This window comes from Streptococcus lishijunsis (assembly GCF_047290665.1).
Lineage (GTDB): Bacteria > Bacillota > Bacilli > Lactobacillales > Streptococcaceae > Streptococcus.
Genome location: NZ_JBLBUC010000010.1, coordinates 1 through 54,991, shown reverse-complemented (window position 1 = coordinate 54,991; position 54,991 = coordinate 1). Strand labels below are relative to the sequence as shown.

Sequence of the window (54,991 nt, the reverse complement as noted above, 5' to 3'; positions counted from 1 at the left end):
CTTGAGCAAGTCCTTCGTGGTGGCGAGACGGTCATTGATGTAGGGACAGGTTCTGGTGTCCTCTCTATTGCTAGCTCACTTCTTGGTGCTAGTCGTATCTATGCTTATGACTTAGATGATGTGGCAGTGCGCGTGGCTAAAGACAATATCAACCTCAATGCTAATATGGCTAATATCCACGTAGGTGTAGGTGATTTGCTAAGGGGTGTGAGTGTCAAAGCAGACGTTATTGTAGCTAATATCTTGGCAGATATTTTAATCCATCTAACAGAGGATGCTTACCGTTTGGTTAATGACGAAGGGTATCTGATTTTGTCTGGGATTATTGAGCAAAAGCTAGATATGGTTCTTCATTCAGCTACTCAGGCAGGCTTTTTCCTTGAGACTCATATGATACAAGGAGAGTGGCATACCTTAGTTCTTAAGAAAACAGATGACATCTCAGGTGTTATAGGGGGCTAGTATGCAGCAGTATTTTGTAACAGGTGAGCCTCATAGCCCTTTTGTTGTGACAGACAAAGCGACAGCCAAGCATATGTTTCAAGTGATGCGTTTAAAAGGTGGAGATGAGCTTATCTTGGTCTTTGAAGATGGCATTAAGCGCTTAGCGAAGGTTTTGAATAGCCAAGAGCAGAGCTTTGAGATTTTAGAGCCTTTAGAGGACAACAAAGAGTTGCCTGTGCACGTTAGCATCGCTATGGGATTTCCTAAAGGCGATAAGCTTGAGTTTGTGGCACAAAAGGCAACAGAGTTGGGAATGGCTGAATTGTGGGCTTATCCTGCAGATTGGTCTGTGGTTAAGTGGGATCATAAAAAATTAGCTAAAAAAGCAGACAAATTAGCTAAAATTGTGTTAGGAGCAGCAGAGCAAAGTAAGCGCAATCGATTGCCTAAAGTGCAATTATTTGGGCAAAAAGAGCGTTTTTTTGAGGCTGTAAAACAAGCAGATGTGCTACTAGTTGCTTATGAAGAATCCGCTAAAGAAGGAGAGCGTCATCAGTTGAAAGAGACCTTGGCGCACCTCAAAAAAGGTAGCCGTGTTGTGATTGTCTTTGGTCCAGAAGGTGGTTTATCTGAACAAGAAATTGACCAATTGGCTAACTTAGGTGGTAAAATGGTGGGGCTTGGACCTCGTATTTTACGCACAGAAACAGCTCCTCTGTATGCTTTATCGGCGTTTAGTTATGCCTTAGAATTAGAAGATTAGATGTAAAAGCTCTCAAATGAGAGCTTTTTTGATTAGCCAAACAACTGTCTATAAATGACAAAAAATTAAAAAATAGCGTAAAAAATGTACAGAAAAGGTTTACAAATCCAAAAAATGTGATACAATAAAAGTACAAATGCAAACGGTTGCACTAACTAGCAATCTTTAAAGGAGTTTTAATATGAAACAGTTGTTCAAGAATTTGACCAGCTTTGAGTTTTGGCAAAAGTTCGGTAAAGCCTTGATGGTTGTTATCGCAGTTATGCCGGCGGCTGGTCTAATGGTAAGTATCGGTAATTCTCTGCCATTGATTAACGCTGATTCAACTATCCTATCGACAGTTGGTAACATCATCGCTCAAATTGGTTGGGGAATCATTAACAATCTACATCTTCTCTTTGCGCTTGCCATCGGGGGAAGCTGGGCAAAAGAGCGTTCAGGAGGTGCTTTTGCAGCAGGTATCGCCTTTATTTTGATTAACTTGATCACAGGGCATTTCTATGGTGTCAGTGTTGATCAAATCACATCAGGTGAAGGGACTGTTCACAATGTCTTTGGTGGAGCCATGCATGTATCTGACTATTTTGTCAATGTGCTTGGTCAGCCTGCACTTAACATGGGTGTTTTTGTAGGGATCATCTCAGGTTTTGTGGGCGCAACAGCTTACAATAAATACTACAATTTCCGTAAATTGCCAGATGCGCTATCCTTCTTTAACGGCAAGCGTTTCGTTCCTTTTGTTGTTATTTTACGTGCGACTATCGTAGCATTGATTCTTGCGATTGTTTGGCCACTTATCCAAGCTGGTATCAATGGCTTTGGTATGTGGATTGCAAGCTCTCAAGATACAGCACCATTCCTTGCGCCATTTCTTTATGGTACTTTGGAGCGTCTCTTATTGCCATTTGGACTCCACCATATGTTGACTATTCCGATGAACTATACGCAACTTGGTGGTACTTATGAGGTGTTGACAGGTGCTGCTCAGGGCACACAAGTACTAGGGCAAGACCCTCTTTGGTTGGCTTGGGTAACTGACCTTATTAATCTCAAAGGTGCTGGTGATACAGCAGCCTACAATGATCTTTTAAATACTGTGACACCAGCTCGCTTTAAAGTGGGTCAAATGATTGGTGCTTCTGGTATCCTTATGGGACTTACGCTTGCGATGTATCGTAATGTTGACGATGATAAAAAGCGTAAATATAAATCAATGTTCTTGTCTGCAGCAGTAGCGACGTTCTTGACAGGTGTTACTGAGCCTATTGAGTATATGTTTATGTTTGCAGCCCTACCACTTTACCTTGTTTATGCTGTCGTGCAAGGGGCTGCCTTTGCTATGGCTGACCTTGTTCATTTACGTGTTCACTCATTTGGTAACATTGAGTTCTTGACACGTGTTCCTATGGCGATTAAAGCTGGTCTGTTATGGGATGTGTTAAACTTTATTTGGGTGACCTTCTTATTTGCTGTTGTGATGTACTTTATCACAAACTTCATGATTAAGAAATTTAACTTGGCAACATCAGGGCGTAATGGTAACTACGATGATTCTGATGTAACGACAGATACAGCAACTGCAGGTATTGACATGCCTGTCAATTCACAAGTCGTAACAATTATCAATCTTCTTGGTGGAAAAGGTAATATCGCTGATGTGGATGCTTGTATGACACGTTTACGTGTTACTGTCAATGATGTTAATAAAGTTGGTAGTGAAGAGGCCTGGAAGCGTGCAGGTGCTATGGGGCTTATTATTAAAGGTTCTGGAGTACAAGCTGTCTATGGTCCTAAGGCAGATGTCCTTAAATCAGACATTCAAGACTTGCTAGATTCTGGTGCTGATATTCCAAGTATTGACCTTGAGCAAGTAGAAGACAAGGCAGTAGCGGCTAGTCCATTTAAAGGTGTGACTGACACAGTGGTCTCTGTCTCAGATGGTGAGGTTATTCCGATTACGGATGTCAAAGATCCAGTCTTTTCACAAAAGATGATGGGTGATGGGTTTGCCGTTGAGCCTGAAAATGGAAATGTTTATTCTCCTGTTTCAGGTCTTGTGACTAGCGTCTTTCCAACAAAACACGCTCTAGGCTTATTGACAGATAATGGTCTTGAGGTCTTGGTACACGTGGGACTTGATACAGTGGCTCTCAATGGTGCACCATTCTCAGCTAAGGTGGCTGATGGTCAACGTGTAGAGGCGGGAGATCTGCTTTTAGTGGCTGACCTTGATGCGATCAAGACAGCAGAACGTGAGACAACTATTATTGTTGCCTTCACCAATACTGCTGAAATCAAGAGTGTCACTCTTGATAAAACAGGTAAATTAGCAGCTAAAACAGCCGTAGCAACTGTTGAGCTCTAACAAGATGGATGACAAAGAGTTTGGATAATATCCAAGCTCTTATCCTTTTAAATGACTCTTAGCAGGATAAGCGGTAAAATAGAGAATAACAAGTAAGGTAAGAGAGGATATCGTATGGCAAAGGTTTTAACCCTAAATACACATGCATGGATGGAGGACAATCCTTTAGACAAGATGATGACTTTAGCTCAAGATATTATAGAGCAAGATTATGACATCATCTGCCTACAAGAAATCAATCAAGAGATGACATCAAAGCCTGCTGAGCATACGACATCGTACCAGGCGCTAGCAAATGCTCCTGTGCTTCATGAGGATAACTATGCTCTGCAGCTTGTTGAGCATTTAGAAAAAGAAGGAAAGACCTATCATTGGTCTTGGGCTTACAATCACATCGGCTATGATAAGTATCATGAAGGAGTTGCTATCTTGTCTAAGGAACCCATAGAAGCTTATGATATTTTGGTGTCTGATGTGGATGATGACACGGATTATCATACAAGACGGACTCTAGCTGCTAAGACGCAGCTGGATGGTCAAGAAGTGCTAGCTGTTAGTGTGCATCTGTCTTGGTGGGATAAAGGATTTCAGTTGGAATGGGCTAAACTTGAAGAGGCTCTACTTAAGCAAGATTTGCCTGTTATCATTATGGGTGATTTTAATAATCCTTATGATGAGTCAGGTTATCGTCGTATTTTAGAGAGCCAGCTACAGCTAAAAGATAGTCATACCGATGCTCAAAAAGTTGTGGGTGATTATACGATTAAAGCTGATATTGATGGTTGGGAAGGCAACAGTGCTAACCTCAAAGTTGATTATATTTTTACGAATTTAGCTTGTCGTATCAAGGTTTCTGAGATTGTTTTTGACGGAGGTAGCTTACCTGTTGTCAGCGATCATTTTGGCATTAGGGCGAGTTGGCAAAGGAGCCTCGTATGAAATGTCTGACACTTAATGCACATTCTTTTAGAGAAGAGCTTCCTTTGAAGCGGTTGTTTGACCTAGCCGAGCATATCTTGGAAGTGGACTATGATGTGATTTGCCTGCAAGAAATCAATCAAGCTTTATCGACACCTGTAGCAAAAGATTTGTCTCATTTTACAGCTTTGGCGGACTTTCCTAGTGTTCATGAGGATAACTATGCCTTATATTTAGTCAATTATTTAAAACAAAAAGGTCAGCGCTATTACTGGTCTTGGGTTTATAACCATATCAGCTATGATACCTATAATGAGGGGGTAGCTATTTTATCTAAGACTCCATTTGAGGCGCAGAGTCTTTTGGTTTCTGACAAAGATGATGAATTTGACTATAATACAAGGCGCGTACTGATAGCAAAGACGACGATTGATGACAAGGCACTTACGGTTGTCAATTTACATATGTCTCCTGAGGAAGCAGGTTTTCAAAAAGAATGGCAGCGCTTAGAGGAGGTCTTGATGAAAGAGTCAAAACCCTGTATTGTGTTAGGTAATTTTAATGTAGACACCAATAGTGATGGCTATAAGCGTATTTTGGCTAGCCCGCTAGATTTAGCGGATTGTCATATGGTTGCTAAAGATACCAGAGGGGAGTTTACAGTGTGTCGATCCTTGGAGGATGGGACTTATAAGGAAGTGATGATGGATCATGTCTTTGTTAGTAAGGCATTTAAAGTAGAGCTATCTTGTGTGTCCTTTGATGGCGGTGATGCTCCTGTGGTTAGTGACCATTATGGTCTGACAGTGGATGTGTCTTTAAAAGAATGACAAAAACCAGACTTGGTCTGGTTTTTTATGTGCTGTTGATTAGAAAAATGGAGATGATACTGTTTTCAGGGAAAATTTATGCTATAATGAATAGAATAGCAATAGAAGGTTTGGAGTGGACTGTGAAGAAAACATATCGTGTGAAAAGTGATAAAGATTTTCAGCAACTTTTTCACAGAGGCAAGAGTATTGCCAATCGAAAATTTGTGATTTATCATTTAAAAACTAGGGATGACCACTTTCGAGTAGGCCTGTCTGTTAGTAAAAAATTAGGCAATGCAGTAGTGAGAAATCGTATTAAGCGTCGGATTCGTCATATCTTGCAGGAGTGTAAGCCCTATTTACAGACGACTGATTTTGTTGTTATTGCTAGAAAAGGTGTCGAAGAACTAGATTATCACGACATGGCGAAAAATCTCAAGCATGTCTTGACGTTAGCGACTATTTATGAGGAAGGTAAAACAGGTGAAAAAAAAGACTAAGTTAGTAGGATTAGCTGCTTTAGTGCTAATCTTTTTATCGGCGTGTGGTCGTAGTGATGTGACTAGCCAATCAGGTGGTGCTTGGGAGAGAATTGTCTATGCTTTTGCGAGTGCTATTCAGTGGTTATCATTTGGAGGAAGTGTTGCGATTGGGATTATTTTATTTACAATCCTATTGCGTACCGCTCTAATGCCACTTTTTAGTAAGCAAATGGCATCAAGCCAAAAAATGCAAGAATTGCAGCCTAAACTTAAGGAATTGCAACGCCAGTATGCAGGACATGATACTGACAGCCGTATGAAATTGGCAGAGGCCTCTCAAGCGCTCTATAAGGAAAATGGAGTTAACCCTTATGCTAGCTTTATTCCTTTATTGATACAGATGCCTATTTTGTGGGCGCTTTATCAAGCCTTGACACGTGTTTCGTTCTTAAGAGAAGGAAGCTTTTTGTGGCTAGACTTAGCAAAGCCAGACCCTTACTTTATTCTTCCGTTGCTAGCAGCCTTTTTGACCTTCTTATCAACTTGGTTGACCAATAAAGCAGCGCCTGAAAAAAATATGGGATTGACCTTGATGACTTATGGTTTTCCTATTCTTATCTTTCTATTTGCTCTTAACTTTGCTAGTGGGGTAGCCTTATATTGGACTGTGTCAAATGCTTTTCAAGTCTTTCAAATTATGCTTCTTAATAATCCGTTTAAGATTATTGAGAAGCGAGAGGCAGCTGCAAAAGAAGCCAAAGAGCGTGAAGCACGTATTCGCCGTGCTAAGAAAAAAGCGCATAAAAAACGCAAATAAGGAGTTTATCTATGGTAGTCTTTACAGGAAAAACGGTCGAAGAAGCGATTGCTACTGGACTTGAAACCTTGGGCTTAACACGCCTTAAAGCACGTATCAAAGTGATCTCTCGAGAAAAAAATGGCTTTTTAGGCATTGGTAGAAAGCCTGCTCAGGTGGATATTGAGGTTTTAGACAAGGTGGTGCATGAGGAGACGATGCCACAGACACACAAGAAGGTGACTTCGATTGCCGAGCACCTTCCTCGTGAGTCGGCCTCACAAAGTGAGACAATGACAGTCGTTGATGCCAGCCTTGAACCTCTAGCCTTTAATCCTGAAGATGTCTCTGAGCGAGATGATTTAGTAGTAAAACCAGTTGTTTTTGAGACAAAACAATCAGACGCTAAAAATAGCAGTGAGACAGGTGATGTTGACCAAGACGATCAAGAGACTGCTAGAAAAGAAGATACAGTAGTATCAGAGGTGAGCCCATCGTCTGGATCACAAGATAGTATTGAAGAGGCAGCAGAGGAAGTGCGTGCTTATGTGGATAATATCCTTTATGAGATGGATTTAGAGGCGACTATTGAGGTGACTTATAAGCGTCGTCAGATTAGTTTACAAATAGAGACAACAGAGCCTGGACGTGTGATTGGTTACCATGGGAAAGTATTAAAATCCCTTCAATTGTTGGCTCAGAATTTTCTTTATGACCGTTATTCAAAGAGTTTTTCAGTTAGTGTCAATGTTCATGATTACGTCGAACAACGCACAGAAACCTTGATTGAATTTAGCAAAAAAATTGCTCATCGTGTCTTAGAGACAGGTGAGGACTTTATCATGGATCCTATGACAAATAGCGAGCGCAAGATAGTTCATAAGGCGATTGCTCATGTTGATGGGGTCAAGAGTTATTCGCAAGGAAATGATCCCAACCGTTATGTCGTTGTTTCTGTAAAATAAAAAGAGGTGTTAATCCTCTTTTTTTATTGGTATTTTTGGAGTAATTGGAGATGTAGGCTTAGGTCTTGATAAGTCATCATATCGCTTGTTTCAAGGGCATGGTTGCGTTTGAGGTGTAGGCGCCACTTATAAGCTTCTAGCTCTTTTTGGGTGTCCATGCCCAGCATCGCTAAAACCGCTAAGCGTTCAAAGACAGGCTCACAATCAAAGACTTCCGAAAGTGGCCTATTTTGTGTCATGCTAGCGTCATTGACGCGGTAGATGTAGCTAGAGCGGTGCATATAGGCAATTTTATCTGAAAGCAGATAGGCTTTCCAAGTTGTCTTGTCATCATCAGAGTCAGAATGCTCGGGATACCTGATATGGTCAAATAAAGAGCGCTTATAGAGTTTACACCAAGGAGTCGTGAAGCAAAGACTGAGATTATGAGGTTGTCCGTATTGAAAGTTAAACCATTCGGTTGGTGTGTAGATAGCTTGATAGTAGTCTTGATCTGTGATGTGAATGTTATAACTATTGGTTTTCTCGATATATTGGGTAAAATTACAGATGGCAATATCGCTGTCAGTTTCAGTTAGCAAGCGATGTAGATCTGAGATATGATTAGGATCAATCCAATCGTCGCTATCAATAAAGAGAAAAAGATTTCCAGTAATCAGAGAAAGAGCGGTATTTCTGGCAGCACCAATCCCTTGGTTACGGGTTTTATGGTGGACACGAATACGACTATCACTAGCAGCCAATTCCTGACAGATAAGCGCTGTCTGATCCGTTGAGCCGTCATTGATGATAATAATCTCCAAGTTTTGATAATCTTGTCTTAAAATACTCTCAATACAAGCTTTAAGGTGATTTTGCCCGTTGTAAACAGGGACAATAACACTAATTTTATCCATGAATATTCTCCTGTTTTAGATGCCATTTTGAGTGATTATTATACTATGAATGCTTCTTTTTTTCAATATCAGATAATATTTTGTCATCAACTTAGAAAAAATACCTTGACAAAAAAGAATGAATTGATGTAAAATAGTGGGGTATGTTTAGTAACTGATCAAACTAGCCGGCTAAACCAATACGAAAATCTATGAGGAGGTACTAGAAGTGAAACGTACTTATCAACCAAGTAAAATCCGTCGTCAACGTAAACACGGCTTCCGTCACCGTATGTCAACTAAAAACGGTCGTCGCGTACTTGCTAGCCGTCGTCGTAAAGGACGTAAAGTCTTGTCAGCTTAATAAGACACGAATAGCCACCAGCAGAAACTCGAGTCTGTCGGTGGTTTTTTACATTTTAAGACTTGCGATTTAGCGTGTTGATTGTGCTATAATAAAAAGATAGTTAGGAGACATATGACAGATTTAGCTTTATTTGACACCCATACACATCTCAATGTTGAGCAGTTTGAGGGGAGAATACAAGAAGAGATGGATATGGCGCGTGACTTTGGTGTCCAAAAAATGAATATTGTCGGTTTTGATAAAGAAACCATAGAAGGTGCGCTACATTTGGCAGACCGATACCCCAATCTTTATGCGACTATTGGTTGGCATCCGACAGAAGCAGGATCTTATACACAGGCAGTTGAGGATTTTATCGTTAGTCGTCTTAAACACCCAAAAGTTGTCGCACTTGGTGAGATTGGTCTTGATTATCACTGGATGACAGCGTCTAAGGAAGTACAAATGCGTATTTTTGAGCGTCAAATAGCTTTATCAAAAGAGTATCAGCTACCGTTTGTGGTTCATACTAGAGATGCCCTTGAGGATACCTATGAACTTATCAAAGAAGTTGGTGTGGGTGACCAAGGTGGCATTATGCATTCTTATTCAGGTAGTCTTGAGATGGCAGAGAAGTTTGTAGAGCTAGGGATGATGATTTCTTTTTCAGGTGTAGTCACTTTCAAAAAAGCTTTGGATGTCCAAGAAGCAGCCAAATATTTGCCGTTAGATAAGATACTTGTTGAAACGGATGCGCCTTACCTAGCTCCAGTACCTAAGCGAGGACGTGAGAATAAACCAGCCTATACACGCTATGTAGCCGAAAAAATAGCAGAATTAAGGGGTACCTCACTAGAAGAAGTCGCAGAAGTGACACATGAGAATGCGATGAGGGTGTTTGGTCTTGACTAAAAAAGCGAGTATTTCAGAAATTATCATCGTAGAAGGTAGAGATGATACGGCCAATCTTAAGCGCTTTTATCAGGTAGATACCTACGAGACTCGAGGTTCGGCTATTTCAGAGCAGGACTTAGAGCGCATTAGGCGTCTTAATGACAGTCGAGGGGTCATTGTTTTTACGGATCCTGATTATAACGGTGAGCGTATCCGCAAGATGATTATGCAGGCAGTACCAAGCGCCAAACACGCTTTTTTAAATCGTGAGGAGGCGAAGCCAAAGTCTAAAAGTAAGGGGCGTTCGCTAGGTGTTGAACACGCTTCTTTTGAGGATTTGGAAAAAGCTTTGTCTCATGTCCTAGGAGAAGGTGCGCTTGTCAAGAAGACAGATATTTCACGTTCTGATTTGCTCCGCTTGGGGCTTTTGATGGGGGCAGACAGCCGTAAACGCCGTGAATTTTTAGGAGAGCAGCTGCGTATCGGCTACTGTAATGGCAAGCAACTCCTAAAGCGTCTTGAAATGTTTAACGTGAAACGAAGCGATCTTGAGGATGCGATGACGCATTACAAAGTGAGCTGAAATGAAGTGACCTATAGCCTAGAGAGGACGACTAAAAATGAGAATTGCAGACAAATCGGTGACCCGTGCGATTTTAGAGAGACACGGTTTTACCTTTAAAAAATCCTTTGGACAGAACTTTTTGACAGATACTAATATTCTTCAAAAAATCGTAGATACCGCAGAGATTGACGAAGAAGTCAATGTTATTGAAATCGGACCTGGTATTGGAGCGTTGACAGAATTTCTAGCCGAAAAAGCGGCAGAAGTTATGGCGTTTGAGATTGATGATCGCTTAGTGCCGATCTTGACAGAGACGCTTTGTGATTTTGATAATGTCACGATTGTCAATCAAGACATTTTAAAAGTGGATTTAGCTAGTCAGATTGCCCAGTTTAAAAATCCTAATCTTCCTATCAAAGTTGTGGCTAATCTTCCTTACTATATCACAACGCCGATTTTGATGCATTTGATTGAGAGTAAGATTGCCTTTAGTGAATTTGTTGTCATGATGCAAAAAGAGGTGGCTGACCGTATCTCTGCTCAACCTAATACAAAAGCATATGGGTCTCTATCTATTGCTGTGCAATATTATATGAAAGCTAAAGTAGCTTTTATTGTCCCAAGAACGGTCTTTGTTCCTGCTCCAAATGTTGATTCGGCTATTTTAAAAATGACACGCCTAGAGAAGCCTGCTGTTGATGTGGCGGATGAAGATTTCTTCTTTAGTGTATCAAAAGCAGCATTTGTGCATCGCCGTAAAACCTTGTGGAATAATTTAACAGGGCGTTTTGGCAAGACAGAAACTGTTAAGTTAGCTTTAGAAGAGGCTCTTGATAAAGCTTCTATTAAACCAAGTGTGCGAGGAGAAGCCTTATCTCTGGAAGACTTTGCCCGATTGAGCAACGCTTTATTAGACGTCGGGATTGATTGATGTTACCTTACAAAAAATCAAGAGACTGTAAGAGGTTTCTTGATTTTTTTATAAAAAATAAGCGAAAAGTCTTGCAATGCCTAATGAAATTTGTTATTATATCATGGTGCTGTAAAAAGAACAGCTTTAGCTATGATACAAGAGGTTGCGACACGCTCGGTTGCATTGCCACGCAACAGGGTGTCGGTTTTCTTGAGGAGCTAGCCTATTATCGTAAATAGACGAGAGGAGAAAAGATGGCAAACAAAAAAATCCGTATCCGTTTGAAAGCGTACGAGCACCGTACACTTGATACAGCGGCTGAAAAAATCGTTGAAACTGCAACACGTACAGGTGCTACTGTAGCTGGACCAGTTCCACTTCCAACAGAACGTAGCTTGTACACAATTATTCGTGCGACTCACAAGTACAAAGATTCTCGCGAACAATTTGAAATGCGCACACACAAGCGTCTCATTGATATCATCAACCCAACTCAAAAAACAGTTGATGCTTTGATGAAACTTGACTTGCCAAGCGGTGTCAACGTCGAAATCAAGTTGTAATAATACGGACTAGAGTTGTTAACTCTGCCATGTCCATCTTGATTTGAGCATAAAAAACGCTCACTAAAAACTTTTTAATAAAAATAAGTAAAGGAATTATTTTCTCATGACAAAAGGAATCTTAGGGAAAAAAGTGGGAATGACTCAAATCTTCACTGAATCAGGTGAATTTATCCCTGTTACTGTCATCGAAGCAACTCCAAACGTTGTGCTTCAAGTTAAAACTGTTGAAACAGACGGTTACGAAGCTGTTCAAGTTGGTTTTGATGACAAACGTGAAGTATTGAGTAACAAACCTGCCAAAGGCCATGTTGCAAAAGCAAACACTGCTCCTAAGCGCTTCATTCGTGAATTCAAAAATATCGAAGGCGTAGAAGTTGGTGCAGAACTTACTGTTGAACAATTTGAAGCTGGAGATGTTGTTGACGTCACTGGTACAACTAAAGGTAAAGGTTTCCAAGGTGTTATCAAACGCCATGGTCAATCTCGTGGTCCTATGGCTCACGGTTCTCGTTACCACCGTCGTCCAGGTTCTATGGGACCTGTTGCGCCTAACCGTGTGTTTAAAAACAAACACTTGGCAGGACGTATGGGTGGCAATCGTGTGACAATTCAAAACCTTGAAATTGTCCAAGTTGTTCCAGAAAAGAACGTTATCCTTATCAAAGGTAACGTACCAGGTGCTAAGAAATCTCTTATCACCATCAAATCAGCAGTTAAAGCTGCTAAATAAAAGGGAAGGAGAAACTAGTCAAAATGGCAAACGTAAAACTATTTGACCAAACTGGTAAAGAAGTTAGCACAGTTGAACTTAACGACGCTGTCTTCGGTATTGAACCAAACGAATCAGTTGTATTTGATGTCGTTATCAGCCAACGCGCTAGCCTTCGCCAAGGTACTCATGCGGTGAAAAACCGTTCAGCAGTATCAGGTGGCGGACGTAAACCATGGCGCCAAAAAGGAACTGGACGTGCTCGTCAAGGTTCTATTCGTGCACCACAATGGCGCGGAGGTGGTGTTGTCTTTGGACCAACTCCACGTTCATACGCTTACAAACTTCCACAAAAAATGCGTCGTTTAGCTCTTAAATCAGTTTATTCAGCAAAAGTTGCTGAAGATAAATTTGTTGCTGTTGAAGCTCTTTCATTTGCAGCACCAAAAACATCTGAATTTGTAGCTGTTCTTTCAGCATTGAGCGTTGATTCAAAAGTGCTTGTAATTCTTGAAGAAGGAAACACATTTGCTGAATTGTCAGCTCGTAACCTTCCTAATGTAACTGTTGCTACTGCAACTACAGCAAGTGTTCTTGATATCGTAAACGCAGACAAACTTCTTGTAACTAAAGAAGCAATCTCTACAATCGAGGAGGTTCTTGCATAATGAATTTGTACGACGTAATTAAGAAACCTGTTATTACTGAAAACACAATGTCTCAGTTGGAAGCAGGTAAATACGTATTTGAAGTTGACAATCGTGCACACAAACTTCTTATCAAGCAAGCTATCGAAGCTGCTTTTGAAGGTGTAAAAGTTGCTAAAGTCAACACAATCACTGTGAAACCTAAACAAAAACGTGTCGGTCGTTATGTAGGTTACACAAGTAAAGTGAAAAAAGCTGTCATCACTTTAACAGCTGATTCACCAGCAATCGAACTTTTCGCAGCGGAAGCTGAATAATCAAAGGAGGAAATCACGTGGGTATTAAAGTTTATAAACCAACGACAAATGGCCGTCGTAACATGACTTCTTTGGATTTTGCTGAAATCACGACAACTACTCCTGAGAAATCATTGCTTGTTTCATTGAAGAAAACAGCAGGACGTAATAATAACGGTCGTATCACAGTTCGTCATCATGGTGGCGGTCACAAACGTCATTACCGTTTGATTGATTTCAAGCGTAATAAAGACGGTGTTGAAGCGGTTGTTAAAACGATCGAATATGATCCAAACCGTACAGCAAATATCGCACTTGTACACTATACTGACGGTGTGAAAGCTTACATCATTGCACCAAAAGGTCTTGAAGTAGGTCAACGTATCGTTTCTGGACCAGATGCTGACATCAAGGTTGGTAATGCTCTTCCGCTTGCTAACATTCCAGTCGGTACTGTTATCCACAATATCGAGTTGCAACCAGGAAAAGGTGCTGAGCTTATCCGTGCTGCGGGAGCTTCTGCTCAAGTTCTTGGTCAAGAAGGTAAATATGTACTTGTTCGCCTTCAATCAGGTGAAGTACGTATGATTCTTGGTACTTGCCGTGCGACAATTGGTACTGTTGGTAACGAACAACAATCACTTGTAAACATCGGTAAAGCAGGACGTAGCCGTTGGAAAGGTATCCGCCCAACTGTTCGTGGTTCTGTAATGAACCCTAACGATCACCCACACGGTGGTGGTGAAGGTAAAGCACCTGTTGGTCGTAAAGCGCCATCAACTCCATGGGGCAAACCTGCACTTGGACTTAAAACACGTAATAAGAAAGCAAAATCTGACAAACTTATTATTCGTCGTCGTAACGAAAAATAAGCAGGTTAGCGCATCATAGATATTATCCGCCAGCTCGGTAGCCCGCTTGTCGGGCAAGCCGCTGTGGTACATTCATTTAAAGGAGACATAAATAATGGGACGCAGTCTTAAAAAAGGACCTTTCGTCGATGAGCATTTGATGAAAAAAGTTGAAGCTCAAGCCAATGACGAAAAGAAAAAAGTGATTAAAACTTGGTCACGTCGATCAACTATTTTCCCAAGTTTTATCGGTTATACAATTGCAGTTTATGATGGACGTAAACACGTTCCTGTTTACATCCAAGAAGACATGGTAGGTCACAAACTTGGTGAATTTGCACCGACACGTACTTACAAAGGTCACGCTGCAGACGATAAGAAAACACGTCGTTAATAGGAGGAGGACACAATGGCAGAAATTACTTCAGCTAAAGCAATGGCTCGTACAGTGCGTGTTTCACCTCGTAAAACACGTCTTGTGCTTGATCTTATCCGTGGTAAGAACGTTGCAGACGCAATCGCAATCTTGAAATTCACTCCAAACAAAGCAGCTCGTATTGTTGAGAAAACTCTTAACTCAGCAATTGCAAACGCTGAAAACAACTTTGGTTTGGAAAAAGCTAACTTGGTAGTATCTGAAACTTTTGCAAATGAAGGACCAACAATGAAACGTTTCCGTCCACGTGCTAAAGGTTCAGCATCACCAATCAATAAACGTACAACTCACGTTACAGTAGTTGTAGCAGAAAAATAAGGAGGTAAAATCGTGGGTCAAAAAGTACATCCAATTGGTATGCGTGTCGGCATCATCCGTGATTGGGATGCAAAATGGTATGCTGAAAAAGAATACGCGGATTACCTTCATGAAGATTTAGCAATCCGCAATTTCATCAATAAAGAATTGGCAGATGCTTCTGTTTCAACTATTGAAATTGAACGTGCTGTCAACAAAGTTATCGTTTCACTTCATACTGCAAAACCAGGTATGGTTATCGGTAAAGGTGGTGCAAACGTTGATGCACTTCGTGCAAAATTGAACAAATTGACTGGTAAGCAAGTTCATATCAACATCATCGAAATCAAACAACCAGATCTTGATGCACACCTTGTTGGTGAAAATATTGCTCGTCAATTGGAACAACGTGTTGCTTTCCGTCGTGCACAAAAGCAAGCTATCCAACGTACAATGCGTGCAGGAGCTAAAGGAATCAAGACACAAGTTTCAGGTCGTTTGAACGGTGCTGATATTGCTCGTAGCGAAGGTTACTCAGAAGGAACTGTACCGCTTCATACACTTCGTGCAGATATCGATTACGCATGGGAAGAAGCAGATACAACTTACGGTAAGCTAGGTGTTAAAGTTTGGATTTACCGTGGTGAAGTTCTTCCAGCTCGTAAAAACACTAAAGGAGGCAAATAACAGATGTTAGTACCTAAACGTGTTAAACACCGTCGCGAATTCCGTGGAAAAATGCGCGGTGAAGCTAAAGGTGGTAAGGAAGTTACTTTTGGAGAATACGGTCTTCAAGCAACTACTAGCCACTGGATTACAAACCGCCAAATCGAAGCTGCCCGTATTGCAATGACTCGTTACATGAAACGTGGTGGTAAAGTTTGGATTAAGATCTTCCCACACAAATCATACACTGCTAAAGCTATCGGTGTACGTATGGGTTCTGGTAAAGGGGCACCTGAAGGTTGGGTAGCACCAGTAAAACGTGGTAAAGTCATGTTTGAAATTGCTGGTGTTTCTGAAGAAGTTGCTCGTGAAGCGCTACGTCTTGCAAGCCACAAATTACCAGTTAAGACTAAATTTGTAAAACGAGAAGCAGAATAAGGAGAAGACATGAAACTTCAAGAAATTAAAGATTTTGTTAAAGAGCTTCGTGGCTTGTCTCAAGAAGAGCTTGCTCAAAAAGAAAACGAACTCAAAAAAGAATTGTTTGATCTTCGTTTCCAAGCAGCAGCAGGTCAACTCGAACAAACTGCTCGCCTTGACGAAGTGAAAAAACAAATTGCACGTGTTAAGACGGTGCAATCTGAAGCTAAATAATAGATTGGGAAAGGAGAAATCTAATAATGGAACGTAATCAACGTAAAACCCTTGTTGGACGTGTTGTGTCTGATAAAATGGACAAAACTATCACAGTTATAGTTGAAACAAAACGTAACCACCCAGTCTATGGTAAGCGTATCAACTATTCTAAAAAATACAAGGCACATGATGAAAACAACATCGCTAAAGAAGGCGATATCGTTCGTATCATGGAAACTCGCCCACTTTCAGCTACAAAACGTTTCCGTCTTGTAGAAGTTGTGGAAGAAGCTGTTATTATCTAATCAAACTAAAAGGAGAAAATTGGAATGATTCAACAAGAAACTCGCTTAAAAGTTGCTGATAATAGCGGTGCCCGTGAAATCTTGACCATCAAAGTTTTGGGTGGTTCAGGACGTAAATTCGCTAACATCGGTGACGTAATCGTTGCTTCTGTAAAACAAGCTATCCCTGGCGGAGCTGTTAAAAAAGGTGACGTTGTAAAAGCTGTTGTTGTTCGTACAAAATCAGGTGCACGTCGTCCAGACGGTTCTTACATCAAATTTGACGATAACGCTGCTGTCATCATTCGTGATGATAAAACACCTCGTGGAACACGTATCTTTGGTCCAGTTGCACGTGAATTGCGTGAAGGTGGCTACATGCGTATCGTTTCACTTGCACCAGAGGTGCTTTAATCTAAACTATTAGACAAACTAAGTCCCCTAGGTTTTCTAGGGTGCCCTTCTGGGCGTAAGAATTATAGAGGAGAAAAACCAAATGTTTGTTAAAAAAGGCGATAAAGTTCGCGTAATTGCTGGTAAGGACAAAGGTGTTGAAGCTGTTGTTCTTAAAGCTCTTCCAAAAGTTAATAAAGTTGTTGTTGAAGGCGTAGCAATCGTCAAGAAACATCAAAAACCAAATAGCGAAAACCCTCAAGGTGCTATCGTGGAAAAAGAAGCACCAATCCATGCATCAAACGTTCAAGTACTTGATAAAAATGGAGTAGCAGGTCGTGTTGGTTATAAAGTTGTTGACGGCAAAAAAGTTCGTTACAACAAAAAATCAGGCGAAGTGCTTGATTAATCACGAAGGAAAGGAGAAGCATAATGGCAAATCGCTTAAAAGAAAAATACAATAATGAAGTTGTTCCTGCTTTGACAGAAAAATTCAACTACTCATCTGTAATGGCTGTACCAAAAGTTGAGAAAATCGTTCTTAACATGGGTGTTGGTGACGCTGTCAACAACGCTAAAAACCTTGAAAAAGCTGCTGCTGAGTTGGCGCTTATCTCAGGTCAAAAGCCACTTATTACTAAAGCTAAGAAATCAATCGCTGGCTTCCGTCTTCGTGAAGGTGTTGCTATCGGTGCTAAAGTTACCCTTCGTGGTGAACGCATGTACGAATTCTTGGATAAATTAGTTTCAGTATCATTACCACGTGTGCGTGACTTCCATGGTGTACCAACAAAATCATTTGACGGACGTGGAAACTACACGCTTGGTGTAAAAGAACAATTGATTTTCCCAGAAATTAACTTTGATGATGTTGATAAAGTACGTGGTCTTGATATTGTTATCGTAACAACTGCAAACACTGACGAAGAATCACGTGAATTGCTTAAAGGTCTCGGAATGCCTTTTGCAAAATAATCTAGGAGGTAAATAGATTGGCTAAAAAATCAATGATTGCTAAGAACAAACGCCCTGCTAAGTTCTCTACGCAAGCTTATACTCGTTGTGAACGTTGTGGTCGTCCACACTCAGTTTATCGCAAATTCAAACTTTGCCGTGTTTGCTTCCGTGAATTAGCTTACAAAGGTCAAATTCCAGGCGTTACCAAAGCTTCTTGGTAATAAGATGATGTGAAGGCTTAGTAACCAAACAAAAAAGAATAAGTTAGATTTCTTTTAGTTGGGTGTTTAGCCTGAATTCGATATAATACAGAACTAATCACTTAGTTCAAGGCTGATAGACTTGGTGTGATAGATACCAAGATGGACTAAGAGTTTTGTAAATAGATCGTTTTCTATCTTACGTTACTCTTTACGTCCGTGCTATCATGATTAACTAGCAAGTGAAAACTTCAAACTACTAGTAATAGGAGACAATAAAAAATGGTTATGACTGACCCAATTGCAGACTTTTTGACACGCATTCGTAACGCTAACCAAGCAAAACACGAAGTGCTTGAAGTACCTGCGTCAAACATTAAAAAAGGGATCGCAGAAATCCTTAAACGTGAAGGTTTTGTAAAAAACGTTGAAGTTATCGAAGATGACAAACAAGGTATTATCCGCGTCTTCTTGAAATACGGTCAAAATGGTGAGCGTGTTATCACTAACCTTAAACGTATTTCTAAACCAGGTCTTCGTGTTTATACAAAACGTGAAGATATGCCAAAAGTTCTTAACGGACTTGGTATTGCGATCGTCTCTACTTCTGAAGGTCTTTTGACTGATAAAGAAGCTCGCCAAAAAAATGTTGGTGGAGAAGTTATCGCATACGTTTGGTAATTCATTAGTATCTGATGTAGTCGTGTGTTGATTATCGCACACAGACTATATTAAGAAAGTAATGTTATACAAGAAGTGATGTACAGATATGTAGATGACTTCACCCCGTGAAAACGAGCTTAATCGCTCGATAATTTAACAGGAGAATATAAAACTATGTCACGTATTGGTAATAAAGTAATTACATTGCCTGCTGGTGTTGAATTGTCTAACAAGGATAATGTTGTTACTGTAAAAGGTCCTAAAGGTGAACTTACTCGTGAGTTCAACCAAAACATTGAAATCAAAGTCGTAGAAAACGAAGTAACTCTTCACCGTCCAAACGACTCAAAAGAAATGAAAACAATCCATGGTACAAGCCGAGCTAACTTGAACAATATGGTTGTTGGTGTTTCTGAAGGTTTCAAAAAAGAACTTGAAATGCGCGGTGTCGGTTACCGTGCTCAGCTTCAAGGAACAAAACTTGTTCTTTCAGTTGGTAAATCTCACCAAGATGAAGTTGTTGCTCCAGAAGGTATCACATTTGAAGTGCCTACTCCAACAACAATCAATGTTCTTGGTATCAATAAAGAAGTTGTTGGTCAAACAGCAGCATACATCCGTAGCCTTCGTTCACCAGAACCTTACAAAGGTAAAGGTATTCGTTACGTTGGTGAATACGTACGTCGTAAAGAAGGTAAAACTGGTAAATAATAGTCTTTTCTTCTGGTTAGTAAGTCTAGCTAGAAGGGCTGATATTTACAAGCTGTCCTAGACAGTATCAATACATTAAGAGGTGAAAATTGTGATTTCGAAACCAGATAAAAATAAAATCCGCCAAAAACGCCACCGTCGCGTTCGCGGTAAACTCTCTGGAACTGCTGATCGCCCACGTTTGAACGTTTTCCGTTCTAATACAGGCATCTACGCTCAAGTAATTGATGACGTAGCGGGTGTAACGCTCGCAAGTGCATCAACTCTTGATAAAGAAGTTTCAACAGGAACTAAGACAGAACAAGCCGTTGTTGTCGGTAAACTTGTTGCTGAACGCGCAGTAGCTAAAGGTATTTCTGAAGTGGTGTTTGACCGCGGTGGATATCTCTATCACGGACGTGTGAAAGCTTTGGCTGACTCAGCTCGTGAAAACGGATTGAAATTCTAATAGGGGGACACTAGATAATGGCATTTAAAGACAATGCAGTAGAAATTGAAGAACGCGTTGTTGCGATTAACCGTGTTACAAAAGTTGTAAAAGGTGGACGTCGTCTTCGTTTTGCAGCGCTTGTAGTGGTTGGTGATCGTAATGGTCGTGTTGGTTTCGGTACTGGTAAAGCTCAAGAAGTACCTGAAGCAATCCGCAAAGCAGTTGAAGCTGCTAAGAAAAACATGATTGAAGTGCCTATGGTTGGTACAACAATTCCTCACGAAGTTCGCTCTGAATTTGGTGGGGCTCGTGTATTGTTGAAGCCAGCTGCAGAAGGTTCTGGGGTAGCTGCTGGTGGTGCGGTTCGTGCCGTCATCGAATTGGCAGGTGTTGCAGATATCACTTCTAAATCATTGGGTTCAAACACTCCAATTAACATTGTTCGTGCTACTGTTGAAGGTTTGAAACAACTTAAACGCGCAGAAGATGTAGCGGCACTTCGTGGCATCTCAGTATCTGACTTGGCATAAGAAAGGAGATTATCATGGCTCAAATTAAAATTACTTTGACTAAGTCTCCAATCGGACGCAAACCAGAACAACGCAAAACAGTTGTTGCCCTTGGACTTGGTAAATTGAACAGTTCAGTTGTTAAAGAAGATACACCTGCTATCCGTGGTATGGTTAATGCAGTATCTCACTTGGTAACTGTTGAAGAAGCATAATTAAACATGTTGTCTAATCGCACTAAAGTCTTAGTGCGATTTAAGACCATGATAGAAGCGAGTCTCATAGAGGGTTTAGATCCCTTAACCCTTTTGGGGCGTTAGCATTTTATATAAGGAGAAAAATTGTAATGAAACTTCATGAATTGAAACCTGCAGAAGGTTCACGTAAAGTTCGTAATCGTGTTGGTCGTGGTACATCATCAGGTAATGGTAAAACATCTGGTCGTGGTCAAAAAGGTCAAAAAGCACGTAGTGGTGGTGGCGTACGTCCAGGATTTGAAGGTGGACAAACACCATTATTCCGTCGTTTACCAAAACGTGGATTTACAAATATCAATGCTAAAGAATACGCACTTGTTAACCTTGATCAACTTAACATTTTTGAAGATGGTACAGAGGTAACCCCAGCTGTTCTTAAAGAAGCAGGTGTTGTTCGTAACTTCAAATCAGGTGTTAAAATTCTTGGTAACGGTGAATTGACTAAGAAATTGACTGTGAAAGCAGCTAAATTCTCAAAATCTGCAGAAGCAGCGATTACTGCTAAAGGTGGTTCAATCGAAGTCATTTAATGAGAGGTAACTCATTATGTTCTTTAAACTACTTAAGGATGCTTTAAAGATTAAAAATGTTCGTAAGAAGATTTTATTTACAATCTTTATCATCTTTGTTTTTAGACTTGGAACAACCATTACAGTACCAGGCATCAATGCTCGAAACTTAGACCAATTAAGTGATTTACCCTTTTTAAACATGCTGAATTTGGTTAGTGGTAATGCCATGAAAAACTTTTCGGTTTTCTCAATGGGGGTTAGCCCATACATTACGGCATCTATCATTGTTCAGCTTTTGCAGATGGATATTTATCCTAAGTTTGTTGAATGGGGTAAGCAAGGTGAGGTTGGTCGCCGTAAGTTGAATCAGGCAACACGTTATATTTCTTTGGTGTTTGCCTTTATCCAATCTATCGGTATCGCTTATGGTTTTGATCGTTTGTCTATGGTGGGTATTGTAGAGTCACCAAGTCTAAGAACCTATCTTTTGATTGGTGCTATTATGACTGCAGGTAGTGTCATTGTCACTTGGTTAGGGGACTTAATCACAGATAAGGGATTTGGAAACGGTGTTTCTATGATTATCTTTGCAGGGATTATCTCCTCTATACCAGAGTCTATTAAGACTATCTATGAAGATTTCTTTGTCAATGTGCGTAGCAGTCAGTTGACACAATCATACATCATTGTTGGTGTCCTAGCTCTTGCTGTGCTTGCTATCATTTTCTTTACGACATTTGTGCAACAAGCAGAGTATAAGATTCCAATCCAATATACAAAACTAGCGCAAGGGGCTCCGACGAGTTCTTACTTGCCACTGAAAATTAATCCAGCTGGTGTTATTCCCGTTATCTTTGCTAGCTCGATTACAACGATACCAAGTACCATTATTCCTTTCTTTGAAAATGGTCGTGATATCCCTTGGCTTAGAACCTTGCAGGAAGTTTTGAATTTCCAATCACCGACTGGTATGGTTATTTATGCCGTGTTGATTGTATTGTTCTCATTCTTTTACACGTTTGTTCAGGTTAATCCTGAAAAGACAGCTGAGAATCTTCAAAAAAATGCGTCCTATATTCCAAGTGTTCGTCCAGGACGTGAGACAGAGCAATATATGTCCTCATTGCTAAAAAAATTGGCAACGATTGGTTCTATTTTCCTTGCCTTTATTTCCTTGTCGCCAATTATAGCGCAACAAGTCTTTAACTTATCATCGGGGATTGCTCTTGGAGGGACAAGTCTTCTTATCTTGATTTCAACTGGTATTGACAGTATGAAACAACTAGAAGGTTATCTCTTGAAGAGAAAATATGTTGGTTTCATGAATGTTGAGAGCAACTAAATCCTGTTCTAGTTTTTAGGACATAGAAGATAAAATAGAGAGGTTAGGTGACTAACCCTTTCTATTTTGTTTTTGAATAAGTTTAGCACTAAGGTGTTAGATTTATTTAAAAACAAAATAAGGAGACAATCATGAATCTGTTAATCATGGGCTTGCCAGGAGCAGGTAAAGGAACTCAGGCGGCTAAAATTGTAGAACAATTTGGTTTGGTACACATCTCAACAGGGGATATGTTCCGTGCAGCAATCGCAAATCAGACAGAACTAGGTTTGTTGGCAAAATCCTATATGGATAAGGGCGATTTGGTACCCGATGAAGTAACGAATGGCATTGTTAAAGAGCGTTTGGCTGAGAGTGATATTGCAGCTAAAGGTTTCTTATTAGACGGTTATCCACGTACGATTGAGCAGGCTTATGTCTTGGATGATACGCTAAAAGCACTTGATATTGCTTTAGATGGCGTTATCAATATCGAAGTGGATCCTACTTGCTTGGTAGAGCGTTTGAGCGGTCGTATTATTCACAAAGAGACAGGAGATACATTCCATAAAGTGTTTAACCCACCTGCTGGTGATTACAATGAGGATGACTACTATCAACGCGAAGATGATAAACCAGAATCTGTTAAGCGTCGTTTAGATGTCAATATTGCTCAAGGGGCACCTATTCTTGAACATTATCGTAAGGCAGGGCTTGTCTTTGATATTGAAGGTAACCAAGACATCAATCTTGTTTTTGAAGATATCAAAAAAGCGATTCAGAGCTTAAAATAATTTTGAGAATAAAGCTTGCTAAAGCTTACGACTCATGATATAATGGGTTAGTCTGACTTATAATTGTTACCTCTGTTTTCAGAGGAATCGAATCGAAATTTTAGGGGGTACTTTTGCGTGGCAAAAGAAGATGTGATTGAGATTGAAGGTAGAGTTGTGGAAACTATGCCTAATGCTATGTTCACTGTTGAGTTGGAAAATGGACATCAGATTTTAGCAACTGTATCAGGAAAAATCCGTAAAAATTATATCCGTATTTTGGTAGGTGATCGTGTTACTGTTGAGATGAGTCCGTATGACTTGACTCGTGGTCGTATCACATACCGCTTTAAATAGTCGAAATACTTGGAGGGATTAAAAATGAAGGTAAGACCATCGGTTAAACCAATTTGCGAATACTGTAAAGTTATTCGTCGTAACGGTCGTGTTATGGTAATTTGTCCATCAAATCCAAAACACAAACAACGTCAAGGATAAGATAGAAAGGAGAAAAAATGGCTCGTATTGCTGGAGTTGATATTCCAAATGACAAACGTGTAGTAGTATCATTGACTTATGTCTATGGTATCGGACTTGCAACATCTAAGAAAATCTTGGCTGCTGCTGGTGTTTCAGAAGATATCCGCGTTAAAGATTTGACAACTGATCAAGAAGATGCAATCCGTCGTGAAGTTGACTCAATCAAAGTTGAAGGTGACCTTCGTCGTGAAGTAAACTTGAACATCAAACGCTTGATGGAAATCGGTTCATACCGTGGTATTCGTCACCGTCGTGGACTTCCTGTCCGTGGACAAAACACTAAAAATAACGCTCGCACTCGTAAAGGTAAAGCTGTTGCGATTGCTGGTAAGAAAAAATAAAATAGGAGGTAAACAAATTGGCTAAACCAACACGTAAACGTCGTGTGAAAAAGAACATCGAATCTGGTGTTGCTCATATTCACGCTACATTCAATAACACAATTGTTATGATTACAGATGTGCATGGTAACGCTCTTGCATGGTCATCAGCGGGTGCACTTGGTTTCAAAGGTTCTCGTAAATCAACACCATTTGCGGCTCAAATGGCTGCTGAAGCTGCTGCTAAATCAGCACAAGAACACGGTGTTAAAACAGTTGAAGTAACTGTTAAAGGTCCTGGTTCAGGTCGTGAATCTGCTATTCGTGCTCTTGCAGCTGCTGGTCTTGAAGTAACATCAATTCGTGATGTAACCCCTGTACCACACAATGGTGCTCGTCCTCCAAAACGTCGTCGTGTATAATCACATTAACCGTCGTACACAACTTTTCGTTTAAGAGGGAGCAACCAGATGATTGAGTTTGAAAAACCATTGATAACAAAAATTGATGAAAACAAAGATTACGGCAAATTTGTTATCGAACCACTTGAACGTGGCTACGGAACAACCTTAGGAAATTCATTGCGTCGTGTTCTCTTGTCCTCACTTCCTGGTGCGGCAGTAACATCTATCAAAATTGACGGTGTGTTACACGAATTTGACACTATTCCAGGTGTTCGTGAAGATGTGATGCAAATTATCCTTAATGTTAAAGGACTTGCTGTAAAATCTTACGTCGACGACGAAAAGATTATTGAACTAGATGTTGAAGGTCCCGCAGAAATTACTGCTGGTGATATTTTGACAGATAGTGATATTGAAATTGTAAACCCTGATCATTATCTTTTTACCATTGCTGAGGGGCATTCTCTAAAAGCTACGATGACTGTGGCTAAAAACCGTGGTTATGTACCAGCTGAAGGCAATAAAAAAGACGATGCACCAGTGGGAACATTGGCTGTAGATTCTATCTACACACCAGTTAAGAAGGTCAATTATCAAGTCGAGCCTGCTCGCGTAGGTAGCAACGATGGCTTTGATAAATTGACTGTTGAAATCATGACAAATGGCACAATCATTCCTGAAGATGCTCTCGGTCTTTCAGCACGTATCTTAATCGAACACTTGAATCTCTTTACTGATTTGACAGAAGTTGCTAAGACAGCAGAAGTCATGAAGGAAGCAGAGCAAGTCAATGATGAAAAAGTGCTTGACCGTACCATTGAAGAACTTGATTTGTCAGTTCGCTCTTACAACTGTCTTAAACGTGCAGGTATCAATACTGTATTTGATTTGACAGAAAAGACGGAACCTGAAATGATGAAAGTCCGTAACCTTGGACGTAAGAGTCTTGAAGAAGTCAAGGTAAAACTTGCTGAACTTGGTCTCGGACTAAAAAACGATAAATAAACTAATAGAGGAGGAACTCATGGCTTACCGTAAACTAGGACGTACTAGCTCACAACGTAAAGCAATGCTTCGTGATTTGACAACGGATCTTATCATCAATGAATCAATTGTAACAACTGAAGCACGTGCTAAAGAAATCCGTAAAACAGTTGAAAAAATGATTACTCTTGGTAAACGTGGTGATTTGCATGCCCGTCGTCAAGCTGCTGCGTTTGTTCGTAACGAGATTGCAACTGAAAACTATGATGAAGCGTCTGATAAGTACACTGCTACTACTGCACTTCAAAAATTGTTTGAGGATATTGCACCACGTTATGCTGAACGTAACGGTGGATATACTCGTATCCTTAAAACTGAACCACGTCGTGGTGATGCAGCACCAATGGCTATCATTGAATTAGTCTAAAATCATCAATTTTGTTGAGTGTTATGATGATGGATGGTAAGTATTACTATCTTAGTCTAGCTCTGGTCTACCGCCAAAGTATTTATCTTTGGCGGGAACACTCATCATAATGATTAGTAAATACAGCTTAGCTTGTTTACGAAAGATAATTATAGCTAATTCTTTATCGTAAGCAAGCTTAACATATGATAAAAAGGTCAGCTTAGCTGACCTTTTTATGTTAATGTTTGTAATCTTTTTTCAAAGCTTGGTGATTGACAAGAAACTACGATATCTTGATTGGTGAGAGGATGTTTTAGACTTAGACGGTGTGCATGAAGCATAAGTCGTCCTCTAGCTTTAGGATGATAAAGAGGATCACCAATTAAAGGATAACCGTGATGAGAAAGATGCACACGTATCTGATGGGTGCGCCCAGTTTCTAGCTGACATTCAATAAGAGCAGTGTTGGTCAATTGTTTGAGACGCTTGGCATGGGTAATAGCGACTTGACCGTGTTTATCAACGATACGTCGGCGTCTATCATGTCTGTCGCGACCGATTTTGTCACGAAAGGTGATATGTTTTGGAAAATGCTTACTGTCAACAAGTGCCCAATAATGTCTCTTTATTTTTTTACTTTCTAATAGTCTATTGAGAAGCGGTAGAATAAAGGGATTCTTAGCAAAGACAATAGCACCGCTGGTTTCCTTATCGAGACGATGGACGACATAGCAAGGGCTCTGTGTATAAGCTGAGACGTGATTTAAAAGCGCCAGCTCTCCAGGTTGATTGGGGTGCGTCTTCATTCCCTCAGCTTTATTAACAATAATGAGATGCTCATCTTCGTACAGGCATTGGACTAGCGAAGCGTCTCCTAAAAGGACTTCTTTTTGAGGGTAGTCACTAGTATCAAAGATAAGTGTAACGTTGTCACCAGTTTCTACCATTGTTTGCCAGTGTGTGACTTCTCCATTGATAAGAAGATGCTTTTTAGTGCGCAAGAAATGACGACTCTTGCGTGGCACAAGTAGCTTCTCTTCAAGGAGTGTCTTGACACTAAGAGGTGGATAGGGGTTGTTAAAGGTTACTTGAAATGTCATGTTTTTATTATATCATCTTCCCTAGAAAGATGAAGTTTTTATAATAGTTTTTAAGTTTTTTTTGATAGAATAACTATATGACATTACGTGATTATTTGAAAAAGACCTTGGCTAAGGTCAAGCAATCATTGCCTTTGAAAAAGAAAGAGCCTAAGGCGGACATAAGGGTTGATGAGGAGACATCTGATGCTTCTGAATCACAATACCAGCGCAGTCGTGCGCGTAAAGAGCTTGAGAAAAAGCGACCACAATGGTTACAACAGCAGGCCAAGCTGATGCCGTCTTCACAAAGTCCTCTGAGGCGTTTTTGGCGTCGTTATAATATTGGTAAGATTTTACTCATAGCTTTCTCTGTAGTCGTGCTAGCAGTAGGGTCATATCTCTTTTATCTGGCAAAGACAGCTAAGGTATCTGACTTGCAAAATGCCCTTAAAGCGACAACTCTTATCTATGACCGCAACGGAGAATACGCAGGGAGTCTCTCTGGTCAAAAAGGAACGTATGTAGAGTTAGATGCGATTTCTGATGATTTGGAAAATGCCGTCATTGCTACTGAAGATAGGACTTTTTATGAGAATAATGGGATTAACCTATCACGCTTTTTATTGGCAGTGGTAACGTTAGGGCGATTTGGTGGTGGCTCGACGATTACGCAGCAGCTAGCTAAAAATGCCTATTTATCTCAAGACCAAACAATAAAACGTAAGGCAAGAGAGTTTTTCTTGGCCTTAGAGTTGACTAAAAAATATAGTAAAGATGAGATTTTGACTATGTATCTCAACAATGCTTATTTTGGTAATGGCGTCTGGGGTGTCGAAGATGCTAGTCAGAAGTATTTTGGCACGAGCGCAGCTAATCTGACTTTAGATGAGGCAGCGACATTAGCAGGGATGCTCAAAGGTCCTGAGATTTATAACCCTTATTATTCGATTGAAAATGCTACTAATCGTCGTAATACGGTTCTTTATGCTATGGTAGATGCAGGTAAAATCGCTGAAAATCAAGCTCAAGAAGCATCGACAGTTGGTATTGCCAATCGCTTGAGTGATACTTATGTTAGTAAGTCAGATGATTACCAATACCCATCGTATTTTGATGCGGTGATCAATGAAGCGATTGAGACTTATGGTATTTCTGAAAAAGATATCGTCAATAATGGTTATAAGATTTATACGGAGCTGGACCAATATTATCAACAAGGCATGCAGACGACTTATGCAGATACTAGCCTTTTTCCAACATCTAGCTATGATGGTAAGCAAGCAGAATCTGCCAGTGTTGCACTTGATCCCAACAATGGTGGTGTGAGAGGTTTGGTAGGGCGAGTCAACAGCACAGAAGATGTGACATTTAGAAGTTTTAACTATGCGACGCAGTCTGCTAGAAGCCCAGGCTCAACAATAAAACCACTGGTGGTCTATGCACCTGCTATTGCATCAGGTTGGTCTATTAATAAAGAACTACCAAATCAATCTATGGATTTTAATGGTTATCAGCCGCACAATTATGGTAATTATGAGAGTGACGATGTGCCTATGTATCAAGCTTTAGCGAATTCCTATAATATCCCTGCGGTTTATACAGTTGACCAGCTTGGTCTCAACAAAGCCTTTAGCTATGGAAAGAAATTTGGGCTTAATCTTGATAAGAGTAAGGAAGAGTTAGGACTAGCCTTAGGAGGTGGTGTAACGACTAATCCCTTACAAATGGCTCAAGCTTATGCAGCGTTTGCTAACGGAGGTATGATGCCTAAAGCACATTTAATTAGCCGTATTGAAAGTGCTAGTGGTGAGACTGTTAAAGCATTCACCGAAAATACTAAACGTGTCATTAGTCAATCTGTAGCCAATAAGATGACCAGTATGATGCTTGGTACCTTTTCAAACGGTACGGCGGTCAATGCCAACGTGTATGGCTACACACTAGCAGGTAAGACAGGCACGACAGAGACTGATTTTAATCCCGACTTGGCAAATGACCAGTGGGTAATTGGCTACACCCCTGATGTGGTCATTAGTCAGTGGCTAGGTTTTTCTGAGACGGACGAAAACCACTATCTCAGCGACTCCAGCTCAGGGACAGCCTCTACCATCTTTAGTCGTCAAGCATCGTATATCTTACCTTATACCGAAGGGACAGCCTTTACAGTGGAAAATGCATATACGCAAAATGGTATAGAAGCTATTTACAATAGTAGTGATGAGGATAGCTCGGAGAATAATAGCCAATCGCAATCTATCATTGATAGTTTGAGAGAATCAGCTACTAATGCCGCAGATAGTATCACCAAGGCTGTGGAGGATGCTAACTTGGCTGAAAAAGCACAAAATGTCTGGGATAGCCTTGTTGATTTCTTTAGGTAATCTTGCTAAACGCTTGTAAAGTCAGACATTTCATGGTAAAATAGCATTTAATGGAGGCATTATGGCACAGAAAAAAGCAAGTTTAGCTTGTGTGGATTGTGGGAGCCGTAACTACTCTATCAATGTTAGTAGCAATCCCAAACCAACACGACTAGAAGTCAATAAGTTTTGTAAACATTGTAAACGATACACCTTACATAAGGAAACACGTTAGGCGTTAGGAGGCGTAGCTGGTGAGATTTATCACAGGGACATTCAAACTCTTACGAGATACAACTTGGCCAAGCCGTAAGCAGCGTTGGAAAGACTTTATCGCAATTATGGAATACACAGCCTTTTTTGCAGTGATTATTTATATTTTTGATAAGGTATTACAGCTAGGCTTACTCGAGTTGATCACGAAGTTTTAAAGGGAAATCCCAAGACAGAGGTCTTGGGATTTTGCTTTGTCATTGACAAGAGAGCTGACTTTTACTATAATGAAGAAAATGAGAGCCACTTGAGGGCTTTTTTATTAAGGAAAGGAGCGACTATGCTCGATAGTTTTGATAAGGGTTGGTTTGTATTGCAAACCTACTCAGGATATGAAAATAAAGTTAAGGAAAATCTCCTTCAACGTGCTCAAACTTACAATATGATGGATAATATCTTGCGTGTCGAAATCCCAACGCAAACCGTCAACGTTGAAAAAAATGGGGAAGTTAAAGAGGTCGAAGAAAACCGTTTCCCAGGTTATGTTTTGGTAGAGATGGTCATGACAGACGAAGCTTGGTTTGTGGTGCGTAATACACCAAATGTAACAGGATTTGTCGGCTCACACGGAAATCGTTCAAAACCTACACCACTTTTAGAAGAGGAGATTCGCTCTATCCTTATCTCTATGGGACAAAGCGTGGATGTCTTTGATACTAATATCAAAGAAGGAGACGTTGTTCAAATCGTAGATGGTGCCTTTACAGGTCAAGAAGGTCGTGTCGTTGAAATTGATGGCAACAAGGTCAAATTGATGATTAGTATGTTTGGCTCTGAAACACAAGCAGAAGTTGAGCTATACCAGATTGCTGAATTATAAAAAACAAGTCTTAGACTTGTTTTTTATTTGGAGCTAGTCTTTTAAGGAAGAAAAATGGACTTCTTCTCCTATTTTTCCTAAAACATGGTATAATATAAAGCGACTATACTATTTGGAGAGTGCTATGGTTTACTATAATCACAAAGCTATTGAGAAAAAATGGCAGACATTTTGGGCAAATCATCATACCTTTAAAACAGGAGATGATCAGTCAAAACCTAATTTTTATGCTCTTGATATGTTTCCTTATCCGTCTGGAGCGGGGCTTCATGTAGGGCATCCTGAAGGGTATACAGCGACAGATATTTTGAGTCGTTACAAGCGAGCGCAAGGCTACAACGTCCTTCATCCAATGGGATGGGATGCTTTTGGGCTTCCTGCTGAGCAGTATGCTATGGATACGGGAAATGACCCTGCAGACTTTACGGCTGAAAATATTGCTAATTTTAAGCGTCAGATCAATAGCCTTGGTTTTTCTTATGATTGGGATAGAGAAATCAATACCACTGACCCTAATTACTACAAATGGACACAGTGGATTTTCACTAAATTATACGAAAAAGGCTTAGCCTATGAAGCAGAAGTTCCTGTTAACTGGGTTGAAGAGTTGGGAACAGCTATTGCCAATGAAGAAGTGCTTCCAGATGGGACGAGTGAGCGTGGTGGCTATCCTGTTGTCAGAAAGCCAATGCGTCAGTGGATGCTAAAAATTACAGCTTATGCAGAGCGTCTCTTAGAGGATTTAGAAGAGCTTGATTGGCCTGAATCTATCAAGGATATGCAACGTAACTGGATAGGGAAGTCCGTGGGAGCTCATGTGACCTTTAACGTTGCAGGTAGCAACGAGAGCTTTACCGTCTTTACCACACGTCCAGACACCCTTTTTGGGGCGACTTATGCAGTTATGGCACCAGAGCATGAGTTAGTTGATGTGATTACAAGCCCAGAGCAGAAAGCCTCCGTAGAAGCTTATAAACACCAAGCTAGCCTCAAATCTGACCTAGCACGAACAGATCTCGCTAAGGATAAGACAGGGGTCTTTACAGGAGCTTATGCCATCAATCCTGTCAATGGTAAGGAAATCCCAATCTGGATTTCAGATTATGTATTAGCAAGCTATGGGACAGGGGCTATTATGGCGGTACCTGCTCATGACCAACGTGACTGGGAGTTTGCGACTACTTTTGGGCTTCCTATTATTCCTGTTATTGATGGTGGGGATATTACTAGGGAAGCTTATAGTGAGGATGGCCCTCATATCAATTCAGACTTCTTAGATGGTTTGAATAAGGAAGAGGCTATCACCAAAATGATTGCCTTTATCGAAGAAAAAGGCTTTGGGAAAAAGCAGGTCAACTATCGTTTGCGCGACTGGCTCTTTAGTCGTCAACGTTATTGGGGTGAGCCTATTCCGATTATTCATTGGGAAGATGGGACGTCAACCGCTCTATCAGAAGAAGAGTTGCCTTTAGTGCTACCAGTCACGAAGGATATTAAGCCATCAGGTACAGGAGAGTCACCGCTTGCCAATCTAACAGAATGGTTAGAGGTTGTCCGTGATGATGGTGTCAAAGGACGTCGTGAGACTAATACGATGCCACAATGGGCGGGTTCAAGTTGGTATTTCCTACGCTATATCGATCCTCATAATACCAAGCAGATAGCAGATCAAGAGCTTCTTAAGGCATGGTTACCTGTCGATATTTATATCGGTGGTGCAGAGCATGCGGTATTACATTTGTTATATGCTCGTTTTTGGCATAAATTCCTCTATGATATCGGTGTTGTACCTACCAAAGAACCCTTCCAAAAACTCTTTAACCAAGGGATGATTTTAGGGACAAGCTATCGTGATAGTCGAGGGGCTTTAGTTGCCAGTGATAAGGTTGAAAAGCGTGATGGTGCTTTTGTCCATATCGAGACAGGTGAGACACTAGAGCAGGCGCCAGCCAAGATGTCCAAGTCACTAAAAAATGTTGTCAATCCTGATGATGTTGTCGAGCAATACGGTGCAGACACACTGCGCGTGTATGAGATGTTTATGGGACCTTTAGATGCCTCTATCGCTTGGTCAGAAGAAGGGCTTGAAGGAGCACGTAAGTTTCTTGACCGTGTTTATCGCCTTATCACTTCAAAAGAAATCAGTACAGACAATAATGGGCACTTAGATAAGGTCTATCATGAGACAGTCAAATCAGTCACTGAACAGATTGAAGCGTTGAAGTTTAACACTGCTATTGCACAATTGATGGTCTTTGTCAATAGCGCCAATAAAGAAGACGTGCTTTATCTGGAGTATGCTAAAGGATTTGTTCAACTATTAGCGCCTTTTGCACCTCACTTAGCTGAAGAACTCTGGCAAGAGTTGACCAATACTGGTGAGAGTATTTCTTATGTACCTTGGCCAAGCTATGACGAGAGTAAATTGGTTGAAGATGAGATTGAAATCGTCGTGCAAATCAAAGGTAAGGTGCGTGCTAAGCTTATGGTAGCCAAAGACTTGTCACGTGAAGCTTTGGAAGAAGTAGCTTTATCTCATGCTAAAATCAAGGATGAGATTGCAGGTAAAACGATTGTCAAGGTTATTGCTGTGCCAAATAAACTGGTCAATATTGTTGTCAAATAAAGGAAAAATACTGTGGTTTTCCACAGTATTTTTGTGCCTAGCAACTAGAGAGGAGCTATTATGGAGGAGCTGTTGATTGATAAGATTAGTGTTTTTGAGAATTATAGCCTCAAGCATTATGACAAAGGATATGTGGAGCTAGAGACAGAGGTAGTGCCCTCTTCGCTAAATCATTACGGAAATGCACATGGGGGTTATCTGTTTACCTTGTGTGACCAAGTGGGAAGTCTAGCTGTTTTATCGTTGGGTTACCATGCGGTGACGATGAGTGCTGCTATCAATTATCTTAAGGCAGGTCATCTAGGAGAGCGTTTGTGTATCAGTGGGCGTTGTCTTCATGAGGGACGCACGACGAAGGTGGTTGAAGTGAGTGTCCACAGTATGGCTAAAGAGTTGCTAGCCAAGGCGACGTTTACCATGTTTGTGACAGGTAGTGTAGTAGTTGATTAAAAAAAGATGGGTAAAAGCCCATCTTTTTGCTATGTGGTGATATCATGTATTAGAGTAAGGCAGTGCTGTTATGCCTTCTTTTTAGTTTTGATGAGAGACTGGTAAAAGACAATCTCACTGACACTTTTGTAAGGAATAAGTGGGATAAGCATTAGCCCAAAAGTGACTAATGTAAGGACATACCAGCCGATAAAGCTAAGATCTAGGAGAAAGAGTTGCCATTTATGCCCTTTCATCATCTGTAAGCTTTGCTTGAGACTGGCAATACTGCCGTTGTCAGCGTTAGCGTTTTGGTGTAGCGCATCAAAAGTAATATAGGTCGCCATACGATAGCCATAATAAAAAGAGATAAGAGCTAGGAGACTAAGGAGGGTGATTATGACACCTAAGATGCCAATCATTAGAGGATAGTAGCTGTGGCTATCGATAGTCAAAAGATAGCTAGACAGACCAATCAGCTCCCCTCCTATAAAGCTTATCAGAGACAAGCCAGTCAAAATAGCAAATTCTAAGAGGAAAAGACGTATCAAAGGTCGAAAATAGGGGTAGGAAAAAGCGAGTTGATTTTGAGAAAAGTGAACTTCTTTGTGTCCTTTGCGAATGGCTGTTAGCATTATCAGATTAGCTGACAAGGTAAAAAAGAGTAGTAAGAAAGTTGTTAGAAGTGACAGCAATAAGCCAACATTTTCAGCTACATTGAGCAGTAGATTAGTCAAAAGAAGAATGATAGCGATGGCATAGAGGGCGTATTTGCCCTTGATGTTGATGAGGTGCTGTTTAGCTTGTTGTTTAATCTGTGAGATAGTAGGCATAAAGGCTTCTTTCTAGTTATAGGGTCATTTAATGATAATACTTGTTATTTTATTATATCATATTAGTAGCTCATCATGACAAACACCTGTTTTTTTGGTACAATCTATAAGTTGACAGCACGAAAAGAGCTGAGTTTGAATGGCAAAGGAAGATGAAGATGACAGATTATCCAATTACCTATCGTTTGATTAAGCAAGAAAAGCATACAGGAGCACGTCTTGGTGAGATTATCACACCTCACGGGACCTTTCCGACCCCGATGTTTATGCCTGTAGGGACACAAGCAACAGTAAAGACTCAGTCTCCTGAAGAACTCAAGGAGATGGGCTCAGGTATTATTTTGGCTAATACTTATCACCTTTGGTTACGCCCTGGTGATGAGTTAATTGCGCGTGCAGGAGGGCTGCATCGCTTTATGAACTGGGACCAAGCTATCTTGACAGATAGTGGTGGGTTTCAGGTGTATTCTCTAGCGGAAAATCGTAATATTACGGAAGAAGGTGTTACTTTTAAAAACCATCTCAATGGTTCAAAGATGTTTTTATCGCCTGAAAAGGCTATATCCATTCAAAATAATCTTGGACCAGATATTATGATGAGCTTTGATGAGTGCCCCCAATTTTATCAGCCATATGACTATGTGAAAAAGTCAATTGAGAGGACTAGTAGATGGGCAGAGCGTGGTCTAAAAGCGCATCGTCGTCCGCATGACCAAGGCTTATTTGGTATTGTACAAGGGGCTGGTTTTGAGGATTTACGTCGCCAGTCTGCACACGATTTGGTGTCTATGGATTTTGCGGGCTACTCTATTGGTGGTTTAGCTGTTGGGGAGTCTCATGAGGAGATGAATGCTGTCTTAGATTTTACAGTACCGCTACTACCTAGTCATAAACCGCGTTATTTGATGGGTGTTGGGGCTCCAGATAGTCTGATTGATGGCGTCATTCGAGGTGTGGATATGTTTGACTGTGTACTGCCGACACGTATCGCGAGAAACGGTACTTGTATGACAAGTCAAGGTCGCTTAGTTGTCAAAAATGCTCAGTATGCCGAAGATTTTACCCCTCTTGATCCGAATTGTGATTGCTACACTTGTACGCATTATACGAGAGCGTACATTCGTCATTTGATTAAGGCAGATGAGACATTTGGGCTTCGTTTGACTAGCTACCACAACCTTTACTTCCTTGTCAATCTCATGAAAGATGTCCGCCAAGCGATTTTAGAGGACAATTTATTAGAGTTTCGTGAAGACTTTATCGAGCGTTATGGTTATAAAACATCTCATCGTAATTTTTAAAAAAGAGGTAGCACTAGCTACCTTTTTATAGCTTCATTTATCAAAGATAGGGCAAATTTTGATATAATTGAAAGCAAGAAAAACAAAGAAGGTGTGCTTATGAAATTAATCACAATTGGTTGTTGGGGAGGCTATCCCTATAAAGATGCAGGAACAACGAGTTATCTCCTAAGTGCGACATCGGGTTTTCAGTTATTGATTGATGTTGGGAGTCGTGCGGTCAATGAATTGGAAAAAGAGCTTAGTCCACTTGATTTGGATGCTGTGATTATCAGCCATTATCATCCAGATCATATCGCTGATTTAGGTGTCCTTTATCATTATCGCCAGCTCTATCCTAAACATTTGTGGGAACCCAAAGTCTTGCCTGTCTATGGGCATGATGAAGAGATGTACGAATTTTCAAAATTAAGTCTAGATGGCGTGGCAAAGGGGATTCCTTACCACACGGAAGGGACAGAGCAGATTGGACCATTTGACATTACCTTTATCAAGACTGTACATCCTGTGGTCTGCTATGCGATGCGTATCGTAGAGCGTGAGACATCACAAGTGCTTGTCTTTACAGGAGATACGGGGTATTTTGCTGACTTAGCTAGCTTTAGTAAGGGAGCTGATTTGTTATTAGCTGATGTGTATTTATTTGAAGGTCATGAAAAGCATCCTGCTCATTTGACCTCTAAAGAAGCTGGGGAGATTGCAGCAAAGGCTAAGGTTAAGCGTCTAGTGCTGACACATTTACCACAGTTTCCAGCAGCTGATATACCATCTGACAATCACTTGGAAGTGTTAAGACAGCAAGCTCAGCAGTATAGTAAAGGTGTCCCAGTGGATTTGGCAAGTCCTCATGTATCATGGGATTTGGGACAGCTCTGATGAGTTATTTATCAGAAAGTGACAAAGCCTACTTTATGCGTGAGGCGCTAAGTGAGGCCGAAAAATCCCTTAATAAAGATGAGATTCCGATTGGTTGTGTTATCGTCAAAGATGGTGATATCATTGGTCGAGGGCACAATGCGCGTGAAGAGCTGCAAGAGGCGATTTTACATGCGGAAATGATGGCTATCACTGAGGCTAATCATAAGGTTGGCAATTGGCGATTGTTAGACTGCACTTTATTTGTCACGATAGAGCCCTGTGTCATGTGTAGTGGCGCAATTGGTCTAGCTCGTATTCCTCGTGTCATCTACGGTGCTAAAAACGCTAAATTTGGTGCGGCAGGAAGTCTTTATGATATTTTAAGTGACGAACGTCTCAATCACCGTGTGGCAGTCGAGACAGGTGTCTTAGAAGAAGAGTGCAGGGCTATTATGCGCCAGTTTTTCAAGCAGAAAAGAGAGTCGCACCAAAAATTTCACAAAGATTAGCTTGCAGCTAGTTTGTCTTTATGGTATAATAATAAATGGAGCAACGGTCTTGCGTGAAGTGGGTCAGGGGAGGAATCCAGCAGCCCTAAGCGAGTGTAGAGCGTGTGCTCTTTTTTTTGTGTCTAAAATCTTTTCTCTCCTATTTCTCTAGAAAAACTGTATAAAATGAGGTATAATAAATAAAAACGCTTTCTAAAGGAGATGAGATGCGAAAGTTTTTACAGACAACCTTATACGAATTATCCTTTTATGTGGAGATTTTAATTTCTATTATATTAGTTTTGGTCTTGATTTTGCTGACAAGTCGCTTAGTTATTGATGCTACGGATATCTATGCAGGGAGCTCTAGCATTGAGAGTTATTTGCAAGATTTTATCAATCAAGCGATGAGTATCGCGATCGGTGTCGAGTTGATCAAGATGCTTAGTAAGCATACCTCAGGCACTATTATTGAAGTCCTTTTATTTGCAGCAGCTCGCCAGATTGTCGTCTCACATGGTTCGACCCTAGATATGCTACTAGGTGTTTTGGCAATAGCTGCGCTATTTGCGACACGTAAGTATCTCTTTGCGGACTTTGATGATTCGACCAATATCATCGTTAGAGGTAGTCAAAAGGTAAAAATTGCAAATGTCATCGCACGCGTCAATCTTAGAGGTTATGAAGAAGGTGAGTTGCTACGTGATTTTGTGGCAAGGCATTTAAAAGCCGATGACAAGACAGTCTCTATCGGAGCTAGTGTTTACTTTCCTGACGTGGTGCTTCGTGTGGATAATGTGAGACAAGGCGTTATTACTAGGATTGAGATTATCAAGTCCATTCATTAGTCTTTGTAATATTGGTAACGCTTTAATTTGTTGGGGAAATTGCCGTAAAACCATTGAAAAAAGCCCTGAAAAAGAGTATCATAATAAAGATAGATTGATTTATATAAGGAGAACATTATGTCACATATTTCATTTGACTATTCAAAAGTGTTGGATACTTTCCTTTCACAACATGAAGTGGATTATTTTCAACCACAAGTGAGCCTCGCTGATGAGATGCTCCGTCAAGGGACTGGACCTGGCTCAGACTTTTTGGGATGGCTTGACCTTCCAGAAAACTATGACAAAGAAGAATTTGCGCGTATCTTAAAAGCTGCTGAAAAAATTAAATCAGACAGCGACGTTTTGGTGGTTATCGGTATCGGTGGCTCATACCTTGGAGCTAAAGCCGCTATTGACTTTTTAAATCATCATTTTGCTAACCTTCAAACAGCAGATGAGCGCAAAGCACCACAAATTCTTTATGCTGGAAATTCTATCTCATCAACTTACCTTGCAGACTTGATTGATTACGTGTCTGATAAGGAATTTTCAGTTAATGTCATCTCAAAATCAGGAACAACAACAGAACCAGCTATTGCTTTTCGTGTCTTTAAAGAGCTCTTGGTTAAAAAATATGGTCAAGAAGAAGCTAACAAGCGTATCTATGCTACTACTGACCGTGAAAAAGGAGCTGTCAAGGTTGAAGCAGATGCGAATGGTTGGGAAACCTTTGTCGTTCCAGACAATGTTGGTGGGCGTTTTTCAGTATTGACAGCCGTTGGACTCTTACCAATCGCTGCTTCTGGAGCTGACCTCAATCAATTGATGGCAGGCGCTAACGCTGCTCGTAAGGACTTGTCAACAGACAAACTTTCTGACAATATGGCTTACCAATATGCAGCTGTGCGTAATGCTCTTTATCGTAAAGGTTATACGACTGAGATTTTTGCCAACTATGAGCCATCACTACAATATTTTGCAGAATGGTGGAAACAATTGGCGGGTGAGTCTGAAGGTAAAGACCAAAAAGGGATCTACCCAACATCAGCTAACTTCTCAACAGACCTTCACTCTCTGGGTCAATTTATCCAAGAAGGCACACGTAATCTTTTTGAAACAGTGATTCGTGTGGATAAGCCACGTAAGAATATCATCATTCCAGAATTGGCAGAAGACCTTGATGGGCTTGGTTATCTTCAAGACAAAGATGTTGACTTTGTTAATAAAAAGGCAACTGACGGTGTGCTTTTAGCTCACACTGATGGTGGCGTTCCAAATATGTTTGTCACAATTCCAGAACAAGATGAGTTCACACTTGGGTACACAATTTACTTCTTTGAGTTAGCGATTGCGATGTCAGGCTACCTCAATGCTGTCAATCCATTTGACCAACCAGGTGTAGAAGCCTACAAACGCAATATGTTTGCCCTTCTTGGCAAACCAGGATTTGAAGAACTAGGCGCAGAATTGAACGCTCGTCTATAAGATTAAAAAACTCCTTAGGGAGTTTTTCTATTTTTTAAGTTTAAAACTCACTCTAGACTAGAAAAATCAGAAAATTCTGTTATAATAGTAACAAATAAGATATGGGGGATGATTATGACAGCACAAAAAATGTCGGCACAAGAGATTATTGCTTTTATTGGAAATGCTAAAAAGAAAACCAATGTTAAAGTGACTTTTGAGGGTCAACTAAAGGGAGAGATTCCTGAGACAGTGACAAAGTTAGGCAATGTTTTATTTGGGGACTGGGCAGATATTGAGCCATTAGTTGACGATTTGGTCGAAAATAAAGACTATGTCGTTGAGCAAGATGGGCGAAATTCAGCGGTTCCTCTTTTGGACAAGCGTCATCTCAATGCCCGTATTGAGCCTGGTGCTATTATTCGAGACCAAGTGACTATCGAGGATAATGCTGTAGTGATGATGGGTGCTGTTATCAATATTGGTGCTGAGATTGGCTCTGGGACGATGATTGATATGGGGGCTATCTTAGGAGGTCGTGCCATAGTCGGCAAAAATAGTCATATAGGTGCAGGTGCTGTGCTTGCTGGAGTGATTGAACCTGCTTCTGCTCATCCTGTACGTATCGGTGATAATGTCCTTGTCGGTGCTAACGCCGTTGTGATTGAAGGTGTGCAGGTAGGAGATGGTTCGGTCGTAGCTGCTGGTGCTATTGTGACTCAGGATGTTCCTGAAAATGTCGTGGTTGCAGGTGTTCCTGCGCGTATCATCAAAGAAATCGACCAACAAACCCAACAAAAAACAGCGCTTGAAGAAGCACTGAGACAACTATAAATATCAAGGAGACTGGGCAACCAGTCTTTTAGACTAGAGGTAGTGACAATGACATTAGATTTAATAGCGACAAGACGAGACCTTCATCAGATTCCAGAGATTGGGCTAGAAGAGTTTAAGACACAAGCTTATATTTTAGATAAAATAGCAGCTATCTGTCATGGCAAATCGTTTATTAAGCAGAGGACTTGGCAGACAGGTGTTTTGGTTTTGGTAGAAGGGTATAACCCAACACAGACGATTGGCTGGCGTACAGATATTGATGGTCTTCCGATAGAAGAAGAGACGGGGCTTGCGTTTGCTAGCTTACATCAAGGGCGTATGCATGCTTGTGGGCATGATATGCATATGACGATTGCGCTGGGCTTGTTAGACAAGCTAGTTGAGCAACAACCTAAGGAAAATCTTCTATTTTTATTTCAACCTGCAGAGGAAAATGAAGCAGGCGGGATGCTAATGTATGAAGATGGTGCTTTTGGTGACTGGTTGCCAGATGTCTTTTATGGCTTACATGTCCGACCTGATTTTGAGGTAGGGACCATTGCTACCAATACAGCTACGCTATTTGCAGGGACCTGTGAGGTTCTGATTACCTTTAAAGGTAAGGGAGGTCATGCTGCTTTTCCGCATGAAGCAAATGATGCCTTAGTAGCGGCAGCCTACTTTGTGACACAGGTACAGAGTGTTGTTAGTCGAAATGTTGACCCTATCGAAGGGGGAGTGGTGACTTTTGGGAGTTTACATGCAGGCACAACCAATAATATTATTGCAGGTGAGGCGAAGCTCCATGGCACGATACGAAGTTTGAGTAAAGAGATGGGAGAGCTGATAAAAGAGCGAGTCAAATGTATTGCAGAAGGTGTTGCTGCTTCTTTTGGGATGGAAGTTGTCATTAGCTTGAAGCAGGGAGGGTATTTACCTGTTGAGAACAATCCTGAACTGGCTAGAGAGCTGATGAGCTTTTTTGAGGAGCTAGAAGATGTCCAACTCAAGGAGTGCTTACCAGCGATGACAGGCGAGGATTTTGGCTATCTTCTTCATAAAGTTCCTGGCGTGATGTTTTGGCTAGGTATTGATAGTCCGTATGCCCTTCATCATCCGAAGATGACTCCTAATGAAGAGGCTCTTAGCTTTGGTGTGGAGGCCATTAGTCGCTTTTTAAGGTCTAAGGTTGGCTAAGTAAAGCAAAAGGAAAAGGCGCCTTGGGAGGGGCGCCTTTTTAGGAGATTTATCCTAACGATTTGACAAAAGCTAGGATTATGAAAAAGGAAAATAATTTAGGAGAGAGTATTCTCCAAACGGTTGTACAACCGCTTTATTAGGATAGGTATATTATAGGGAAGAATTCTTAAAGAATTCTTAAAAACCTTAAGAAAAGCATAAATAACTTTTTTTTGATATGATAGAAGCATGGATAAAAGACAATTAAGAGCTAATATGTTAGCCAAATTACAAAAACAAGCCCCTTCTTTAAAAGAAGAGGCAGATAAGCGTTTGTTGGCGGCTGTATTGGCTAGTCCTAGCTATCAAGATAGTCAGGTCATAGCCACTTATCTCTCATTTAGTCATGAATATGATACTAAAGAGCTGATTGCTCAAGCCTTAGCCGATGGTAAGCGTGTCTTGATTCCAAAGACTTATCCTAAGGGTGAGATGATCTTTTGCCCTTATCATCCTGATGAGCTGATTAGGACCTCTTTTGGCTTATGGGAACCTGCTCGTGGCTTAGCTGTTGCTAAAAGTCAAATTGATCTGATTCATGTTCCAGGACTATTGTTTAATCAGGCAGGATTTCGGATAGGCTATGGGGGCGGTTATTATGATCGCTATTTAGAAACGTTTAAGGGGAATACGATAAGTACCGCTTATCAGTTTCAGCTAGTTGATTTTGAAGAAGAAAGACATGACATACCTGTGGAGGACATTTTTTACCGATGAAAGCACTATTTAGAGATTACCCTGTCACGATGGGTTTGTTGGGGCTTACAACCCTTATTTTTCTAATGATGCAAGTCTTATACCCTACATCCAGTCATTCAGGCTTGGTTGGGCTTCAATTTGGAGCTATGTATGGAGATCTCATCAAAGTTTATCCAGCTCAGATATGGCGTTTGGTGAGTGCTATATTTGTGCATTTTGGCTGGGAGCACTTTCTCTTAAATGCACTAACCTTGTATTTTCTAGGGCAGATGGCAGAGTCTATTTGGGGCTCAGCGCGTTTTTTACTCTTATATATGCTCTCAGGTATCATGGGAAATGTGATAACGCTCGTCTTTACACCTAATGTCATAGCAGCAGGAGCTTCAACAGCTATTTTTGGCTTGTTTGCAGCTATTATCGTTTTAGCATACTATGGTCAGAATCCCTATCTTAAACAGTTGGGGCGGTCTTACCAACTCTTGATTGGATTGAATTTACTCATGAATCTTGTGACGCCTGGAGTGAGTTTAGCGGGGCATCTGGGTGGTCTTTTAGGCGGAGGCTTGATAGCAGTTTATCTTCCTAGTTTAGCTGAAGGAGCACTTTTTGAGAAAAAGATACGTTTGATGGCTTTAGTTGCTTATATTGTAATTGGGTTAGGACTTTTGTTGTTGGCACTTGTCTAGTCAAAAAGACTTGGTTTTCCAAGTCTTTTTAGTCTTTATTAGCGTTAGCTTTTTTTTCTAGCGTGTGACCAAGTGCAATGAGATAATCTGTCATCTCATCTTTGACTTGCTCATGCTGAAGAGCGTAGTCAATAGTGGTCTTTAAAAAGCCAAACTTATCTCCAACATCATAGCGGTTACCAGTGAATTGACGTGCAAAGACACGCTGTGTTTTATTGAGCGTATCAATAGCGTCAGTGAGCTGGATTTCATTACCTGAGCCTGGTTGTTGCGTCTCTAAAATATCAAAAATCTCAGGCGTCAAGAGATAACGCCCAATGATGGCAAGGTTGCTAGGAGCGTCTTCAGGCGCAGGCTTTTCAACAAAGGTTTCTACGCTATAGAGTCCGTGGTCTCCCTTGCCTTGTGGCGCGATGACACCATAAGAAGAGACGTCTTCGTGAGGGACTTCCATGACAGCAATAGTTGATGCGTGTGTCTTTTCGTAATCGTCGATAAGTTGCTTTGTCAGTGGTTTTGCCGTTGGGTCTGTGATGTCCATAAGGTCATCTCCGAGCATCACGACAAAAGGTTCATTTCCAACGAAAGCTTTGGCTTGTAAAACAGCATCTCCTAAGCCCAGTGGATGGCTCTGGCGGATAAAGTGCAGACGGATACCAGTTGTTTCATCGACCAATTTTAAGAGCTCATGCTTATTTTTTTCCTTGAGATTGTATTCTAACTCAAAGTTAGAGTCAAAATGATCTTCGATGGAGCGCTTGGATTTTCCAGTCACTACGAGGATATCTTCGATGCCTGATTTGAGGGCTTCTTCGACGATGAATTGAATCGTTGGTTTATCTACGATAGGAAGCATTTCTTTAGCGAGTGCCTTGGTGGCAGGTAAAAAGCGTGTACCAAGACCTGCTGCGGGAATAACCGCTTTTTTAACGTTATTCATAATAAACCTTTCTATGTAATCGTATTCTTTAATTATTTTACCATATCTTGGCGGAAATAGGTAGGGCTTATCGCCATTCGTTTTCCGCACGGAATTCATTGTTCATCATATTGAGGATGCTTTCACGAATATCAGTGCCTTCGTAGATGCCACGATAGATGGCAGTCGTGATCGGCATATAGACGTCAAGGTCTTGAGCTAATTCATAGGCGACTTTGGTTGTCGAGATACCTTCGATAACCATCCCCATATTTTTTTCGATATCCTCAAGTTTTTCCCCACGCCCAAGAGCATCTCCTGCTCTCCAATTGCGGGAATGGACAGATGTCCCTGTGACAATCAAATCTCCAACTCCAGATAAGCCACTGTAAGTTAGTGGATCAGCCCCTAATTTGACCCCTAAGCGTGTAATCTCAGCTAGACCGCGTGTAATGATAGCGGCTTTGGCATTATCACCATAACCAAGACCATGAAGAGCGCCAGCTCCTACGGCGATGATATTTTTAAGAGCGCCAGCTGTTTCAACACCGATAACATCAGTATTTGTATAGAGGCGGAAATAGTGGTTGCTAAAGAGTTTTTGGACGTATTTAGCGGCTTCAAGGTCTTTAGAAGCAGCCGTAATCAATGTGATATCTCTGACAATTGTCTCCTCAGCATGACTAGGCCCTGAGACGACAACAATCTCACTACGTAAATCAGTAGGGATTTCCTCTTCTAGGATGGTGGATAATCGCTCGTGAGTCTCAGGCTCTAGCCCTTTAGAGGCGTGCATGATGATAGCCTTGTGGTCAAGCGCTTTAGCCACTTGTTTGGCAACTAGGCGTGTCACCTTGGTTGGTACGACAAAAAGCACAGCATCGACACCATCAAGTGCCTTTGTGAGATCACTATAAGCGATGATATCCTCAGATAGTGTGATATCTTTGAAGTAGCGTGTATTGGTGTGATGTGTATTAATTTCGTCGATTTGTTCAGGGATATTTCCCCATAGACGGACGGTGTGACCGTTGTCATTTAGGACTTGCGCTAGAGCAGTTCCCCAAGATCCTGGTCCTAGCACAGCAATAGTTTGTTTTGTCATTGGCTCTCTCTTTCTATGATAAGGTCAGATAATGGTCATCTTTATCTCATTATAACATAGAAAGAAGAAGCTTGTCACAAGTTAGCCCAAAGCTCCCAGTTGCTTATGATTTACGGATTGGATATAATAGAGAGATAATATTTGGAGGAATGCTATGAAAATACGTGGTTTTGAGTTGGTATCTCGTTATCAAGACGAGTCTTTATTGCCAAAGCGTGAGACAGCTCATGCGGCGGGCTATGATTTGAAAGTGGCAGAAGTGACTGAGATTAAGCCAGGAGAGATTGTGCTTGTACCAACAGGCGTCAAGGCTTATATGCAGACAGGTGAGGTGCTCTATCTATATGATAGGTCATCAAATCCAAGGAAAAAAGGTCTGGTGTTGATCAACTCGGTTGGTGTTATTGATGGGGACTATTATGACAACCCTAACAATGAAGGACATATTTATGCGCAAATGCAAAATATCACTCAAGAGACGATACGCTTAGAAGTAGGCGAGCGCATTGTGCAAGGGGTTTTTGCGCCGTATTTGCTAGCTGATGGGGATGTAGCGACAGGCAAGCGTACGGGTGGTTTTGGAAGTACTGGGCATTGAGTTGTCCCCTTGATGTCAGCAGTCGCAGTGCACAAAGATAGGAGGAGATGCTATGGCTAAGAAGAAAACGACCTTTATCTGTCAGGAGTGTGGCTATCACTCACCTAAGTATCTAGGACGTTGCCCTAATTGTTCTGCTTGGACGTCTTTTGTGGAAGAAGTAGAGGTTAAAGAAGTCAAAAATGCCAGAGTCAGTCTCACAGGTGAAAAGGCACGTCCCATCAAGCTTAATCAAGTGACCTCAAGTCAGGTTAATCGCTGTCAGACGGACATGGAGGAATTCAACCGTGTCTTAGGTGGCGGCGTTGTTCCAGGAAGCTTGGTGTTGATCGGTGGGGACCCAGGTATCGGAAAGTCTACTTTGCTTTTACAAGTCTCTACACAGCTTGCTAATAAAGGCGTTGTGCTCTATGTATCAGGTGAGGAGTCAGCTGAGCAGATTAAGCTAAGAAGTGAGCGTCTAGGCGATATTGACAATGAATTTTACCTGTATGCTGAGACCAATATGCAGAGCATTCGCAGTGAGGTTGACAAAATCAAGCCTGATTTTTTGGTGATTGACTCTATTCAGACTATCATGAGTCCTGAAGTGTCTAGTGTTCAAGGGTCTGTTAGTCAGGTGCGTGAAGTGACTGCAGAATTGATGCAGATCGCAAAGACCAATAACATCGCTACCTTTATCGTAGGACACGTGACTAAGGAAGGGACGTTGGCTGGCCCACGTATGCTGGAGCATATGGTGGATACTGTACTCTATTTTGAAGGGGAGCGTCACCACACCTTTAGGATATTGCGTGCGGTGAAGAATCGTTTTGGCTCCACCAATGAAATTGGTATTTTTGAGATGCAATCAAGTGGATTAGTAGAAGTGCTAAATCCTAGCCAAGTCTTCTTAGAAGAGCGTTTAGATGGGGCTACAGGCTCAGCTATTGTCGTGACAATGGAAGGGACACGTCCTATTTTGGCGGAAGTACAGGCCTTAGTGACCCCTAGTGTTTTTGGCAATGCCAAGCGTACGACCACAGGGTTAGACTTTAATCGCGCGAGCCTTATCATGGCTGTCTTAGAAAAGCGTGCTGGCTTGTTGTTGCAAAATCAAGATGCTTACCTCAAGTCAGCTGGCGGTGTTAAGCTTGATGAACCTGCGATTGATTTGGCAGTAGCTGTGGCGATTGCCTCAAGCTACAAGGATCAGCCTACCAATCCTCAAGATGCTTTTATCGGTGAGATTGGTCTTACAGGCGAAATCAGACGGGTCAATCGTATCGAACAACGTATCAACGAAGCCGCTAAGCTAGGCTTTAAGACCATTTATGCTCCAAAGAATGCCTTAGCGGGTATTGATATTCCAAAAGGGATACAGGTGGTGGGCGTATCCACCCTCAAGGAAGTACTATCACAAGTCTTTGCAAGCTAAAGGAGAGTTTATGTCGTATTTTGAACAATTTTTAAAAACCAATAAAGCATATGTAGATTTGCATGGGACAGCTCATCTACCTATCAATCCAAAGACCCGCGTGGCTATTGTGACGTGTATGGATTCGAGGTTGCACGTGGCACAGGCATTAGGGCTTGCTTTGGGGGATGCTCATATTTTGCGTAATGCTGGTGGTCGTGTGACAGATGATATGATTCGCTCGCTTGTGATTTCACAACAACAGTTGGGCACTCGTGAAATTATAGTCATTCACCATACCGATTGTGGGGCTCAGACCTTTAGCAATGATAGTTTTCAAGAGCAATTGAAGCGTGATTTGGGTGTGGATGTCAAAGATTATGATTTTTTGCCTTTTACAGATATCACAGAAAGTGTCCGTCAAGACGTCGAGCTGTTGCGCCAATCACCACTTATTCCAGATGATATTGTCATCTCAGGAGCCATTTATGATGTTGATACAGGCTGTATGACAGAAGTTTTGACCTAATCTATGAAAAGACTAGTTAGCTAGTCTTTTTTAGTTGAAAATGAACTTTCTTCCCCATTTCAAGCATTTAGTGCTATAATAGAAAAGATTGAAGAATTTACTATTAGAGGAGGCAGCCATTGGCTAATAAGATTCGTGTGCGTTATGCACCTAGCCCAACAGGGTTATTACATATCGGAAATGCGCGTACAGCGCTCTTTAACTACCTTTATGCTCGCCACTACGGTGGAGATTTCATCATTCGTATCGAAGATACAGACCGCAAGCGTCATGTCGAAGACGGTGAGCGTTCTCAGCTTGATAATCTGCGTTGGTTGGGTATTGATTGGGATGAAAGCCCTGAAACACATGACAACTATCGTCAGTCAGAGCGCTTGGACTTGTATCAAGGCTATATCGACCAGCTCCTTGAAGAAGGCAAAGCCTACAAGTCTTACGTGACGGAAGAAGAGCTTGCACTTGAGCGTGAGCGTCAAGAAGCTGCAGGTGAGCCCCCTCGCTATATCAATGAATATCTTGGGATGACAGACGATGAAAAGGCGGCTTATATCAAAGAGCGAGAAGAAGCAGGGATTATTCCGACGGTTCGTTTGGCTGTTAATGAAGCGGGTATTTATACTTGGGATGATATGGTCAAAGGTCCGATTAGCTTTGAAGGTGGCAATATCGGTGGTGACTGGGTTATCCAAAAACGTGATGGTTATCCAACCTACAACTTTGCCGTGGTTGTAGATGATCATGAGATGGCGATTTCGCATGTCATTCGTGGAGATGATCATATCGCCAACACACCTAAGCAACTCATGGTTTATGAGGCTTTGGGCTGGCAAGCCCCTGTCTTTGGGCATATGACTTTGATTATCAACTCTGAGACAGGTAAAAAACTCTCTAAACGTGATACCAATACCCTACAATTTATCGAAGATTACCGCAAGAAAGGGTATCTTCCAGAAGCAGTCTTTAACTTTATTGCACTTTTGGGTTGGAATCCAGGTGGCGAAGAAGAAATTTTCTCTCAAGAAGAGCTCATTGCGCTTTTTGACGAAAAACGCCTGAGCAAGTCTCCAGCAGCCTTTGATCAGAAAAAGCTTGATTGGATGAGTAATGACTATATCAAAAATGCTGATTTAGCGAGAATTTTTGAGCTGGCAAAACCTTTCTTAGAGCAAGCTGGTCGTCTCACGGATAAGGCAGAAAAAATGGTTGCTCTTTATCAACCTCAGATGAAATCAGTAGATGAGATTGTTCCTTTGACAGACCTTTTCTTTGAAGCTTTTCCAGCCCTTACAGATGCTGAAAAAGACGTTATGGCAGCAGAGACAGTTCCTACTGTTCTAACTGCCTTTAAAGCAAAATTAGAAGCGATGAGCGATGCTGACTTCAAACCTGAAAATATCTTCCCACAGATAAAAGCTGTCCAAAAAGAAACAGGAATCAAAGGCAAAAATCTCTTTATGCCGATTCGTATTGCGGTCTCAGGTGAGATGCACGGTCCCGAGTTACCAAATACCATCTACCTTCTAGGTAGAGATAAGTCTATCCAACATTTGGGACAAATGCTAGAACAACTATCTCAATAGTCTTTTAAAACCATCTCGATGTGAGATGGTTTTTGTTTATTTATACCAAAAATGATGAATAAAATACTTTTTTTGTATTTTATTTCAAAAAAGCATTGACAATAAAGGATACAAGTCGTATAATTATGCGCATATCTATTTAAATAATCGCATATATGGAATGGAAGGGAGTATGACTATGAAAGAAAAAGTCATTTTAGCTTATTCAGGAGGACTTGATACGTCAGTTGCTATTACATGGTTAGCTAAAGACTATGATGTGATTGCGGTGTGTATGGACGTCGGTGAGGGTAAAGATCTTGATTTTATTCATGATAAGGCTCTAAAAGTAGGAGCGCTAGAGTCTTATGTGTTGGACGTTAAAGACGAGTTTGCTTATGAGTATGTATTACCTGCCCTACAAGCTCATGCTATGTATGAGCAAAAATACCCTTTGGTATCGGCACTTAGCCGTCCTATTATTGCCAAAAAATTGGTTGAGATAGCTCATCAAACAGGAGCTACGACCATTGCTCATGGCTGTACAGGTAAGGGTAATGATCAAGTCCGTTTTGAAGTGGCTATTGCGGCTCTTGATCCTAGCTTGAAAGTAATTGCGCCAGTGCGTGAATGGAGATGGTCTCGTGAGGAAGAGATTGCTTATGCTAAGGAAAATGGCGTTCCTGTGCCAGCTGATTTGGATAATCCTTACTCCGTAGATCAAAATCTTTGGGGACGTGCTAATGAATGTGGGATTTTAGAAAACCCATGGAATGAGGCGCCAGAAGATGCTTTTGGGATTACCAATGCAGTTGAAAAAGCGCCAGATACAGCAGATTATGTCTCCATTACGTTTAAAGAAGGGGTACCTGTGGCGCTTGATGATACGGAGATGGGCTTGGTTGCTATCATTGAGACGCTAAATCAATTAGCAGGTAAACACGGTATTGGTCGAATTGACCATGTGGAAAATCGCTTGGTAGGAATAAAATCACGTGAGATTTACGAATGCCCAGCAGCAGTGACCTTACTAGCTGCTCATAAGGATATTGAGGATATCACCTTGACACGTGAAGTTTCTCATTTTAAGCCTATTTTAGAAAATGAATTGGCTAACTTGATTTATAAGGCGCTATGGTTTAGCCCTGCGACAAAAGCGATTATAGCTTATATCAAGGAAACCCAAAAAGTCGTCAATGGTGTTGCTAAGGTCAAGCTTTATAAAGGTTCAGCCAAAGTGGTCGCTAGACAATCGCCAAATTCTCTCTATGATGAAAATTTGGCAACCTATACCTCAGCAGATAGCTTTGACCAAGCAGCAGCCGTAGGCTTTATCAAGCTCTGGGGACTGCCTACTCAGGTCAATGCTCAAGTCAATCCCATACTAGATGAGACAGATAAGTAGGTGATAGCATGGCAGAAAATCATAAATTGTGGGGTGGACGGTTTGAAGCGAGTCTTGAGGACTGGGTAGAAGCGTTTGGGGCGTCTATTGGCTTTGATTATAAAATGGCAGCTTTTGACATAAAAGGCTCGATAGCTCATGTGACAATGTTAGCTCAGACAGGCATCATCTCTAAGGAAGAAGCTAGTCAGATTGAGGCAGGATTAGAGCAGTTGTTAGAGCGTTATAGGGCAGGTGAGCTGAGCTTTGAGATGGCCAACGAAGATATTCATATGAATATTGAGGTGCTTTTGACACAAGAGATAGGAGAAGTTGCTGGTAAGTTGCACACAGCTCGCTCTCGTAATGACCAAGTCGCTACAGATATGCATCTCTATCTTAGTAGCAAGCTAGATGAGGTGGGAGAGAAGCTGCTTCACCTACGTCGTGTTTTAGTAGGATTGGCAGCAGAGCATTGTGAGACGATTATGCCAGGTTATACTCATCTTCAGCATGCTCAACCCATTTCTTTTGGGCATCATTTGATGGCATATTATAGTATGTTTAGTCGTGATAGTGAGCGTTTTACGTTTAATAAAGAGCATACCGATCTCTCTGCGCTTGGTGCAGCTGCTCTTGCAGGGACGACTTTTCCGATTGACCGTCAGTTGACGTCTGATTTGTTAGGGTTTAGAGAGCCTTATCGCAATTCGCTCGATGCGGTGTCTGACCGTGACTTTATCTTAGAGTTTTTGTCCAATGCTAGCATATTGATGATGCATATGAGTCGTTTGTGCGAAGAGCTAATCAATTGGTGTAGCCATGAATATCAGTTTGTCACCTTATCAGATACTTTCTCGACAGGCTCTTCCATCATGCCTCAAAAGAAAAATCCAGATATGGCAGAACTGATTCGAGGTAAGACAGGGCGTGTTTATGGGAATTTAGTTGGTCTCTTAACAGTTATGAAATCCCTACCTCTAGCCTATAATAAGGATTTACAAGAGGATAAAGAAGGCATGTTTGATACAGCAGAGACTATTACAGTAGCTATTGATATTTTAGCAGGGATGCTTGATAGTATGGTTGTTCATAAGGAGCGTATGGCAAGTGCTGTTGAAAAAGATTTTTCAAATGCGACTGAATTAGCGGATTATTTGGCAGCCAAAGGTCTTCCTTTTCGTAGGGCTCATGAGATTGTGGGACAACTCGTGCTAGAGTGTAGCCAAAAAGGCTGTTTCCTCCAAGATATCAGCTTAGAGCGTTATCAAGCACTGTCTCCCTTGATTGAAGCTGATGTTTATGACACGTTATCCGCTTACACAGCTGTCAAAAGACGTCTGTCACTAGGTGGTACAAGCTTTGAGCAAGTCAATTGGCAAATAGAACTGGCTAAAAAAGAGTTGGATATAAAATAAGACGTTGGCTTGCCAACGTCTTTTAAGAACTTTGTAAAAATGCTTTATGGGCTTTGGTGATAATATCTGCAATTCGCTCGATATCGCTAGATGTTCCACGTAGCTCAAAAGTATCCAGTAGTGGAAAACCAAACCGCTTAGCGTATTGCTTGGCAGTAAGGCAAAATTGGTGATTGAAATTACGATTGCCAGAGCCTATGATTCCATAGCAGTGCTTGTAGTTGTCGTGGGAGGCGATGAAGTCTCCTAGTGGGTTGGTGAGAATCTCGACATCGCCATTATCAAGCCCATTGCCCCCTTCTAGGTAGGTGGGAAGTATGGCAACAAAAGGCTCTGAGACAGGATATGTTGTATGGTTGAGATCTTTGATATTGACCAAACGAACTTCTTCTTGATACCAAAGCTGTAAATGCTGACTCAAGCGTTCAGCAAAACTTTTAGTATTACCACTAAGGCTGATATAAATAATAGTAATCGGCATAAGCCCTCCTTGCTATCAGTGTAGCAAATTGTAGCTAACCTTTCAAGTCAAGGGTAGCTTAGCTAAGAAATACTATGGCTTTTTCTTTTTATCTGAAACATGGTACAATAAAGGATAATGACAAATTTGGATGGGGAAGTCTATGGCAAAAAATGTAAATCTAACAGGTGATGAAGTGGTCGCAATGGCTGCGACTTATATGAATGACAGTGATGTAGCTTATGTCAAAAAAGCACTCGATTATGCAACGCAGGCCCACATTGCCCAAGTGCGCAAATCAGGGGAACCTTATATTATTCATCCGATTCAAGTAGCTGGTATTTTGGCGGATTTGCAGCTAGATGCCGTGAGTGTTGCTTGTGGTTTTTTACATGATGTCGTTGAGGATACAGATAGAACCTTGGATGATATAGAGGAAGCGTTTGGAAAAGATGCTAGAGATATTGTCGATGGTGTGACAAAGTTAGGTAAGGTTGAGTACAAATCACATGAAGAACAGCTAGCTGAAAACCATCGAAAGATGTTGATGGCTATGTCTAAGGATATTCGCGTCATTCTTGTCAAGCTCGCAGATCGTCTTCATAATATGCGAACGCTAAAGCATTTACGAAAAGATAAGCAAGAGCGGATTTCAAGGGAAACGATGGAAATTTATGCGCCCTTAGCCCATCGTCTGGGGATTAGCCGCATCAAATGGGAGCTTGAGGACTTATCGTTTCGTTATCTTAATGAAGTAGAATTTTACAAAATTTCACACATGATGAGTGAAAAGCGTCGTGAACGTGAAGCCTTAGTAGATGCTATTGTCAACAAAATCAAAGATTATACGCAAGAACAAGGTCTTTATGGTGATGTTTATGGGCGTCCTAAGCACATTTACTCTATCTATCGCAAAATGCGTGACAAGAAAAAACGCTTTGATCAGATTTATGATTTGATTGCGATTCGTTGTATTATGGAAAGCTCCAGTGATGTCTATGCCATGGTGGGCTATATCCATGAGTTGTGGCGTCCAATGCCAGGACGTTTTAAAGACTATATCGCAGCACCAAAGGCAAATGGGTATCAGTCTATCCACACGACAGTTTACGGACCAAAGGGACCTATTGAAATTCAAATTAGGACCAAGGAAATGCATGAGGTCGCAGAATACGGTGTCGCTGCACACTGGGCTTACAAAAAGGGCGTCAAGGGAAAAGTCAATTCACAAGAGCAAGCTCTGGGTATGAATTGGATTAAGGAATTGGTGGAGCTACAAGCAGATTCTAATGGCGACGCTAAGGAGTTTGTTGATTCTGTCAAGGAAGATATCTTTACCGAGCGCATCTATGTCTTTACGCCAAATGGTGCTGTTCAAGAATTGCCTAAAGATTCAGGACCTATTGATTTTGCTTATGCGATTCATACTCAAGTAGGCGAAAAAGCGACAGGAGCGCGTGTCAATGGGCGTATGGTACCTTTGACTGCCAAATTAAAGACAGGTGACGTTGTTGAAATCATTACCAATCCTAATTCTTTTGGACCAAGCAGAGATTGGATAAAAATTGTCAAAACCAACAAAGCTCGCAATAAGATTCGTCAGTTCTTTAAAAATCAAGATAAGGAATTTTCAGTCAATAAAGGACGTGACCTTCTCGTTTCTTATTTTCAAGAGCAGGGCTATGTTGCCAATAAGTATTTGGATAAAAAGCATATCGACCAGGTCTTGCCAAGACTGAGTGTTAAGAGCGAGGAAGCCCTCTATGCAGCTGTTGGTTTTGGTGATTTGAGTCCTGTGGCTGTCTTTAACCGTCTGACGGAGAAGGAACGTCGTGAAGAAGAGCGTGCTAAGGCTAAAGCAGAAGCAGATGAACTGATGAATGGCGGCGAGGTGAAGACAGAGAAAAAAGAGCCTCTTAAAGTCCGCAGTGAAAATGGTGTTATCATTCAAGGGGCATCAGGGCTTTTGATGCGTATTGCTAAGTGTTGTAATCCTGTACCAGGAGATGCGATTGAAGGTTATATCACTAAGGGACGTGGTGTTGCCATTCACCGTGCAGATTGCCATAATCTCCAAAGTCAGGAGGGTTATGAACAACGTCTAGTCGATGTCGAGTGGGATGAGGCTCATCAAGATGGCAAAGACTATATGGCAGAGATTGATATTTATGGCTTGAACCGCAGTGGCCTGTTAAATGATGTCTTGCAAACGCTAAGTAATGCGACTAAAAGTGTCTCTACAGTCAATGCACAGCCAACAAAAGATATGAAATTTGCTAATATCCATGTTAGTTTTGGCATTACTAATTTGTCTCAGCTCAACTATGTCGTTGATAAAATCAAGATTATTCCTGATGTTTATTCGGTGAAGCGTACCAATGGATAGGAGATGTAAGCGATGAAATTAGTCATTCAACGTGTCACAAAAGCTAGTGTCAGTATTGATGGCAAGCTGGTTAGCCATATTGGTCAAGGGCTTTTAGTCTTAGTGGGAGTCTTTGAGCATGATGATGAGACTGATATAGCTTATCTTTGTCGAAAAGTGCTTAATCTGCGTATCTTCTCAGACGACACAGGGAAGATGAATCTGTCGGTCAAAGACATTAAAGGAAGCATCTTATCAGTGTCACAGTTTACCCTTTTGGCAGATACCAAAAAAGGGAATAGACCTGCTTTTACAAGAGCGGCACAACCAGAAAAAGCCAAGGCTTACTACGAGCGATTTAACCAAGAATTAAGCAAAAGTGTTCCTGTTGAGACAGGTGTTTTTGGAGCTGATATGCAGGTAGCACTTGAAAATGACGGTCCTGTCACAATTGTGATTGACAGTCAAAACCCTTAAAAGAATACTAAGCAACTAAACATACTAAGATTAGTAGTGAGGAAATCTCCGACGGGAGATAGTACTCA

At 41.1% G+C, this 54,991-nt stretch carries 70 protein-coding genes and 1 other RNA gene (1 of these 71 cut by a window edge); 65 read left to right on the top strand and 6 right to left on the bottom strand.

Going from position 1 to position 54,991, the window contains the following annotated elements:
• The 8 genes from prmA to jag all read left to right on the top strand — a co-directional run.
• Window positions 1-462 carry the 3' end of a 50S ribosomal protein L11 methyltransferase gene (gene prmA / locus ACLN19_RS05615; protein ID WP_413384176.1) on the top strand. It extends 489 nt beyond the left edge of the window, so 462 of the gene's 951 nt are visible here — the last part of the coding sequence; its start codon lies beyond the left edge, outside the window; the stop codon is at window positions 460-462.
• 1 nt (window position 463) lies between these two features.
• The gene (locus tag ACLN19_RS05610; protein ID WP_413384174.1) at window positions 464-1,207 is read left to right on the top strand and encodes a 16S rRNA (uracil(1498)-N(3))-methyltransferase; all 744 of its coding nucleotides are present in this window, start codon (window positions 464-466) and stop codon (window positions 1,205-1,207) included.
• A 181-nt stretch (window positions 1,208-1,388) separates the two neighbouring features.
• A complete protein-coding gene (locus tag ACLN19_RS05605) occupies window positions 1,389-3,572 on the top strand; it encodes a PTS transporter subunit IIBC (RefSeq protein WP_413384172.1) in 2,184 nt (727 codons plus the stop codon).
• Between the two features lie 114 nt (window positions 3,573-3,686).
• Complete coding sequence (locus ACLN19_RS05600) at window positions 3,687-4,511, top strand: endonuclease/exonuclease/phosphatase family protein (RefSeq protein WP_413384170.1); 825 nt, start codon at window positions 3,687-3,689, stop codon at window positions 4,509-4,511.
• Complete coding sequence (locus tag ACLN19_RS05595) at window positions 4,508-5,320, top strand: endonuclease/exonuclease/phosphatase family protein (RefSeq protein WP_413384168.1); 813 nt, start codon at window positions 4,508-4,510, stop codon at window positions 5,318-5,320. The genes ACLN19_RS05600 and ACLN19_RS05595 overlap by 4 nt, the downstream gene beginning before the upstream one ends.
• 122 nt (window positions 5,321-5,442) lie before the next feature.
• Window positions 5,443-5,802, top strand: a complete 360-nt coding sequence (rnpA, locus tag ACLN19_RS05590) for a ribonuclease P protein component (RefSeq protein ID WP_413384166.1) — start codon at window positions 5,443-5,445, stop codon at window positions 5,800-5,802.
• On the top strand, window positions 5,786-6,601 hold the full coding sequence (locus ACLN19_RS05585) for a YidC/Oxa1 family membrane protein insertase (protein ID WP_413384164.1): 816 nt from the start codon (window positions 5,786-5,788) through the stop codon (window positions 6,599-6,601). The genes rnpA and ACLN19_RS05585 overlap by 17 nt, the downstream gene beginning before the upstream one ends.
• Before the next feature lie 11 nt (window positions 6,602-6,612).
• On the top strand, window positions 6,613-7,545 hold the full coding sequence (jag, locus tag ACLN19_RS05580; RefSeq protein WP_413384162.1) for an RNA-binding cell elongation regulator Jag/EloR: 933 nt from the start codon (window positions 6,613-6,615) through the stop codon (window positions 7,543-7,545).
• Between the two features lie 23 nt (window positions 7,546-7,568).
• Here jag and ACLN19_RS05575 read toward each other — a convergent pair whose 3' ends face one another.
• Window positions 7,569-8,441, bottom strand: a complete 873-nt coding sequence (locus ACLN19_RS05575; RefSeq protein ID WP_413384160.1) for a glycosyltransferase family 2 protein — start codon at window positions 8,439-8,441, stop codon at window positions 7,569-7,571.
• A gap of 208 nt (window positions 8,442-8,649) precedes the next feature.
• Here ACLN19_RS05575 and rpmH point away from each other — a divergent pair, with 208 nt between their 5' ends.
• The 33 genes from rpmH to rplQ all read left to right on the top strand — a co-directional run bounded on the left by rpmH (window position 8,650) and on the right by rplQ (window position 25,927).
• Window positions 8,650-8,784 carry a 50S ribosomal protein L34 gene (gene rpmH / locus ACLN19_RS05570; RefSeq protein ID WP_000831903.1) on the top strand — a complete coding sequence of 45 codons (135 nt, stop codon included), beginning with the start codon at window positions 8,650-8,652 and terminating at the stop codon, window positions 8,782-8,784.
• 114 nt (window positions 8,785-8,898) lie between these two features.
• A complete protein-coding gene (locus tag ACLN19_RS05565) occupies window positions 8,899-9,678 on the top strand; it encodes a TatD family hydrolase (protein ID WP_413384151.1) in 780 nt (259 codons plus the stop codon).
• The gene (rnmV, locus tag ACLN19_RS05560; RefSeq protein ID WP_413384182.1) at window positions 9,671-10,243 is read left to right on the top strand and encodes a ribonuclease M5; all 573 of its coding nucleotides are present in this window, start codon (window positions 9,671-9,673) and stop codon (window positions 10,241-10,243) included. The genes ACLN19_RS05565 and rnmV overlap by 8 nt, the downstream gene beginning before the upstream one ends.
• 37 nt (window positions 10,244-10,280) lie before the next feature.
• Window positions 10,281-11,156 (top strand): 16S rRNA (adenine(1518)-N(6)/adenine(1519)-N(6))-dimethyltransferase RsmA, encoded by an 876-nt coding sequence (gene rsmA, locus ACLN19_RS05555; RefSeq protein ID WP_413384149.1) that lies wholly within the window; start codon window positions 10,281-10,283, stop codon window positions 11,154-11,156.
• Between the two features lie 236 nt (window positions 11,157-11,392).
• Window positions 11,393-11,701: a 30S ribosomal protein S10 gene (rpsJ, locus tag ACLN19_RS05550; protein WP_002885653.1), complete on the top strand. Its 309-nt coding sequence runs from the start codon at window positions 11,393-11,395 to the stop codon at window positions 11,699-11,701.
• 106 nt (window positions 11,702-11,807) lie between these two features.
• Window positions 11,808-12,434, top strand: a complete 627-nt coding sequence (gene rplC / locus ACLN19_RS05545) for a 50S ribosomal protein L3 (RefSeq protein WP_413384146.1) — start codon at window positions 11,808-11,810, stop codon at window positions 12,432-12,434.
• 23 nt (window positions 12,435-12,457) lie between these two features.
• Window positions 12,458-13,081, top strand: a complete 624-nt coding sequence (rplD, locus tag ACLN19_RS05540) for a 50S ribosomal protein L4 (protein ID WP_413384144.1) — start codon at window positions 12,458-12,460, stop codon at window positions 13,079-13,081.
• Window positions 13,081-13,377, top strand: coding sequence for a 50S ribosomal protein L23 (locus tag ACLN19_RS05535; RefSeq protein ID WP_413384142.1), 297 nt, complete (start codon window positions 13,081-13,083; stop codon window positions 13,375-13,377). The genes rplD and ACLN19_RS05535 overlap by 1 nt, the downstream gene beginning before the upstream one ends.
• 17 nt (window positions 13,378-13,394) lie before the next feature.
• Window positions 13,395-14,228, top strand: coding sequence for a 50S ribosomal protein L2 (rplB, locus tag ACLN19_RS05530; protein WP_413384140.1), 834 nt, complete (start codon window positions 13,395-13,397; stop codon window positions 14,226-14,228).
• Window positions 14,229-14,322: 94 nt separating this feature from the next.
• Window positions 14,323-14,601, top strand: a complete 279-nt coding sequence (gene rpsS, locus ACLN19_RS05525) for a 30S ribosomal protein S19 (RefSeq protein WP_000533765.1) — start codon at window positions 14,323-14,325, stop codon at window positions 14,599-14,601.
• A gap of 15 nt (window positions 14,602-14,616) precedes the next feature.
• Window positions 14,617-14,961, top strand: coding sequence for a 50S ribosomal protein L22 (rplV, locus tag ACLN19_RS05520; RefSeq protein ID WP_380431484.1), 345 nt, complete (start codon window positions 14,617-14,619; stop codon window positions 14,959-14,961).
• Window positions 14,962-14,973: 12 nt separating this feature from the next.
• On the top strand, window positions 14,974-15,627 hold the full coding sequence (gene rpsC / locus ACLN19_RS05515) for a 30S ribosomal protein S3 (protein WP_413384120.1): 654 nt from the start codon (window positions 14,974-14,976) through the stop codon (window positions 15,625-15,627).
• A 3-nt stretch (window positions 15,628-15,630) separates the two neighbouring features.
• Window positions 15,631-16,044, top strand: coding sequence for a 50S ribosomal protein L16 (rplP, locus tag ACLN19_RS05510; RefSeq protein WP_115271249.1), 414 nt, complete (start codon window positions 15,631-15,633; stop codon window positions 16,042-16,044).
• A gap of 9 nt (window positions 16,045-16,053) precedes the next feature.
• Window positions 16,054-16,260 carry a 50S ribosomal protein L29 gene (gene rpmC, locus ACLN19_RS05505; protein WP_413384118.1) on the top strand — a complete coding sequence of 69 codons (207 nt, stop codon included), beginning with the start codon at window positions 16,054-16,056 and terminating at the stop codon, window positions 16,258-16,260.
• Window positions 16,261-16,286: 26 nt separating this feature from the next.
• Entirely contained in the window at window positions 16,287-16,547 is a 261-nt protein-coding gene (gene rpsQ, locus ACLN19_RS05500) for a 30S ribosomal protein S17 (protein WP_115271245.1), read from the top strand.
• 24 nt (window positions 16,548-16,571) lie between these two features.
• A complete protein-coding gene (gene rplN / locus ACLN19_RS05495; RefSeq protein WP_115271243.1) occupies window positions 16,572-16,940 on the top strand; it encodes a 50S ribosomal protein L14 in 369 nt (122 codons plus the stop codon).
• A gap of 82 nt (window positions 16,941-17,022) precedes the next feature.
• Window positions 17,023-17,328 carry a 50S ribosomal protein L24 gene (rplX, locus tag ACLN19_RS05490; protein ID WP_413384115.1) on the top strand — a complete coding sequence of 102 codons (306 nt, stop codon included), beginning with the start codon at window positions 17,023-17,025 and terminating at the stop codon, window positions 17,326-17,328.
• A gap of 23 nt (window positions 17,329-17,351) precedes the next feature.
• Window positions 17,352-17,894, top strand: a complete 543-nt coding sequence (rplE, locus tag ACLN19_RS05485) for a 50S ribosomal protein L5 (protein ID WP_413384113.1) — start codon at window positions 17,352-17,354, stop codon at window positions 17,892-17,894.
• Window positions 17,895-17,911: 17 nt separating this feature from the next.
• Window positions 17,912-18,097 carry a type Z 30S ribosomal protein S14 gene (locus tag ACLN19_RS05480; RefSeq protein ID WP_001085699.1) on the top strand — a complete coding sequence of 62 codons (186 nt, stop codon included), beginning with the start codon at window positions 17,912-17,914 and terminating at the stop codon, window positions 18,095-18,097.
• Window positions 18,098-18,358: 261 nt separating this feature from the next.
• A complete protein-coding gene (gene rpsH, locus ACLN19_RS05475; protein ID WP_413384110.1) occupies window positions 18,359-18,757 on the top strand; it encodes a 30S ribosomal protein S8 in 399 nt (132 codons plus the stop codon).
• Between the two features lie 156 nt (window positions 18,758-18,913).
• On the top strand, window positions 18,914-19,450 hold the full coding sequence (gene rplF / locus ACLN19_RS05470; RefSeq protein ID WP_413384108.1) for a 50S ribosomal protein L6: 537 nt from the start codon (window positions 18,914-18,916) through the stop codon (window positions 19,448-19,450).
• Between the two features lie 91 nt (window positions 19,451-19,541).
• Window positions 19,542-19,898 carry a 50S ribosomal protein L18 gene (rplR, locus tag ACLN19_RS05465; protein ID WP_205010080.1) on the top strand — a complete coding sequence of 119 codons (357 nt, stop codon included), beginning with the start codon at window positions 19,542-19,544 and terminating at the stop codon, window positions 19,896-19,898.
• A 17-nt stretch (window positions 19,899-19,915) separates the two neighbouring features.
• The gene (gene rpsE, locus ACLN19_RS05460; protein ID WP_413384106.1) at window positions 19,916-20,410 is read left to right on the top strand and encodes a 30S ribosomal protein S5; all 495 of its coding nucleotides are present in this window, start codon (window positions 19,916-19,918) and stop codon (window positions 20,408-20,410) included.
• 14 nt (window positions 20,411-20,424) lie between these two features.
• The gene (rpmD, locus tag ACLN19_RS05455) at window positions 20,425-20,604 is read left to right on the top strand and encodes a 50S ribosomal protein L30 (protein ID WP_115271229.1); all 180 of its coding nucleotides are present in this window, start codon (window positions 20,425-20,427) and stop codon (window positions 20,602-20,604) included.
• A gap of 131 nt (window positions 20,605-20,735) precedes the next feature.
• On the top strand, window positions 20,736-21,176 hold the full coding sequence (rplO, locus tag ACLN19_RS05450; RefSeq protein WP_413384104.1) for a 50S ribosomal protein L15: 441 nt from the start codon (window positions 20,736-20,738) through the stop codon (window positions 21,174-21,176).
• 16 nt (window positions 21,177-21,192) lie between these two features.
• Complete coding sequence (gene secY, locus ACLN19_RS05445; RefSeq protein WP_413384103.1) at window positions 21,193-22,500, top strand: preprotein translocase subunit SecY; 1,308 nt, start codon at window positions 21,193-21,195, stop codon at window positions 22,498-22,500.
• Window positions 22,501-22,631: 131 nt separating this feature from the next.
• Entirely contained in the window at window positions 22,632-23,273 is a 642-nt protein-coding gene (locus ACLN19_RS05440; RefSeq protein ID WP_413384101.1) for an adenylate kinase, read from the top strand.
• Window positions 23,274-23,390: 117 nt separating this feature from the next.
• A complete protein-coding gene (gene infA / locus ACLN19_RS05435; protein ID WP_413384099.1) occupies window positions 23,391-23,609 on the top strand; it encodes a translation initiation factor IF-1 in 219 nt (72 codons plus the stop codon).
• Window positions 23,610-23,633: 24 nt separating this feature from the next.
• On the top strand, window positions 23,634-23,750 hold the full coding sequence (rpmJ, locus tag ACLN19_RS05430; protein ID WP_002959355.1) for a 50S ribosomal protein L36: 117 nt from the start codon (window positions 23,634-23,636) through the stop codon (window positions 23,748-23,750).
• Window positions 23,751-23,767: 17 nt separating this feature from the next.
• Window positions 23,768-24,133, top strand: a complete 366-nt coding sequence (gene rpsM / locus ACLN19_RS05425) for a 30S ribosomal protein S13 (RefSeq protein WP_413384095.1) — start codon at window positions 23,768-23,770, stop codon at window positions 24,131-24,133.
• A gap of 17 nt (window positions 24,134-24,150) precedes the next feature.
• Window positions 24,151-24,534, top strand: a complete 384-nt coding sequence (rpsK, locus tag ACLN19_RS05420) for a 30S ribosomal protein S11 (RefSeq protein ID WP_115271219.1) — start codon at window positions 24,151-24,153, stop codon at window positions 24,532-24,534.
• A gap of 48 nt (window positions 24,535-24,582) precedes the next feature.
• A complete protein-coding gene (locus ACLN19_RS05415) occupies window positions 24,583-25,521 on the top strand; it encodes a DNA-directed RNA polymerase subunit alpha (RefSeq protein ID WP_413384093.1) in 939 nt (312 codons plus the stop codon).
• A 19-nt stretch (window positions 25,522-25,540) separates the two neighbouring features.
• Window positions 25,541-25,927 (top strand): 50S ribosomal protein L17, encoded by a 387-nt coding sequence (rplQ, locus tag ACLN19_RS05410; protein ID WP_413384091.1) that lies wholly within the window; start codon window positions 25,541-25,543, stop codon window positions 25,925-25,927.
• Window positions 25,928-26,142: 215 nt separating this feature from the next.
• On the opposite strand, the gene ACLN19_RS05405 is transcribed toward rplQ, so the two are convergent.
• Window positions 26,143-27,009, bottom strand: a complete 867-nt coding sequence (locus ACLN19_RS05405; protein WP_413384089.1) for an RluA family pseudouridine synthase — start codon at window positions 27,007-27,009, stop codon at window positions 26,143-26,145.
• 77 nt (window positions 27,010-27,086) lie between these two features.
• Here ACLN19_RS05405 and pbp2a point away from each other — a divergent pair, with 77 nt between their 5' ends.
• From pbp2a to ACLN19_RS05375, 6 genes are all read left to right on the top strand, one after another.
• Entirely contained in the window at window positions 27,087-29,372 is a 2,286-nt protein-coding gene (gene pbp2a, locus ACLN19_RS05400) for a penicillin-binding protein PBP2A (protein WP_413384087.1), read from the top strand.
• 61 nt (window positions 29,373-29,433) lie between these two features.
• Window positions 29,434-29,586, top strand: coding sequence for a 50S ribosomal protein L33 (gene rpmG, locus ACLN19_RS05395; protein WP_413384085.1), 153 nt, complete (start codon window positions 29,434-29,436; stop codon window positions 29,584-29,586).
• A gap of 19 nt (window positions 29,587-29,605) precedes the next feature.
• Window positions 29,606-29,782 (top strand): preprotein translocase subunit SecE, encoded by a 177-nt coding sequence (gene secE / locus ACLN19_RS05390; RefSeq protein ID WP_413384083.1) that lies wholly within the window; start codon window positions 29,606-29,608, stop codon window positions 29,780-29,782.
• Window positions 29,783-29,904: 122 nt separating this feature from the next.
• On the top strand, window positions 29,905-30,444 hold the full coding sequence (gene nusG / locus ACLN19_RS05385; protein ID WP_413384081.1) for a transcription termination/antitermination protein NusG: 540 nt from the start codon (window positions 29,905-29,907) through the stop codon (window positions 30,442-30,444).
• Between the two features lie 124 nt (window positions 30,445-30,568).
• Window positions 30,569-33,070 carry a leucine--tRNA ligase gene (leuS, locus tag ACLN19_RS05380; protein WP_413384079.1) on the top strand — a complete coding sequence of 834 codons (2,502 nt, stop codon included), beginning with the start codon at window positions 30,569-30,571 and terminating at the stop codon, window positions 33,068-33,070.
• Window positions 33,071-33,130: 60 nt separating this feature from the next.
• The gene (locus ACLN19_RS05375) at window positions 33,131-33,520 is read left to right on the top strand and encodes a PaaI family thioesterase (RefSeq protein WP_413384076.1); all 390 of its coding nucleotides are present in this window, start codon (window positions 33,131-33,133) and stop codon (window positions 33,518-33,520) included.
• 68 nt (window positions 33,521-33,588) lie between these two features.
• On the opposite strand, the gene ACLN19_RS05370 is transcribed toward ACLN19_RS05375, so the two are convergent.
• On the bottom strand, window positions 33,589-34,332 hold the full coding sequence (locus ACLN19_RS05370; RefSeq protein WP_413384074.1) for a DUF975 family protein: 744 nt from the start codon (window positions 34,330-34,332) through the stop codon (window positions 33,589-33,591).
• 158 nt (window positions 34,333-34,490) lie between these two features.
• On the opposite strand from ACLN19_RS05370, the gene tgt reads away from it, so the two are divergent.
• From tgt to ACLN19_RS05320, 10 genes are all read left to right on the top strand, one after another.
• A complete protein-coding gene (tgt, locus tag ACLN19_RS05365) occupies window positions 34,491-35,633 on the top strand; it encodes a tRNA guanosine(34) transglycosylase Tgt (protein WP_413384072.1) in 1,143 nt (380 codons plus the stop codon).
• 99 nt (window positions 35,634-35,732) lie between these two features.
• The gene (locus ACLN19_RS05360) at window positions 35,733-36,509 is read left to right on the top strand and encodes an MBL fold metallo-hydrolase (protein WP_413384070.1); all 777 of its coding nucleotides are present in this window, start codon (window positions 35,733-35,735) and stop codon (window positions 36,507-36,509) included.
• Complete coding sequence (gene tadA / locus ACLN19_RS05355; protein WP_413384068.1) at window positions 36,509-37,000, top strand: tRNA adenosine(34) deaminase TadA; 492 nt, start codon at window positions 36,509-36,511, stop codon at window positions 36,998-37,000. Before ACLN19_RS05360 ends, tadA begins: the two co-directional genes overlap by 1 nt.
• A gap of 27 nt (window positions 37,001-37,027) precedes the next feature.
• An RNA gene (gene ffs / locus ACLN19_RS05350) (signal recognition particle sRNA small type) lies at window positions 37,028-37,126 on the top strand.
• 80 nt (window positions 37,127-37,206) lie between these two features.
• The gene (locus ACLN19_RS05345) at window positions 37,207-37,827 is read left to right on the top strand and encodes a hypothetical protein (RefSeq protein ID WP_413384066.1); all 621 of its coding nucleotides are present in this window, start codon (window positions 37,207-37,209) and stop codon (window positions 37,825-37,827) included.
• A 117-nt stretch (window positions 37,828-37,944) separates the two neighbouring features.
• Entirely contained in the window at window positions 37,945-39,294 is a 1,350-nt protein-coding gene (locus tag ACLN19_RS05340; RefSeq protein WP_413384064.1) for a glucose-6-phosphate isomerase, read from the top strand.
• A 114-nt stretch (window positions 39,295-39,408) separates the two neighbouring features.
• Window positions 39,409-40,107, top strand: a complete 699-nt coding sequence (gene dapD, locus ACLN19_RS05335) for a 2,3,4,5-tetrahydropyridine-2,6-dicarboxylate N-acetyltransferase (protein ID WP_413384062.1) — start codon at window positions 39,409-39,411, stop codon at window positions 40,105-40,107.
• Between the two features lie 48 nt (window positions 40,108-40,155).
• Entirely contained in the window at window positions 40,156-41,286 is a 1,131-nt protein-coding gene (locus tag ACLN19_RS05330) for an N-acetyldiaminopimelate deacetylase (RefSeq protein ID WP_413384060.1), read from the top strand.
• A 231-nt stretch (window positions 41,287-41,517) separates the two neighbouring features.
• Window positions 41,518-42,045: a 5-formyltetrahydrofolate cyclo-ligase gene (locus ACLN19_RS05325; RefSeq protein ID WP_413384058.1), complete on the top strand. Its 528-nt coding sequence runs from the start codon at window positions 41,518-41,520 to the stop codon at window positions 42,043-42,045.
• Window positions 42,042-42,713 (top strand): rhomboid family intramembrane serine protease, encoded by a 672-nt coding sequence (locus ACLN19_RS05320; RefSeq protein WP_413384056.1) that lies wholly within the window; start codon window positions 42,042-42,044, stop codon window positions 42,711-42,713. Before ACLN19_RS05325 ends, ACLN19_RS05320 begins: the two co-directional genes overlap by 4 nt.
• 28 nt (window positions 42,714-42,741) lie before the next feature.
• On the opposite strand, the gene galU is transcribed toward ACLN19_RS05320, so the two are convergent.
• Both galU and ACLN19_RS05310 read right to left on the bottom strand, forming a co-directional pair.
• Window positions 42,742-43,653, bottom strand: coding sequence for a UTP--glucose-1-phosphate uridylyltransferase GalU (gene galU, locus ACLN19_RS05315; protein ID WP_413384054.1), 912 nt, complete (start codon window positions 43,651-43,653; stop codon window positions 42,742-42,744).
• 67 nt (window positions 43,654-43,720) lie between these two features.
• Window positions 43,721-44,737: an NAD(P)H-dependent glycerol-3-phosphate dehydrogenase gene (locus ACLN19_RS05310; protein ID WP_413384052.1), complete on the bottom strand. Its 1,017-nt coding sequence runs from the start codon at window positions 44,735-44,737 to the stop codon at window positions 43,721-43,723.
• 154 nt (window positions 44,738-44,891) lie between these two features.
• Between ACLN19_RS05310 and ACLN19_RS05305 the strand changes: the two genes are divergently transcribed.
• From ACLN19_RS05305 to argH, 6 genes are all read left to right on the top strand, one after another.
• Window positions 44,892-45,335: a dUTP diphosphatase gene (locus ACLN19_RS05305; protein ID WP_413384050.1), complete on the top strand. Its 444-nt coding sequence runs from the start codon at window positions 44,892-44,894 to the stop codon at window positions 45,333-45,335.
• Window positions 45,336-45,387: 52 nt separating this feature from the next.
• On the top strand, window positions 45,388-46,752 hold the full coding sequence (gene radA / locus ACLN19_RS05300; protein WP_413384048.1) for a DNA repair protein RadA: 1,365 nt from the start codon (window positions 45,388-45,390) through the stop codon (window positions 46,750-46,752).
• 10 nt (window positions 46,753-46,762) lie between these two features.
• Window positions 46,763-47,260, top strand: coding sequence for a beta-class carbonic anhydrase (locus ACLN19_RS05295; protein ID WP_413384046.1), 498 nt, complete (start codon window positions 46,763-46,765; stop codon window positions 47,258-47,260).
• 119 nt (window positions 47,261-47,379) lie between these two features.
• A complete protein-coding gene (gene gltX / locus ACLN19_RS05290) occupies window positions 47,380-48,840 on the top strand; it encodes a glutamate--tRNA ligase (protein ID WP_413384044.1) in 1,461 nt (486 codons plus the stop codon).
• 178 nt (window positions 48,841-49,018) lie between these two features.
• Window positions 49,019-50,224, top strand: a complete 1,206-nt coding sequence (locus ACLN19_RS05285) for an argininosuccinate synthase (RefSeq protein ID WP_413384042.1) — start codon at window positions 49,019-49,021, stop codon at window positions 50,222-50,224.
• An 8-nt stretch (window positions 50,225-50,232) separates the two neighbouring features.
• Entirely contained in the window at window positions 50,233-51,621 is a 1,389-nt protein-coding gene (gene argH / locus ACLN19_RS05280) for an argininosuccinate lyase (RefSeq protein ID WP_413384040.1), read from the top strand.
• A gap of 22 nt (window positions 51,622-51,643) precedes the next feature.
• Here the strand turns inward: argH and nrdI are convergent, their stop codons facing one another.
• On the bottom strand, window positions 51,644-52,102 hold the full coding sequence (gene nrdI, locus ACLN19_RS05275; protein WP_413384038.1) for a class Ib ribonucleoside-diphosphate reductase assembly flavoprotein NrdI: 459 nt from the start codon (window positions 52,100-52,102) through the stop codon (window positions 51,644-51,646).
• A gap of 142 nt (window positions 52,103-52,244) precedes the next feature.
• Between nrdI and ACLN19_RS05270 the strand changes: the two genes are divergently transcribed.
• Window positions 52,245-54,467: a RelA/SpoT family protein gene (locus tag ACLN19_RS05270; RefSeq protein ID WP_413384036.1), complete on the top strand. Its 2,223-nt coding sequence runs from the start codon at window positions 52,245-52,247 to the stop codon at window positions 54,465-54,467.
• Window positions 54,468-54,479: 12 nt separating this feature from the next.
• Window positions 54,480-54,923, top strand: a complete 444-nt coding sequence (dtd, locus tag ACLN19_RS05265) for a D-aminoacyl-tRNA deacylase (RefSeq protein WP_413384034.1) — start codon at window positions 54,480-54,482, stop codon at window positions 54,921-54,923.
• Window positions 54,924-54,991 lie beyond the last annotated feature (68 nt).

Bases quoted from the DNA above. Each gene is read 5' to 3' on its own strand.
- dtd (WP_413384034.1), top strand. From the start codon at position 54,480: ATGAAATTAGTCATTCAACGTGTCACAAAAGCTAGTGTCAGTATTGAT.
- nrdI (WP_413384038.1), bottom strand. From the start codon at position 52,102: ATGCCGATTACTATTATTTATATCAGCCTTAGTGGTAATACTAAAAGT.
- rplV (WP_380431484.1), top strand. From the start codon at position 14,617: ATGGCAGAAATTACTTCAGCTAAAGCAATGGCTCGTACAGTGCGTGTT.
- ACLN19_RS05360 (WP_413384070.1), top strand. From the start codon at position 35,733: ATGAAATTAATCACAATTGGTTGTTGGGGAGGCTATCCCTATAAAGAT.
- rpsM (WP_413384095.1), top strand. From the start codon at position 23,768: ATGGCTCGTATTGCTGGAGTTGATATTCCAAATGACAAACGTGTAGTA.
- ACLN19_RS05375 (WP_413384076.1), top strand. From the start codon at position 33,131: ATGGAGGAGCTGTTGATTGATAAGATTAGTGTTTTTGAGAATTATAGC.
- tgt (WP_413384072.1), top strand. From the start codon at position 34,491: ATGACAGATTATCCAATTACCTATCGTTTGATTAAGCAAGAAAAGCAT.
- rplN (WP_115271243.1), top strand. From the start codon at position 16,572: ATGATTCAACAAGAAACTCGCTTAAAAGTTGCTGATAATAGCGGTGCC.
- rplC (WP_413384146.1), top strand. From the start codon at position 11,808: ATGACAAAAGGAATCTTAGGGAAAAAAGTGGGAATGACTCAAATCTTC.
- rplD (WP_413384144.1), top strand. From the start codon at position 12,458: ATGGCAAACGTAAAACTATTTGACCAAACTGGTAAAGAAGTTAGCACA.
- ACLN19_RS05270 (WP_413384036.1), top strand. From the start codon at position 52,245: ATGGCAAAAAATGTAAATCTAACAGGTGATGAAGTGGTCGCAATGGCT.
- rplP (WP_115271249.1), top strand. From the start codon at position 15,631: ATGTTAGTACCTAAACGTGTTAAACACCGTCGCGAATTCCGTGGAAAA.
- galU (WP_413384054.1), bottom strand. From the start codon at position 43,653: ATGAATAACGTTAAAAAAGCGGTTATTCCCGCAGCAGGTCTTGGTACA.
- ACLN19_RS05575 (WP_413384160.1), bottom strand. From the start codon at position 8,441: ATGGATAAAATTAGTGTTATTGTCCCTGTTTACAACGGGCAAAATCAC.
- ACLN19_RS05600 (WP_413384170.1), top strand. From the start codon at position 3,687: ATGGCAAAGGTTTTAACCCTAAATACACATGCATGGATGGAGGACAAT.
- ACLN19_RS05285 (WP_413384042.1), top strand. From the start codon at position 49,019: ATGAAAGAAAAAGTCATTTTAGCTTATTCAGGAGGACTTGATACGTCA.
- rpmC (WP_413384118.1), top strand. From the start codon at position 16,054: ATGAAACTTCAAGAAATTAAAGATTTTGTTAAAGAGCTTCGTGGCTTG.
- ACLN19_RS05405 (WP_413384089.1), bottom strand. From the start codon at position 27,009: ATGACATTTCAAGTAACCTTTAACAACCCCTATCCACCTCTTAGTGTC.
- ACLN19_RS05295 (WP_413384046.1), top strand. From the start codon at position 46,763: ATGTCGTATTTTGAACAATTTTTAAAAACCAATAAAGCATATGTAGAT.
- ACLN19_RS05440 (WP_413384101.1), top strand. From the start codon at position 22,632: ATGAATCTGTTAATCATGGGCTTGCCAGGAGCAGGTAAAGGAACTCAG.
- rpsH (WP_413384110.1), top strand. From the start codon at position 18,359: ATGGTTATGACTGACCCAATTGCAGACTTTTTGACACGCATTCGTAAC.
- ACLN19_RS05565 (WP_413384151.1), top strand. From the start codon at position 8,899: ATGACAGATTTAGCTTTATTTGACACCCATACACATCTCAATGTTGAG.
- pbp2a (WP_413384087.1), top strand. From the start codon at position 27,087: ATGACATTACGTGATTATTTGAAAAAGACCTTGGCTAAGGTCAAGCAA.
- secY (WP_413384103.1), top strand. From the start codon at position 21,193: ATGTTCTTTAAACTACTTAAGGATGCTTTAAAGATTAAAAATGTTCGT.
- ACLN19_RS05305 (WP_413384050.1), top strand. From the start codon at position 44,892: ATGAAAATACGTGGTTTTGAGTTGGTATCTCGTTATCAAGACGAGTCT.
- ACLN19_RS05320 (WP_413384056.1), top strand. From the start codon at position 42,042: ATGAAAGCACTATTTAGAGATTACCCTGTCACGATGGGTTTGTTGGGG.
- dapD (WP_413384062.1), top strand. From the start codon at position 39,409: ATGACAGCACAAAAAATGTCGGCACAAGAGATTATTGCTTTTATTGGA.
- tadA (WP_413384068.1), top strand. From the start codon at position 36,509: ATGAGTTATTTATCAGAAAGTGACAAAGCCTACTTTATGCGTGAGGCG.
- rpmJ (WP_002959355.1), top strand. From the start codon at position 23,634: ATGAAGGTAAGACCATCGGTTAAACCAATTTGCGAATACTGTAAAGTT.
- leuS (WP_413384079.1), top strand. From the start codon at position 30,569: ATGGTTTACTATAATCACAAAGCTATTGAGAAAAAATGGCAGACATTT.
- rplQ (WP_413384091.1), top strand. From the start codon at position 25,541: ATGGCTTACCGTAAACTAGGACGTACTAGCTCACAACGTAAAGCAATG.
- rsmA (WP_413384149.1), top strand. From the start codon at position 10,281: ATGAGAATTGCAGACAAATCGGTGACCCGTGCGATTTTAGAGAGACAC.
- rplO (WP_413384104.1), top strand. From the start codon at position 20,736: ATGAAACTTCATGAATTGAAACCTGCAGAAGGTTCACGTAAAGTTCGT.
- jag (WP_413384162.1), top strand. From the start codon at position 6,613: ATGGTAGTCTTTACAGGAAAAACGGTCGAAGAAGCGATTGCTACTGGA.
- ACLN19_RS05340 (WP_413384064.1), top strand. From the start codon at position 37,945: ATGTCACATATTTCATTTGACTATTCAAAAGTGTTGGATACTTTCCTT.
- rpsQ (WP_115271245.1), top strand. From the start codon at position 16,287: ATGGAACGTAATCAACGTAAAACCCTTGTTGGACGTGTTGTGTCTGAT.
- rpsS (WP_000533765.1), top strand. From the start codon at position 14,323: ATGGGACGCAGTCTTAAAAAAGGACCTTTCGTCGATGAGCATTTGATG.
- radA (WP_413384048.1), top strand. From the start codon at position 45,388: ATGGCTAAGAAGAAAACGACCTTTATCTGTCAGGAGTGTGGCTATCAC.
- ACLN19_RS05595 (WP_413384168.1), top strand. From the start codon at position 4,508: ATGAAATGTCTGACACTTAATGCACATTCTTTTAGAGAAGAGCTTCCT.
- ACLN19_RS05330 (WP_413384060.1), top strand. From the start codon at position 40,156: ATGACATTAGATTTAATAGCGACAAGACGAGACCTTCATCAGATTCCA.
- rplF (WP_413384108.1), top strand. From the start codon at position 18,914: ATGTCACGTATTGGTAATAAAGTAATTACATTGCCTGCTGGTGTTGAA.
- rplE (WP_413384113.1), top strand. From the start codon at position 17,352: ATGGCAAATCGCTTAAAAGAAAAATACAATAATGAAGTTGTTCCTGCT.
- nusG (WP_413384081.1), top strand. From the start codon at position 29,905: ATGCTCGATAGTTTTGATAAGGGTTGGTTTGTATTGCAAACCTACTCA.
- ACLN19_RS05610 (WP_413384174.1), top strand. From the start codon at position 464: ATGCAGCAGTATTTTGTAACAGGTGAGCCTCATAGCCCTTTTGTTGTG.
- argH (WP_413384040.1), top strand. From the start codon at position 50,233: ATGGCAGAAAATCATAAATTGTGGGGTGGACGGTTTGAAGCGAGTCTT.
- rpmD (WP_115271229.1), top strand. From the start codon at position 20,425: ATGGCTCAAATTAAAATTACTTTGACTAAGTCTCCAATCGGACGCAAA.
- ACLN19_RS05310 (WP_413384052.1), bottom strand. From the start codon at position 44,737: ATGACAAAACAAACTATTGCTGTGCTAGGACCAGGATCTTGGGGAACT.
- rplX (WP_413384115.1), top strand. From the start codon at position 17,023: ATGTTTGTTAAAAAAGGCGATAAAGTTCGCGTAATTGCTGGTAAGGAC.
- rpsE (WP_413384106.1), top strand. From the start codon at position 19,916: ATGGCATTTAAAGACAATGCAGTAGAAATTGAAGAACGCGTTGTTGCG.
- ACLN19_RS05345 (WP_413384066.1), top strand. From the start codon at position 37,207: ATGCGAAAGTTTTTACAGACAACCTTATACGAATTATCCTTTTATGTG.
- ACLN19_RS05605 (WP_413384172.1), top strand. From the start codon at position 1,389: ATGAAACAGTTGTTCAAGAATTTGACCAGCTTTGAGTTTTGGCAAAAG.
- ACLN19_RS05370 (WP_413384074.1), bottom strand. From the start codon at position 34,332: ATGCCTACTATCTCACAGATTAAACAACAAGCTAAACAGCACCTCATC.
- ACLN19_RS05535 (WP_413384142.1), top strand. From the start codon at position 13,081: ATGAATTTGTACGACGTAATTAAGAAACCTGTTATTACTGAAAACACA.
- ACLN19_RS05415 (WP_413384093.1), top strand. From the start codon at position 24,583: ATGATTGAGTTTGAAAAACCATTGATAACAAAAATTGATGAAAACAAA.
- ACLN19_RS05325 (WP_413384058.1), top strand. From the start codon at position 41,518: ATGGATAAAAGACAATTAAGAGCTAATATGTTAGCCAAATTACAAAAA.
- rpsJ (WP_002885653.1), top strand. From the start codon at position 11,393: ATGGCAAACAAAAAAATCCGTATCCGTTTGAAAGCGTACGAGCACCGT.
- rpmG (WP_413384085.1), top strand. From the start codon at position 29,434: ATGGCACAGAAAAAAGCAAGTTTAGCTTGTGTGGATTGTGGGAGCCGT.